Below are 57,671 nucleotides of genomic sequence, written 5' to 3' on the forward strand. Positions count from 1 at the left end.
CGGGTGAACAGCAACGGGCATTACAACTATTCGTTCCATTAATTAAAAGTGGAGGAAGTCCAATTATCCCGATATCAGCTGAACAAGTTGGGACATTTGTTTCACAAGCCATGCCAAAGCTAAAGGAAATTGGTAAGGTTCAAGTAGCTAAGACTGTTTCTGCGTTTATTATGAATCCTCCACTACGGGTGAAAATGTTTGTGGAAGGGACTAGTGACCGTATCGAGGTGAAGGTAGAGTATCATTACGATTCGATTGTCATTAACCCGATTGCCCAAAGTGAGACCGATGCTAATGAGGAACAAACGATATTAATCCGTGATGCAAAACAGGAACAATTATTTATGAATGCATTCGAGGATTCTTCATTGAAAGTGAGTGAGAATCAGTATTACACAGATGACGAGGAAGATATATTCGGATTTCTATACGACACATTGGCGCTACTTGAAGAGAAGGCAGACATATTTTTAGCGCCAGCCATTAAATCATTGATTCTACCTACAGAGAAAATGGCTAAAGTTGCTGTCGATATCCACTCAAGTGGGAACCTATTGGAAGTTGACTTTTCAATGGACGGAGTGGATTACGACAAGGTTCCACATATTTTCCAGTCTGTTATTGAAAAGAAACGCTATGTGCGTTTACCAACTGGAGCCTTTTTGTCACTTGATGATGAACAGTTGAAGGACGTAGCAGATCTTTATAAAGAGTTAAATGATAAATCGATTGAAATGGTAAATGGTAAAATGAACATGCCGTTATATAGAGGTCTGCAAATCGAAGAGCGCTTAACGCAGTTGGACAAACAGAACCGGAAATTCGGGAAAAGCTTCCGGCAGTTCATAAGCGCCATTAAATCCCCAGAGGAAGAAGAATATGTGATACCGGACACACTTCAAGAAAACTTGCGAGATTATCAGTTGACGGGTTTTCAGTGGTTGAAGTCATTGGCACAATACCAACTGGGTGGAATTTTAGCAGATGACATGGGCTTAGGAAAGACCTTGCAATGTATTGCTTATATCCAATCGGAGAAGCAGGCTCAGTCGGGGAAGCCCGTGCTCGTAGTCGCTCCAGCATCATTGGTTTATAATTGGAAGAATGAATTCAGTAAGTTTTCTCCTGTATTAAGGGTGGATATCGCTACTGGAACGGTTCAGGAAAGAAAGGCTATTTTGGACCAGGATAATATTCCGGATGTATACATTACCTCCTATCATACGTTGAGGCAGGATTTAGAGTGGTATAAGGAGCAAGAATTCCATACGCTTATTCTAGATGAAGCGCAGTCGATAAAAAACTATGCGTCTAAAATTGCGCAAGCAGTAAGGGCGTTAACGGCGCATAAGCGGTTTGCCTTGTCTGGAACGCCGATTGAAAATTCATTGGACGAGTTGTGGGCGATTTTTCAAGCAATCATGCCTGGGTTTTTACATGATCAGAAAACGTTTCGTAGTTTAAAACCTGAATACATTGCTAGGGTGGTTAAACCTTTTATTTTGAGAAGGTTGAAAATGGACGTTTTGAAGGAATTACCTGACAAAATTGAAACGGTTCATTACTCAGAACTGAAGAAAGAACAGAAGGAGCTTTACCTCGGCTACTTGGACAAAATCCGCGCTGAAACAAAAGAGTCACTTGACACAGAAGGTTTAGGTAAAGGGAGAATTAAAATTTTGGCGGGACTGACAAGACTTCGGCAGCTTTGTTGTCACCCCTCTTTATTCATCGAGAACTACGAAGGGCAATCTGGAAAGCTGGAAGAGCTTTTTGAGATTATTGAAAACGGACGAGAAAATGGCCGCAAAATCTTAATCTTTTCACAGTTTTCAAGTATGTTGAAAATTATTCGGGAAAAGCTTGTACAATCAGGACAAAGTTGCTTCTATTTAGATGGTCAAACGCCAGCCAAGGAGCGAGTCCAACTCGTCGATGATTTTAATGAAGGATCTGAAACGATTTTTCTTATTTCATTAAAAGCTGGCGGGACTGGCCTGAATTTAACTGGTGCGGATACGGTTGTTCTCTATGACTTATGGTGGAATCCAGCAATCGAGGAGCAAGCAATTGGTAGAGCCCATCGAATGGGGCAGAAGAACGTTGTTCAAGTTATAAAGCTTATTGCCCAAGGAACAATAGAAGAAAAGATAAACGAATTGCAGCAAAGTAAAAAGGAATTAATCGATCAAGTTATTCAAACGGGTGAAACGATGCTATCCTCGTTATCGGAAGATATTATCGATTTAAGGTTATTCAGCAGGGATTCAAACCCCTGCTGAATAAAGTTGAAAACTCCGGTGGATGTCACAGCTTTTGAATTGTGTGAGTGTACAGAATCTCGTGAATATTACATTTGAAAGTGGGGGACAAGCCTGAGGATATTTCCGATATTCAGAGGTTGCTTGGCATGGAAGTGGAAAAAAGTATAAAAAATGTTGTGGGGCATAAATTTCAGATAAGCCGTGCACAGCACTAGTCAGTATATGAACGACAATTGCATGCTATATATGTTGAATTAATGAATCCCACTAAATTTACTGTGGCGCTCAATAGGGAGCTAGTATTAATTCGGGGTGTGGATTGTAGAACGCTTAGCGCTATTGGGGATGCTCTACGCAGTAAGCCTGGATTAGCGCTTCGCATCCAGTATTACAGCATCGGCTACCCCTTTGCCGCGCCTGCGCTAGGATGTTCATTATCGAGAGAAATGTGATTTTGAGATGTATATGCCGATTGCAGATTTCATCGCAGATAATGAAAAGCTCTTTCTTACATAGTCCATCCAGCGTAGGCGCGTCTTCGTGGTAGCCGGAGCGATAAGACTGAAAGTGGTTTCCTTTCTGGCTTATCGCGGGAGGCATCCACAAAGCGCCGAAGCGGTATTAGGGGGAATCCTAATTCATTTCAAGTACAAGGGCTTTTTCAGTTGCCTCCCAAAAGCCTGTGTAAAGCGCATACGCCGCAATCATTATTCTATATAATTTCCAGCGAAGGCTACCCCTATGAGGAGCCGAGCGTTGTTGAGAGGATTCTTTATGTCAACATATATAGTAGAATCATGAGATGAATCATAAAGGGGTAAATACTGTGAAACGTATCGCGATAGATATGGATGAAGTCATATCGCATTTTAGCGCTAAATGTCTAGAATTATTTAATGATGAATTTAACGAAAGTTATACGGACCACCATTTGCATGGCAAGAAACTCATAGAATTAGATGCTAGATTTGAAAAGAAAGTGGACCACTATTTAGCAAACGAATTATTTTTCTTGGAGTTAGACGTGATAAAAGATAGTCAAGAAGTGATAAAAGAATTAAGTGCTTGCTATGAAATATATATTGTAACCGCAGCAATGGAGTTTCCAGCTTCGTTAGCACCAAAATATCGCTGGTTAAAGAAACACTTCAGTTTTTTGAATGAAAAGAATTTCGTCTTTTGCGGCGATAAAAGCATAATTCTTGCAGATTATTTGATAGACGATACGCCAAGTAATTTAGAAACATTTCAGGGGAAGGGCCTACTTTTCACAGCTCCACATAATGTCCATACAACCGGATATACGCGATTAAACAATTGGAAAGATACCGCGGATTATTTTCTTAAGTAAATTAGTGCGATAGAATCAAAAATAACCCCTCATCTTCATCAAAGGAAGAGAGGGGTATTATAAATTTAAGGTATCTGGTGCTGATACAACCCTGAATTGTATTAGTACCAGATACCTTTTATTTTTTATTATCCTTCATCATTTGTGAACCAATCGCGCCTACTATTAAAATGATCAATGAAATGATACTGTAGTCTTTAAAAAAGGTTGTAAACGGAATATCCAGAAGTCTAAACACAAGTGTAATAATTCGTCCTACTAATAATCCTAGTCCAATCATTACCATCCAATTAAATACTTTCTCTATAAAATTCATTGTAATCTCCTTTTTCTTGAGTAACTTCCTTCACACAATCGCTTTCTTAATTAACAACCTTGGTGCATCCTAAATTAACGACTATCCCAATCAGTAAATCAAGTACGATAAGACAGCTTTCGCAACAAGGTCTCCGCAGGACCTCTCACATTAGCGCGACGCATGAAATCGGCGATGACTACTGAGAGGAGCCAGGTGAATAACGCGATGACATCGCTGCCGGCTTGGCCCATATGTGCACCTAGACCGCCGGCATACGGAGCAAAAACAGCGATGAATACGACCGATTGAAAAATGTAAAAGGTCATCGAGCGCTGTCCTACTGCGGCGATAGCCATAGTGATGGGTCCTCGTTTTTCCCCAAGCTTGATGACTAACAATCCGATAAACGCTGCCCAGCCCAATCCACCTGCATAGCCAGTACCGGTGTGTAGAATAGTAGCGAACGTCTGCGCTCCAAACGATGGATTAGTCCAATACTGTGAGGACATCAGTGCCAACGGGATTGCTCCGACAGTAGCGAGACCAATACCAATCATTGAAGTGCGCACAAGCAAGAGCAGGTGTTGCTCCGGATTATCGAGGATTCGCCGCCGTGCCGCCAAAATTCCGATAAGCATGCCAGGGACGACCTGATAGACAAGCAAAGGTGTGTAGATAATCCACTCCGGAATACGGATAGCGCTAGCGAGAAATGGGTTCTCCAGCGCTATTGAGGAGAGTACAGCGTTATCTACTAAGGCGTCGTAACCACGAGGCATCAATGAACCAAAGATTGCTACTAGAACAAGAAATATTCCAGCAATCCATAACAGCTTCTTGTCTGATGCACGGAGGAATCCGACCAAGAGAAGGGTAGCCAGGCCATATAATGCTATGATATCTTCGAATAATAGTGCTACATGCAAGAAACCGATGAGAATCATCAACCAGCCTCGCCGGCGGAACAGCTTGCGAATTGAAATCCAATCGTTACCTTTTTCTTCCTGACGAAGCATGAGCTGGACCATACCGTAGCCAAAGAGGAGAAAGAACATAGGGAATGCACGGCCGTCAACTAAGACTTGCCGAAACAATACAACGATCTGGTCAACCTTTGTGATTTCTCGATCGGCGGCGTATAGAAATACGTGGGCGTGTGCCAATGCGATGAACAGTAGCATAAAGCCGCGGGCAAGATCCGGAGCAAGCTTCCGATCATAATTGGAGATAGGATTTGACTTTAGAGTAACGTTAGTCAAATTTGTTACCCTTTACTGCCTGATTAACAATTTTCACGAGCTCGCTGCTATACGTATCCAAGTCGACTTTTTTTGTTATAGCAGTGTGAGCCATATACTCTCCGATAGCTCCTTGAATCATACTGGCCATGACTACTACATTAAAAGATCCGAATTCCCCTTGTTTTTGACCATAATGTAGTATTTGTTGTAGTTCATACATGATTTGGTCCTCTTCATCATCGCCTAATTTATAGTAGGGAATGTTATCGGGCGTTCTGGCATTAAAGACAATTTCTATCAGAGCCGTATAACGTGTCGGATGCGTACCTTGATATGCTAAATTTGCCGCTATGAATGTATTCAGTTGCTCAAAAGCTGTATTTTCTCGACCAACTCTCTCTAAGATATAAGATGTTGACCCTTCTACAAGATTCATCAGAAGGTGGTTCATCAAATCGTTCTTATCCGAAAAATGGTAAGAAATTAATGCGGTACTGATGTCCGCTCTTTTAGCAATTTGAGAAAGGCTGGCTTTTAAGTATCCAATTTCATCAAGGGTTTTAATTGCTGCTTCCACAATTTGGTCACGTCTTGCTTCTGCGATAAACGATTTTTTTCCTTCAACTTTGTTATCTTCCTTCATTTATATGACCTCTATTATTTATATACATTATGATTCCTCCAAGTTAATTTGATTGTACAATCAAATTTTTAATTGATCACTCAATCAAATTTTAACACGGAGAAATTTCACGGTCAATTTATTAATGAAGTATAGCGATAGATATATGAGGGGGTTCACTGTATATTTATCGGTAGGATGTAATGTCGTAAGTAAATAACTTTTTATTGAGAGGGAGATGAATCAAGTGGACAGTGTAACCCGATCCTACTTTGAAAACCTAGAAGCAAAGGACAAAAATGTTCAATTTGAAGCGTTTAATGCTATTAATGCAGCTGTAAAAGAAGAAGTGGACTGGGCTTATGAAGTTTGGGACGAATTAAAGGAATGGCTAACAGATTCCGATAATCATCGAAGATCTAGGGGTGCTCAGTTCCTAGCTGGTCTTGCGAAAAGTGATCCAGAAAAACGTATATTAGGCGATTTTCCAGCGTTATGGGAAGTGACCAAAGATCCGAAATTTGTTACAGCCCGACATAGCTTACAGTCGATATGGAGAGTGGGCTTAGCTGGAAAGGAACAAAAACAACAAGTGATTCATCATATAGTGGAACGTTTTCAAAACGGTGTGCATGAAAAACATTACACCTTGATTCGATTTGATATGATTCAAGGCTTGAAAAATTTATATGATGCATTAAAAGAGGAAGAAATTAAACAGATAGCAATGGGTTTGATTGAGACAGAAGAAGATATCAAATACCGTAAGAAGTATATGACTGTATGGAAATGAAGAGTGGATAATATATTTATTTTAGGTGGGAGAAATGAAGAGTGAAATCGATAACTATTTACCATTATGACGCATTTAGTAAAGAGCCAAACAAAGGGAATCCTGCTGGAGTAGTGCTGAACGGGGATGATTTAACAGATTTTGAGATGCAAGAAATAGCTTACAGGGCAGGTTTCAACGAGACTGCATTTTTAGTCAATTCGAATGTGGCTGATCTTGGAATACGTTATTTTTCACCAGGACAAGAAATGGATTTATGTGGACATGGAACAATTGCTGCTGTATATGCTTTAAAGTCTAAGAATTTATTGAATGATAAGAGTAAACTAACAATTGAAACGAAAGTAGGGATTTTACCTATCAGAATAGATTCACAAGCGGATGGTGAGGAATACATAACTATGAAACAAGATTCCCCACAATTAAAAGACTTTAGCGGTTCGTACGAAGAATTGGCCCATTCAATCGGAATTAATAGAGATGATATAGAATCTGATTTACCCACTGTATATGGTAGTACAGGTTCATGGACATTGTTAGTTCCAATTAAGAAACTTAGCATTTTTAATAAAATGAAAGCTAACAATGAGCTATTTCCATCCGTATTAAAAGAAATACCTAAAGCATCTATTCATCCTTTTTGTTTGGAGACGTACGATCAAAATGCAGATATGCATGCTCGTCATTTCTCTTCACCATATTCCGGTACAATTGAAGATTCCGTTACAGGAACAGCCTCAGGAGTGATGGGTGCTTATTACGCCGAATACATAAATAGAAACTTCGAAAACCATCTACGTATTTTAGTAGAACAAGGACATGAAATGGGAAAGGATGGTCGTGTACTAGTTAAAGTCTCGAAAAATGAAAAAAGTTATGATATTGAAATTACAGGAACTGCAGTATATGTAAAAGAGCTTGAAATAGTTTTTGTTACGAACAAACACAACAAGGTTTAGATTTTTTGACAAAACAAAATCTCCTCATTTAGTAACCTGAGGAGATTGTTGAATAAGTATTTGGAAGTTGCAGGTCATGCTATTTCACATTAAATGTTAAAGTTTCGCGTATTCAGGATTAGCCACTTTTACGAGCTGTTTTCCCAGATTTGTTCCTTTAAATAAACCAAGGAATGCTTCTGGTGTATTTTCAAATCCATCAACAATTGTTTCTTCATATTTCAGTTTACCTTGCAGTAGCCATTTACCTAAGTCTGTAAAACCTCTTTCAAAATCAGTAGCAAAATCACCTAGTGTGAAGCCCTGCATCATAGCGCTGGTCTTGATCATGGCGGATTGGATACGTGGTCCTGTATCATTTCCTTCCGCGTTGTAGGAAGAAATTGATCCGCATAATGGAATACGAGCATTTCGATTTAGCATTGTAAAAACAGCGTCTGAAACGTCGCCGCCTACATTATCGAAATAGACATCTACTCCATCAGGTACGGAATTTTTCAAATCTGTCCAGAAACTATCCTTTTTATAATTTACAGCTGCATCAAAGCCGAGTACATTCAATAAGTAGTCAATCTTTTCATCTGAACCTGCAATACCTACTACTTTGGCACCTTTGATTTTCGCGATTTGTCCAACTACTGATCCAACTGCCCCGGCAGCCCCAGAAACGACGACCGTTTCGCCTTCTTGGGGTTTTCCGATATCAAGCAATCCAAAATAGGCAGTTAAACCTGTCATGCCGAGAATACCTAAATGTGTTGAAATAGGTGCCATTTTAGGGTCTATTTTGCGAATTTCATTTGGAGTAGCTACGGAATATTCAGCCCAGCCAAGATTACCAACAACGACATCACCTTGTTTAAAGGCGTCTGACTGGGATTCAACTACTTCAGCTACGACACCCCCTGAAATGACCTTATTCAATTCAAATGGAGCAATATATGACTTGGCATCTTGCATTCTTCCACGCATGTATGGGTCAACAGATAAATAAAGCGTCCGTACTAAAATTTCATTTACTTTTGGTGAGGGAACTGAATTCTTTACAAAGGTAAAGTCTTCTTTCGCAGGCATTCCTTTGGGACGATTTGCTAGGTGAATTTCCTGTTGCATCAATTGCTTCATTGCAATTCCTCCTTTGTAGTTTGCCGAATTAGTTGGCAAGTGAAAACCCTAACACTCAAGAGTTACTAAGGTCAATGATTATGGACTGGTGTTTCTTTTCCATTGAATTGCTATTGTTCAGCCTTGCTTTCTCCTGTGGATGAACTCCAAAATAGTATCCAAAAGTGTTATAATTATACTTAACTATAATTTGATGTTATTAATTTTAACTAAAGGAGGGCTTTAAACAAAAATGAAGAAAATAACTACACTGTTTCTCGCTTTAGCATTAACGGTAGCTTTACCGACGTCAGCTACTGTTGTATTAACAGCTAACGCGGCAGAAGCTCAAGTCGTTAAATCAGAAGACGTCACGACAGCTGCAAAATTTACGGATATTCCAAATAGCCACTGGGCGAAAAATGAAGTTATGCAACTTGTAGAAATGGGCATATTGACGGGTTACGGCGATATGCAATTTCGTCCGGATCTAGCAATGACAGTTGGAGAGGCTACTCAATCTTTTACAAAAGCGGGATATGAATTTTTAATCAAAGACGTGACAGGCAATTCTTTTGGTATGGAAGAACCTTTAACACGTAGGCAAATGGAGTTGGCATTAGTAGATGCATTTAATTTGCAAGATAGTGCATTAATCGAATGGCCAAGTCTTATTTCATTGGATAAAGGAAGTGTAGGCGCAGTTCCACAATACAGAATTATGCCAGGCATACAAAAAGGTCTATTCAATCACGGATCACAAGTAGACCGCGCTACTTTTGCGGTGATTCTGCATCAAGTACTTGTGGAGAAGGGGAACATTGCAACTACCAAAAAATATGAATTAACGAACTTAGAGCTGTCGCCTAATTTTACTCGGATTCCCTCTGCTGTGAATTTAATGAAGGTGTCATTTGATGAACATCCGATTTACCTAAGATCGACAGAGAATATACTTTTCACGAATCATACGAGAATCGATAACTCATTTTCACGAGATAATATTTACACTTATGACATCGGTATAGAAGGTGCGACCATTGAGTTAACGGTTCGTTCATTTGATAATGGCGATTACTTCTTATTTTCGAAAATCATTAACCCTACTGAATCTGCTGTAACAGTAGATGTCATTCAAAAAGAAAATGAAGTGGCTTCATTTGAGCTAAACCGTTATGATAAATACAAGATTAAACGTAATGATAAAGACGTTTTTGGCAGTGACACAACATCCTATCCGACAGGTTTACTCCAATTTGTGAAGCTAGATGGATCAGTGAAGGAGCGGATGGTTGGTCAGTCTTATTTGTCAAAGCAATTGTCATTAGAGTATGAGAATGATGGCTACAGTTACATGCGTCAATTGCTCGGTGAAAAAGAGGCACTGTCTTATGCTCAGGTTGGAACAACATTATTATCTGTGCATACGTTAAATTCAAAAGGCAATGACATTGTAGATCAGTGGTATATGAATGCGGATGACCAATTATTTGCGAATGAAGAGAATATGGAGAGCTGGATGCTTGAGTCAGCTAAGTATTATAAAAAACGTAATAATTGGTACACGGCGGGTGGCCCATACAATAAAATGGCGATAACCACAGAGCCAATGCCTGACACAGGGCAAGGATATGGGCGGAACTTACTTCTATTAAAAGAAGATCGTGCGCTGGTTTTATATAATGAGCAAGAGGATCGTTATTTTGAGAACTTAATTTACAACTCATTTGTTAACTTGAAGAATTTCAAAGGTGACAAAGATTATTGGGAAACAGAAGTTACAAGCACCTATTTGAAAGATTTATATGACATTACAGCTCCATTCATTGATACACGTTTTAATGAGCAAATCGCGCTTTTCTACTATAATAGTGGTGCTGATTTTGGAATTGAGAATGCGAAAGAGCCATTGCGTAATTATGCTGACTTACTAGTCTCACAAAAAAGTAAAGGAAACGTCATTCCTGTGAATGACGAGTCTTACTACATCGCGGATTACTTCCCGATTGCACAGCAAGTAACGACACATGCCTCTATGAATCATGTGTTGGGCGGTATGAACGTTTTACTCATGGCTTATAATGAGTTCGGTGATCAGAAGTATTTAGATACAGCGCAGGCTATACAAACAGCGATTGTAGCGGATAAAGATGATTGGATTCGTGATAATGGCGATATTTGGTATCGTATTTCCGCATTACGTGACTATAAAGGCGATGATTACAAGCATCTGACTTTAGAGGATTTAATAAATTCGTACAAACTTTGGAAAGATATTGATCCGACGTATTTGCCTTTATTAGAAGAAATGATTGCTTCAAAAGCTTCGTTTTTATCGAATGAAAATTTAGGTTACACAACTAAAATAAAGAACGGGTTACGTGATATCGACTTATCGAACTATCTTCCTAAAGGGGAAGAAAGAACAGATGCATTGTGAAGAAGAAAAAACTAAATAGATACTGCTAGGGGAGCCGTTTAGGCTGAGACACATCATAGATGTAAACCCTTCGAACCTGATCTAGTTCATACTAGCGTAGGGAAGCAGCTGAAACTCTACACTCAATGTCTTTATATACGTAGAAAACAGCCGCCTTCCGATTATGGAAAGCGGCTGTTTTCTGTTCCAGTGTATATATGTTGAACAAATGAAATAAAGATAGTGAACTGCGCGAAGGCGCATTACAAGGGCTAGCGCCGTAGTGAATTCAATGGAATTCTTTATTACAACGTATATAGATTCACCTACCAAAAATATAGATAAGGGATGGATGAGTAAAATGGAAAATAGAATTAGTAACCTAGTTGATGAACGTCTAGAGGAGTTAGTGCAATTGCTAGCGGACCTCGTTCGTTTCCCGACAGTTAGTCCACCGGCAAGAAATACAACAGGCGTACAGCGGTATATTCAAGATTTTTTAGCACAAGAAAAATTTGAAACGGTTAGTTGGGATGTATTTCCTGGCGACCCGAACGTTGTAGGCGTTAAAAAGGGAACGGATGGAAACCTGTATAACAGCCTAATCATTAATGGACATATAGACGTTGCGGAAGTGGGGGATGAAACAGAGTGGACTGTGCCTGTCTTTGAACTAACGACTAAAGATGGCAACGCATATGGGCGAGGAACATCCGATATGAAAGGTGCAGTAGCGGCGACTTTACTAGCCGTTAAATTATTAAACGAACTAGGTGTGGAACTGAAAGGTGATTTGCAAATTCAGACTGTCATTGGGGAGGAAGCGGGAGAGGCTGGAACACTTTCATGTATGGAAAAAGGCTATACAGCAGACTTTGCACTTGTAGTCGATGGCAGTGATCGTCAAATCCATGGTCAGGGTGGTGTGATTACCGGCTGGATAACGATTAAAAGTAAGGAAGTTTTCCATGATGCAATGAGGATGAGTATGCTTCATGCAGGCGGTTCGGTTAATGGGGCTAGTGCGATAGAAAAGATGATGAAGGTTATTGCTGGATTACAAGATTTAGAACGTCACTGGGCTGTGACAAAAAAATATCCGGGTTTTGCGCCTGGCACCACTACTATTAATCCAGCAGTTATAGAAGGAGGAAGGCATGCAGCTTTTGTGGCGGATGAATGTCGGCTCTGGATCACCGTTCATTTCTATCCGAATGAAACCTATCAATCTGTAACAAAAGAAATCGAAGAGCATTTGAACCATGTAGCAAAAGCAGACACGTGGTTAAGAGAAAATCCCATTCACTTTCGCTGGGGTGGAAAATCAATGATTGAAGAACGTGGAGAAATATTTCCGGCGCTTGAAATGAATGCGGACCATGCAGCTGTTCAACTTCTTGCGCATTGTCATGAACAAACCGAAAAAAGTCCTGCAATAATAGGTATGTCGAGATCAGTAACAGATGCGGGCTGGCTAGGAGCAGCAGGAATTCCAACTGTTATCTATGGTCCTGGAAAGTTGGAAGAGGCACATTCAGTCGATGAAAAGATAAACATTGAAGAATTAGTGGTATTTACCAAGACGCTTATGTTATTTATAAATGAGTGGTGTAATACGAAAAAATAGGAGTGCAAGTAATCTCCCCATTCATCTACTACTATTAAACTGTTACATGTTGAACAAATGGATGCCTATATAAACTAAGCGAAGGCGCCTTACAAGGGACAGCCTAAACCTTAAGAAAAGCTTAAAAGTCTACGTTTGACTTGTACATTTGCGGCTAGCTTTGGACGAAATGATTACAACACCTTTACCGCGGGTTAAATGTGGCTGGAAATGCCAGCTACACTCTTTTCGGTAATCCTGTTACAACTAACTGTCCACCACATACCTACAATGTTTAAGTGGAAAATGCAACTACTTTGGAAGATGGAAGAATAACTACCTTTCTATAAAAGTTGCAAGTGCCCGAAGATGAAATTTCGGGCACTCTGCTGCATTTAACAAGCTTTCCTTACTTACTTTGGCAAAAATCATACAAGTAACAATGTGATGCCATATAGAAAGTGACCCTTTCTAAAATACAAAAAGGAAATACTATAGAGTGGGATTAGGCAGCCAAAATTGCATCTTTGGCTGCCCCTTTATGGATAGGAATGTAGTTATTCACTCGTTCCCAAAAGCATCAGAACTTAGTGTAGCTGTACCTTTGAAGAGCGGCGGACGAAGGGCCCCCATACAATTAACGAAAAAGCAGCGTAGGATGCGACAAAGTCGCATCCTACGCTGCAAGAAATTCCGATAATGGTGCAGTAGTCGTTCAGTCCAAAGCGATTCAAAAGCACATGTACATAAGGCTTCTAGTGTTTTATCACAAAAGTAAGCAGTCATGTGTTTCAACATATAAATAAGTGAAGCTATTACTTATACGGTATCAATTGATTTCTATGTTTCCAGATAGATTATTATGAGATACCTTAACGAGCCGTTTCACGCCGAACGATCGGAGCTACTTGTGTTGCTAACATTTCAATACTCGCTGCGACTTTAGAAAACGGCAAGCCGCCGATATCCATTTGTGCAATGAATCGTTGATGTCCAAATAGTTCGTGTTGGTGGAGAATCTTCTCAATTATTTGCTGAGGGCTGCCGACAAATAATCCGGTTTCGGGACTGGCCATATAATTGAAATCAGAGCGGGATATTCTCGTAATCATTCCATGTTGTTTGTTCACATATCCCCAATAATTTGCATAGTAAGGATAAAATTCGTCTTTCGCTTGTTGGGATGTCTTTGTTATATACGTATGTCCTGTTACAGCCACTTTTAAATCCTCTAAACGATGTCCGGCACTTATGCCAGCTTGGCGATACAAATCAACAAGTGGTTTGAAACGAATTGGATCCCCACCAAGGATAGCTAATGCTAAACCAGTTCCAAGTTTTCCAGCTCGTATTGCACTATCAGGTGTTCCACCTACACCAACCCAAATCGGCAGTTTATTTTGAACAGGGCGCGGGGCAATCATAGAATTAGTTAAAGGCGAACGGAATGACCCATTCCAATTGACGATTTCATTGGTATTCAATTCTTGAAGCAGTCGTATGTTTTCATCGAACAGTTCGTCATAATTGTTTAAGTCATGACCGAATAACGGAAAAGATTCAACGAATGCACCACGACCTGTAATAATCTCAGCGCGACCATTCGAAATTAAATCGAGTGTAGCAAAATCCTCGAATAGGCGAACAGGGTCGACTGTGTTCAAAACAGTCGTTGCACTCGTCAATTTAATACGCTTCGTGTTTTGTGCCACTGCCGCCAGAACAACTGGCGGAGCTGATACGGCATAGTCTAAGCGGTGATGCTCACCGACACCAAAAATATCAAGTCCGGCTTCTTCAGTCAGCTTTCCAATAGCCAATACTTCATGAAGGCGCTGTTGAATACTTATTGTTTTTCCAGTTAGGGGATCTGGACCAAGATCCCCAAATGTATATATTCCAATTTCAATTCCGGGTTTCCTAGTTTCTGTTTGCATTGTTCTCATCTCCTAAAACTAAGTTATTCCGCTTCAGAAACAAGGGTGAAACGTTCATTTATATGTTGAGGATTTTCGATTTCATCAAGAACTGCAATTGCATAGTCAGCATAGCTTACATAGCTGTCACCTTTTGAGTTCACGATTAAATTGTCTTTTCCTTTTTGATACGAACCCGTTTTTTTTCCTTCAGGATTAAAGAATGCTGCTGGGCTAATGAATGTCCATTTAACTCCACTCGTCTTTTGCAGGTCTTCTAAGTTCTTTCCTTGATTGGAAGCAGTTGCAAAGTATTCTTCAGGGAATTCCGGTGTGTCAATTAGACGGATTGTTTTTGCTTCATCTACAAACAAGCTTCCCGCGCCACCTACAACAATTAATCTTGTTTCTGGAGCGCCTTCAAACGCCTCTATTAACTCTCTTCCGGCATCTAGATGAAGATGTTCCTGTCCTGCAGGAGCACCGAATGCATTTACAACAACATCAAATTGACGAAGGTCTTCAGCTTGTAGATCAAATATATCTATTTCGAGGGCGACAACATTTTCTTCAGTTAGTTTTGCTGCATTTCTAACGATAGCTGTTACTTCGTGTCCACGGTCATTCGCTTCTTTTACAATAAGGCTTCCTGCTTTTCCTGTAGCTCCGATAATTCCAATTTTCATGTTTAAATCCTCCAGTAAATTAGTTTTTTTATGCACATAAAATAATGCGCGCCTAGTGATTTGAAGCCATTGGCTATAATTAATCCAACTGTAACTGTAATGGTTACAGTTACAGCGGCGGCTAAAAAATCGAATGAACTATCCGATTTTTTGTGTTAATACCGATACTAATTCTTCCATCGTAATTTCATGTAACACAGATTCCATCGCTTCTTGAGCTCGAAGTAAAATCAGCTCAAGAACTGCCTCAATGTTGGCGCCAACCGGGCAATTTGGATTTGGTTTTTCATGAAATTGAAAAAGTTCGCCTTCTTCCACGACTTCGACTGCTCTGTACACATCGAGTAAAGTAATATCTTTTAAAGGTTTTTGAAGCGTAGCTCCCCCAAGACCTTGCCGAACTTGAATAAGTCCTGCATTTCTTAGTTTACCAATTATTCTTCGTATGACTACAGGATTTGTATTCACACTTTCCGCAATCCATTCCGAAGTACAAAGCTCGTTACTTTCAATCGCCACGAGGGATAGAATATGAACTGCAACTGTAAAGCGACTACTGATTTTCATTGCAAGTAACCTCCCGGTGTAATCATTATAGTTACAACGCGTATTGATTGTCAATTGTTATTATTCAAGTGATGGGGAGTGGGTGTTATAAAATTAAAGAACCCCGTTGAATCTCTGTGGAACTCAATAAGGAGAGAGTATTAATTCGGGGTGTGGATTGTAGAACGCTTGGCGCTTTGGGGATGCCTTTGCCGCACCTGCGCTAGGGTGTTCATGATCGAAAGAAATGTGATTTTGAGTTGTATATGGAGAGATTGTATTGTGATTACTAGTTGATACTATATAAATTGAAATAAAGAATTCCATAGAACCGCTACGGCGCTAGGGGATGCCTCACGCCATAAGCCAGATGAGGTATTCTTTAACCTATCTGGAATAACCTCTTGGCATTAACTGTATAATTTCTGCAAAGAACGCAGAAATTATACAAACCGAACTCTTCGTTGTTCGGTTGGCTACCCCTGTTAAGGCGCCTTCGCTCAGTATATATACCGGATTCAACATATATAATTATAGTCTAGAAAGACGCAATCTAGGTTGCAGATTTCATCACTAATAATGAAATGCGCTTTCTCACATAGAACATCCAGCGAAGGCGCGTCTTCGTGGTAGCCGAAGCGATAAGACTGAAAGGGGTCTTCTTTCTGGCTTATCGCGGGAGGCATCCACAAAGCGTCGAAGCGGTATTGGTAGGAGTTCTATTTTATACTAGGTATCAGACTTTTCAACAGCCTCCCAAAAGCCTTGTAAAGTGCATACGCCATATTTATTTGTTCAACATAAATAGGGTGTTTGATCTTGATACAGAGCTGGAAATTATGATTTTAGGGACTTATACTAAACAAGTTTTAGAGACCCGGTTCTTGTTAACTTCACGAAACCTCTTATTGAAAAATGTAGTTATCTAGACCAATAAAGTGTTAACGACTTTGAAAAATGACTTTAAAACCAATGCCGATATAAACTAATCCTAAAATTTTTCCGCCCCACCGGCCAATCCCTAATCTCGGCTTCATCAGTCGCCCAATCGTACCCGTACCAATTGCCAAAATTGTTGTATAGATCATACTCAATGCAACGAAAATAATGCCTAGAATTAGAAATTGGATAAAGGTTGACCCATTTTCCGGCTTTACGAATTGTGGGAAAAAAGCTAAAAAGAAAAGAGCAGTTTTCGGATTCAAAGCTTCCACCAAAATACCATGCCCGTAAGCGCGTGATGCTGACACCTGTGAAATATCAGGCATCTTGGTTGTCGAAGCTTTTGCCAAAATCGCCCGAATACCCATATATAATAAATAGGACGCTCCTGCGAATTTCACAGCATTGAAAGCAACCGCGGAAGTCATTAGGATTGCTGAAAATCCGACAGCAGAAAATAACGTATGAATGAAATCACCTGTTGCTATGCCAAGTCCAGTCATGATTCCGGTTTTACGACCTCCCTGTGCCGCCCGGGTAATCGTTAATAAGACAGCAGGTCCTGGTATCAAAAACAATCCGATGACGACGATAATAAATGCGCTCAAAGTAGAGATATCAAGCATTTCACCACCCCTTTCGACTATTTTAATAAACAAACTAAATTTAAGACCGCTGGTACAGACAAAATTCCGAATTGCATTAGTGCCAAATGCCTTTTTTTATTCTCCATACTTTCCCTGGTTTCTCGCTTCAATATAATAGCCATCTAACTCTACTGCTATTGCTTCGTTAACATTTATATCTTTTATCTTATATAACTTTGTACCTTTTGGAACGAAATTTGAAAAAACCCCTTTATAGTATCCTTCATTTTCTACATACTTTTTCACCGTGCCAATTTCTTTCTCTACATCAACAATAACCGCTTTATCAATTTCGTATATATCTTCGTTCCATACTACAAAATGGAATGCCCAATCTGTGCTACTCTGTTTACAACCTACAAGCAGTGTGAAAAAAATAGTGTAAAATATAAAGGTTGTAATTTTAGCTTTGTTCAATGTTTTTTTATTTTTAATTTCTAACATCATAGTTTTAATTCACCTCCTAAATCTAAGGTACCCACTGAATTATTAGTGGAAATATGTAAAACAATTGATTGCTATATCTAAATTACTTGCAGAAAAATAAAAAATACCAATTGTAGAGAGGGAAATGATGACTCAATCAGTGCCCTACACTATCAAAAGGAGCATAGATTATTACTAGTGTGAACGAAAATTTAGTCTTTTGTCAATTTCTAACCGAATGAATATATGTTACATCATTGTTCAGAAACTTAGTATTGATTCAATGTATAATAAAGGTTAAAAGGACGTGAGAAAGTGTGTCTGATTAATTTTCATTACGATGAACATCCGACGTACAAATTGATTGTAGCCGCGAATCGAGATGAGTTTTATGAACGTCCGACAGCTTCCGCAGAATTTTGGACGGATCAGCCTGATATATTGGCAGGACGTGATTTATTGCATATGGGGACTTGGCTCGGTATAACGAAGTCTGGTCGATTTGCAGCATTGACGAATTACCGTGATCCGGGAGAAGCTAATGCCGACAAAAAAACGCGGGGGGATATCGTCACAAATTTTTTGGCGGGGAACGTGTCGCCCGAAGTTTTCCTCGAAACGTTAAAAGAGAGAAAAGATGATTATGCAGGATTCAACATTCTCGTTGGTGATGCTGATTCCTTATTCTACTTTTCCAATAAGCAACCAGAAATTATGGAAGTATCCGCAGGGACACATGGTTTGAGCAATCAATTTCTAAACACTGCTTGGCCGAAAGTGGTGAAGGGGAGAACTACACTTCGGGATTATGTATTGGAACACGCTATTATTGATACTGATGCACTGTTCGAACTCATTTCTGATGCTGACGTCGCGCCAGATGCACTATTGCCGAATACGGGGGTAGGCTTGGACCTCGAACGGCAACTATCACCGCTCTTCATCAAAACTCCTAATTATGGAACCCGTTCGTCTACTGTTTTGTTAGTAGGGCATGATCAAAGCATTACTTTCGTTGAGCGTACTTTTGTAAACGGAGAATTGGCGAATGAAAGGAAGTATTTCATCTGATGTATTTACCACAAATACATATACAGAATTCCGAATATCTAGTGTGCAAGTTGCCAATCGATTCAGTTGATCGGAAACATTTTTCAGTCTTAATTGAAAAAGCTATAGAAAGCTCAAAATAGACCCTAACATTTTATAGAAGTACGACCATTTTAGGGACCAGGGTTTCCAAGCGAACGGTGCGGTTGTTACAGGTCCAGTCAAAGAATTAATGAAACTGCAAGAATTAAAAGGAATTCATTGCGTTTCATTAGGTGAAATTACGTATTGGAATTGGGATGCAGAATAAATCTGTTAGAATGAGATAAAGTGGTTGTTTGTGATTAGGTAGAAAGGATTGATTTTTAACTTCTGATTAATCATAAAAATACTTATGTTTCATGGGCCATGTCTAAGTGGTATAAAATGAGAAGGAAGGAGCTGCAGATAAATGGCTTTCATACATATTAGCGTGTTTATCGTAGCAATCGCGTTTGCGCTTGTTTCAGTATACTTTGCAAAATTGCTTTTCCGCGTGTCAGGTATCATTGGGACTGTTGGAAAGACTGTCAGTACGTTTGAAACTAAACTGGATAAGTCGGTTATTGAATTGGAACGAACGATTGCGGAGGCAAATACTACGGCAACAGATATTGAAGAAAAATCACTGGCATTAAATAGTGTTTTTTATACGGTCAAGCATGTTGGGGATTCGTCATCATTATTGAGTGAGGAATTGGAAGTGCGAACTGAGCGCTATGCACAAAACTCTTCATTGCCGGGGATAAAACCGTTCGTGCGCGTCATTCAGTTTTCTGAATTCGCTTCAAGCCTATTAACTTCTTGGCAACGTGGAAAACGTACTTAATTTAAAAAATTGAAATGAGGGATGGATATGGATTTAATGGGAATCGGCGTATTGCTGATTGGAATCGCGTTATTGGTACTTGCCATTTATCTCGCACGCGTATTGAATAATGTTGCTTCTATTTTAAATGGTGTTGATAAGACAATTGAACAACTACCAACTCAATTGGACGGCATCTTACAGGAGACAGGGAACTTAATCCAAAATAGTAATAACACTCTTGCTGATGTCAATGAAAAGCTTGGAACGCTGTCACCTTTGTTTCATATCGTCGGTGATGTTGGTGAGTCTACAAGGATATTGTCCTCTTCACTTGTCGATTTGACTGCTTCCGCTAAGAATAAAATGAGCGAAGCAGATAGAGACAAGCAGGATAAGAGATTGGGTGGTTTATATGGTACTGCCGCTCTCGGATTCTATACAATGAGAAAAACTAAAATGGCTAAAAAACGGTCTGGTGTAATTCTTGGGAAAAACTTGTATAGCGAAGGTGAGAAACATACAATTGCTATTAATAAGATGAAAGAAGAAGCAAAAGAGGCTGTTAGTAGGGGAGAATAAAAATCGTGTGGAGGGATTAAGATTCCCTTCACACGATTTTTATTTGCTTAATTTGATTTTGTTTTAGGCATTTTTTCTGAGATTTCGTGTCTCTTCTGTGAAAGGAAGAATAGGAATGACAGTAGGCCAAAGATACCTTCATACTTTTTGCTTGTCACAAATTCCTTTGCGCCAGTAGTTTGTTGTTTTAACGAAGTTGTTTTATCAAGAGCAGCGGATGTGAACTTTTCTGCCTCTTTACCTACCTCTCCGATAATGTGGAATACTGGACTAATATCAGTTACTTGTTGATTGACGTTAGCGAGTGTCGTATTGCTTGCTTGAAGTACGGTCGTGGCTTGGCTTGTTACATCGTCTAATACCTTTGGCAGACGATCTGTTGTCTGTTGGAGGCTTCCAAGTACAGACGCTAGTTTTTTAATCGGTTTCAATAAATAAATGACGAGTATAGCAAATGCGATTCCGATAATGAGTACACCAATACCTAACCAATCCATATTGAATCACCTCATTTAATTTTTATGCTTTTCCTTTTGAAAACGGTAATAAACCCGTGCCGCTGTCTCAGTTAGAACCGTTGCTTTCTCCATAAAATCACGATATTTTTCGGGAGGTGTAGCAACATCATCCGAAATCGCAAGAATCGATCTGTTCATATGATCCGTGGAGTTTCCAAGTTTTTTTGCAGAGTCGGATAAGCTATTCAATGTTTGTAGTTTGTTTTCCGCATCATCGGCAATTCGGTTCGTCTTTTCCATCAATTGCTCGGATTGTTCAGTGATGCCAGTGAGTTTCGTCTCAACCCGTTTCAGTGTTTCTGAAACCTCTCCCATGGTCTGTTTTGCACTTTTTAATGTGATGATAACAAAAATGACAATAAGCAATAAGGATAAGGATGCAATGAGGGCACTTACATATAAAAGAATTTCCATTAATACTTCATCTCCAATTCGGACTATATATGTTGATATAAAGAATTCCATTGAATCTGCTGCGGCGCCTTCGCTGAGTTTATATAGAGATTCATTTGTTCAATATATATAGTAAATTATCTTTATCTCTTTTCTACCACTATACAGCCCTCACTAAACACTTACAACAGTTTGGATGCAGTTGAACTCGGATTTTGGAGTTGTCATTTAGGGTAGGCGGAGGGGAGGTTCAAATAAGCTATAGAGCATAGTAAGATAAAAACTTACGTCTGTTGATTAACCATTTAGTTGCATAAAATACTGGTGAGTAGGGCTTAATGATCTTGATTTTCACTGGACTATTTTCGGCCCGCTTTCGGTTAACTATTCATGACAGATTTACTGAGGGGTCCTAGTGTGGCTAGAAGTGTCTCCGTCACTTCTAGCCACACATTTTTCAGTAATCCTGTTGTGAATTGTTGCCTGTCGCGTCCCTACAATGTTCAAGTGAAAAATGCAGTTATGTTTGAATGAAGTGAATAGATGACTTTCTATAGAGAGTGTAAGTGCCCGAAGATGCAATTTCGGCCACTCTTGCACGTTGTACAATGCGTACCTTGCTTACTTTTAGTAAAGATTATGCATCTAATTCATGTGATGTCTTATAGAAACTGACACATCTTTAATAAAAAAGTGAAAACCATATAGGAAGCATCAGCCGCCAAAATTGCATCTTTGGCGGCTTTTATCCAGGTAGATGCCCCTCTATTTTTTCGTCCAAAAAAGATTCAGCACTACGAGTACTTTGGATTTGGATCACGACGGATAAAGGACCAGCATACGATTACCGAAAAAATGTGTAGGGATTCGACAAAGTCGCACCCCTACACATCCAGGCATCTCGGTAATCGTATAGAAGTCATTCTATCCAAAGCAATCCAAAGTCAACTATTCACGTAGCGCCCAGTAGCTGATCATGATATTCACTGGTTACTATTGGTTAATTAATAGACGTGATAAAAGCTCAACTTTCTCTATTCATACAAGAGAAAGTTGAGCTTTTAATCATGAAGAAATCTAAGGTTTATTAATACTTAAACTTGGAAATCAATTCTTTTAATTCTTCTGCCATAAAGGATAGTGATTCAGCCGATGAAGAAATTTCCTCCATCGAAGCTAGCTGCTCCTCTGAAGATGCAGCTACTTCTTGGGAAGCAGCTGCATTGCCTTGCGCGCTGTTTGCAATTTCATTTGCCGTGATAGTGACTCCTTGAACAGCGCCGGCTACTCTTTGAGCAGTGGCCGAGACTTCTTCCATTTGAGGTGTGATCTCTTTCATACTGTGAATGATGTGATTGAATTTCTCAATGGCTTCATTTGATACATCTACACCTTCTTGTACATTTTCCGTAATACGTTCCATGATTTCAACGGAGTTCTCTGTATCTACTTGAATGCCTTCCACGATTTCACGGATTTCTTTTGCAGAGTTCTGAGATTGTTCCGCTAGTTTACGAACTTCATCAGCTACAACAGCAAATCCTTTACCATGTTCACCAGCTCTTGCAGCTTCAATAGCGGCATTCAAAGCAAGAAGGTTTGTTTGTCCCGCAATATCTGTAATTACATCCAAAATCGAACGCACTTCCTTAGATCGCTCATGCAATGATTTGGTGATTGTGTTCGATTCAATAACAGACTTATGAATTGATGTCATTTGATTAACAGTATCTGTGACCGCTTGACCACCTATTTCAGCTTCAGTCGTTGCACGATAAGATAATTCAGAAGCCATTGTAGAACTTTCTGCAATTTGCGTGACATCAATAGAAATCGCAGCTAATGCATGTGCAGCGGAGTCTACACCATCTGTTTGCATTTCTGCACTATGTGCTACTTCTTGAATGGAAGTTGCCACTTGTTCTGTAGCATCGCTTGTTTGTTCCGCACTTGCCGATAACTCTTCAGCAGAGGATGCTACTAATTCTGCACTCTTTTCAACGTTTTTAATTAACGTTCTGAGACTTTCCTGCATGTCGTTAAATGCTTGTCCTAAATGTCCGATTTCATCGTTAGTTTGCACATCGATATGCTGTGTTAAGTCTCCTTGGCTTATTGTAATCGCTTTTTCTTTTAGATCTTTGATTGGATTAATGATGGATTTAATAATAAAGTAAACAGTTATCGCTCCTATAATGATCGCAAGCAAGATGATCAAAGCGGTCCTTTGTAGAATAGGTAATGCTGCAGCATTAATCTCTGAGGTGGCTACAGATCCCGCGAGCTTCCAACCGGTTAACTCATTAGTTACGAAAGCCGTTAATCTTTCTTCACCATCGAACTTAGCGTCAAACTGTCCGATTTCCTGAGCATAAAGTTTATCGGATAAGCCAATATTTACTTCATTTCCGGCAGCTTCGGTAGGGTGCGTGATATATTTTTTACTTTTGTCTATTAGAACGGCATATCCTGATTTACCTATTTTTACTTGATTGGTTATATTTTGTAAATGATTCAAGTTGATATCTACTGCCGCAACCCCAGAACCATCTTTTATTACCTGTGAAAGGGTAACAACCATTTCATTTGTACTCGCCGAAATATAGGGATCGGAAATAATGACTTCACCTTTTTTGTTCATTGCCTCTATATACCAGGGTCTTTTTCTAGGGTCGTAATCCGCAGGAATCCCTACATCAGGTTCTTGTATAAATAAACCTTTGTCAGTACCTATATAGATGATTTCGGCTTCCGGATGTAGTTCTATGTACTGAGTGAAGATTTCGCGTAGTTCAGGACTACTATCTCCCTGGTATAGCCTTGAAGTTATATTTGTAGAAAAGGTATTTATATCATGTGTTTTTAGTTGCATCGTATTATCAATTGTTGAATTTAATAAGTTGATATTTTCAGTGAAACCAGCCAATATCTCAGATTTAACCGCGTCTTTGGCCGTCATATAAGCCAGTGCTCCAATAATAATTGCAGGGATAATTAATACGATTGCAAAAGATGTAATTAGTTTCGTTTTAATGTTTCGCAGGCCCATTAAGATTTTTTTCATCCAGCTAACCTCTTTCTCTAACTTTGTGTTTTAAGTCTTTGGAAATAGGGATAATAGTGCTTGATTGCTCAGGTGACTACGTGGAAATACGTAGAACTAAGGAATCATATTTATCCACTAACTTTAGCATACTACTAAACGAAAGAATTGAACATGTCATAATATTCTATATGGTTTGATTAATTATTTTAAAATAATAAATAGGAGAGAAGAAGAAAAAAATTATACTGAAACGAGGGGGATATTTTTTGTGATATTAGTTGAGAATGCAATATTACCAAAAGGGGATTCGGTTAAAATACATTTATATGGATGAAATTAATGCGATTCAAATGGAAAAATAAGGGCTTATTTATTTGACTAGAAAAGTAATGCAATTTTAATAGTGAACCAATTTACTAGAGTAATAGCGTCATTAGGGGGAAAACATAGAAGTTTGTCGTTTAATCAGTAGTTATTTTAAAGGTAGGTAACCTTCGGATTAAATACTATAAATTAGGCACTATTTATTTGGAGTTACTAGATGTTATACCTCACCCGTATAACGAACAAATCTAGCGAAGGAGCGCCACTAATGAAAGGCAGCACATCCGCATACTACAGGCGCCGGAGCAATAAGATCAAGGAGGGATGCAGTTCAATCCCTCCTATGTGATCTTCTGGCGAGCTTATTACGTGAGGCCATCACCATGCGACAAAGCGTTGTTGGAAGAACAGTCTATTTGTTAAGTACCGACTACGTAGCAAGAAGTATTGAAAATATGGATCCAAGGATAATGATTGAAATAACGACTATAAAACACATAAATAACATCATTGTGCCAAATCCGCGCCATGCAGAGAAGTTGTGAACAATTCCAATTGCTTTACTCTCGACAACAAGCCCGAAAATAGAAATAGCTAACATAATCCAGGTTTGAAAGAAGAAGAAGCCTACGGACATATTCGTACCTAACGGGCCTGTTGGAGTAGCGAAAAGCTGCTGTCCGTAGAGGGAAATTGCAATGACTCCTATAGGCGCTGTCCAAATCATAGGAATTGCACTGGCTCCGGTTGCAAGGCCCATTTTCCGCATTGTCCCTGTTCCACCTAATAATTTACCAATCCACGTATACGCAACTATAACAACTCCCCAGCCTGCCAGCCCTGAAAGCAAGCTAGAAAAAAGAACGACAACAAGTGTTGTAAATAATGAAAAACCGTTAAAAAAGCCTAAGTCTGCAAATGCCATAATGCTATTGATAAGCGCGGAAATGGAAATTAGGATAAATGGATACATCATTGATTTATGACCAATAATGTATCGAATTGTGGTGCTTGGCTGTGACCAAATCGAAAATAGCGGATTCATTCTTAAATTGCTCCTTTCCGTCAGTTTTCATGATCCACTTTTCTTTTTTATATATTTGAAAATTAGGATGTCTGTATATTAGTTGACTGAGAATGACGAATCGATAGTCATCTCTATTATTTATATTGTATGAGATGCAACCCAGTGCAGGTCACTATTTACCATTACTCTACTGGGGGAAATCGTGCTAAATATGTTGAACAAATGAATACCATATAAACCGAACGAAGGCGCCTAACAATGGGATTCTTTATTTCAACCTATATAACCAATAAAAGTGACCTTGACGAGTAGAAAATAGTTATATAAGATAAATCAGTATAATCAATCGGATTAAAATACAGATAATTGTTATGTGAACTGAGCTGAATTTATTCTGCATAGAGTCTACACATATTACTTTTTATCCCGTTGAAATAAAGGGGGAATTATAGTGAAAAGGAAAGCTTTTAGGTTGACTAGTATTCTAGTGGTACTATTACTAGTACTTACGGCTTGTTCAGAAGATAATAAGAAAGATTCAAAAGAAGAAAATAAGGATGGGGCAGTTAAAGCAGGCGGTTCGTTAGTTTATGCTCGAGGTGCGGATTCTGTAGGGCTAGATCCAATTAATGTAACGGACGGCGAATCGATACGGGTTACACATGCTATTTTTGAAACATTATTTGAATACGATGAGAAGTTGGAATTACAACCTAAATTGGCGGAATATTTCGAAACGGCTGATGATGGGTTAACGTGGACAATTCATCTTAAAAACGGTATTAAGTTTCACGATGGGACAGATTTCAATGCCGATGCAGTCGTTTTCAATTTCGACCGTTGGATGGATCCACAGAATCCTTATCATATTGGGGATTTTACATATTATCCGTTCCTCTATGGAGGATTTAAAGGGGAACCAAATCACAAAATTGAACATGTAAAGGCAATCGATAATTCAACTGTTGAAATTAAATTGATAGAAAAGACAGCTCCTTTTATTAGCTATTTGGCAATTCCGATGTTTGGTATGGCAAGTCCAGCGGCGATTGAAAAGTACAATGAGAAATTCATTGAACATCCCGTAGGTACGGGGCCATTTGAATTCGAAAGTTGGACACGTAATGACAAAATTGTATTAAAGGCGAACGAAAATTACTATATTGAAGGTCAACCACTTTTGGATAAAATAATTTTCACGGTACTTCCTGATAACTCTGCTCGCTTAAATGGCTTATTATCTGGAGAGGTAGATATCATTGATGGTATGAACCCTAGTGATGCTGATACAGTCGAAGCGAATGACAGTTTAAAACTGGTCAAACGACCAAGTTTTAATAATGGTTTCATGGTATTTAATACGGAAAAGGCACCGTTTGATAATGTAAAAGTGCGTCAAGCGATTAATATGGCTATTGATAAGAAAGGGTTAGTAGATGCATTCTATAATGGCTATGCCGAAGTGGCGAAGAATCCAATACCACCATCACTTTGGGGATACAATGATGATATTGTGGATTATCCATATAATCCTGAAGATGCGAAGAAATTATTGGTGGAAGCCGGGTATCCCGATGGGTTTAAAACAGAGATATGGGCAATGAGTAACCCAAGACCATATATGCCGCAGCCTTTAAAAACGGCTGAAGTGATTCAAGCAAATTTACAAGCGATTGGTATTGAAGCTGAAATCAAAACCTATGAGTGGGCTACGTATCTTGAGAAAACAGGAAACGGTGAGCATACGATGGCAATGTACGGTTGGACAGGTGTGATGGCCGATCCAGACAATTTCTTATCTCCGAATTTAAGTAGCACTAACACTGAGAAACCCGCTAGTAATCGTGCTTTTTATAAAAATGAAGAATTTACATCTTTATTGCAACAAGCTCGTGAAACTTTCGATCAAGAAGAACGAATTAAATTGTATAAAAAGGCGCAGGAAATATTCCATGAAGATGCTCCATGGGTAACAATAGCTCATACAACACCGCCTATTGGCCTTGCCGATTATGTAGAAGGCTTCGAGGCTCATCCAATGGAAAATGATAATTTCGCTAAAATCTATTTAAATAAATAATGGTAAAAGGTCTCAAGTGTTGATTAACCAAAGTTAACCAGGAGATACCGCTTACGATTGAGATAAGACACAAGGCGACCAATATACAGGTGTATTCGTATTGCTTTGTGCTGAACGACTACTATACAATTATCGGGATTTCTTGCTGTGTAGGGTTGCCGTTCGTCCTTCGTTCCCCAAAGATATAGGTACACTTAGTACTGAAGCTTTTGGGAACGAGTGAATAGCTACTTTCCTATCCAGAAAGGAGCAGTCAAAGATGCAATTTTGGCTACTTACCCCATCTTTTTAATATTTCCTTTTCGAGTTTAAGGCAGTGTCACACTGTTACTTGTATAATCTTTGCTAAATTAAGCAAAGAGGCTTTATTAAAATCGATGGAGTGCCCGAATTTTCATCTTCTAAAGTAGTTGCATTAACACTTGAACATTGTAGGTTCGCGACGGACAGATAATCGCAACAGAATGGCCGAGGAGGAATGAATTACAATTCCTCCCCAAGGGATGTGGTTGGAAGTGACTTCAACACTTCCAGCCACATTTAACCCGAGGTAAAGGTATTGTGATTATTTAGTCCAAAGCGAGTCAGAAATGTATAGTTGCAAATGCAGACTTATTTGCTTTTCTAACAGGTGCATAATGTAAGAAAGTGGTTAATCAACAGACTTGTTATCTGTTAAACATAAAGAATAGTTGTGTTGGTTAAAACTTGAACAACAATAAGGGCAGCGTCTGCCACGATTTAGAATCGTGTTAGACGCTGCCTCTTTTATTTTGATGTAATCTTCAGCGGTTCGATTATGCTGTTGTTCGCGGTTTTGTAGGATTGCTTGATGGGGATGGGGTACCGGCTGTTTCTGCCAATTTCATTAAATAATAACTTTCCTCTCGAGCCATATGATCAGCCATAAGTGCAGTGAAAGTTCCTAGTGCTTCTTTATTCAGTTCCATTTCTTCTAATTCGTGCAAAAATACTTGGAAAATTGTCATTTCCAAATGAACATCATTATGGAACTTTTCTAAAGCAGGGAATTTCATGATGTTTGTTCGTAAGAAACCAGCAAGTTCTATCGCTTTCAAATAGAAGTCTTCCCATTCCTTTGTAAATTTACGGCTTTTCTCATGCAGTGGTTTTTCAACCCGGTCCAGGTTTGCGTCAATGGCACCTGCATGACCGGCGGCGTCAAGTAACCAAAGCAAATCATGATGGAGTGGATGGACGGCTGGTGCTATCTGTCCTTTTTCCAAATAGGAAAAGAGACGGATCGCTTCTTCTACTTCATTGACCATGTGGTTGATGAAGGATGGAGGTAAAGAGATTTTTATATTTCCGATTAACTGTTCCTGAATTAATTGCAATTTAAATGTTCGAATTTCCTCACTTGCGATTTTTGCATTCTGGAGCAGGGTGAGAAGCTGTTGCTCTTCTAATTGCTGTTCAGAAGCTGTAAGCAGTTGATCGAATTTCTCTATGAACGTATTAGAAATCTTGATATTTTCAATTTCACTGGGCGCTAATGAGTCATGGATGAAACGGCTATGGTCTCCCAAAATTTGTAGCCAAAAATGAAGTTCAAATAGTGCATCCTCTTGAAACGATTTAACCAAAAAACAACCTCCTCTTTCTATTGTTATTCCTATGAGTCACACATAGTATTTATGAGATAAAGCATTCGGATTATGAAAAATATGTCAGTGTATCAAGTAGGCGGTTCTATCATATGATGGTTCGAGGAGTGATTAAATTTGGAACGTCCAATGTTCCGGGGGAGTTATAGGCCTTACGTTTCGCCGCTTGACCCGTGTCCGCCTATACGGGTGAAGACCTTTGTTTTGCCGCCACAAATTTTTATGAATTACCAGCAACCGGGACTCCCTCAAAACTCACCTGAAGAAGCGTTACGAACAGGGACACTTTGGCCGTCACTTGCAGATGGATTTTCTCGGGAAGAGGGGATTTCATGAGTGCGTTTGAAGAAGAACGCCAAATGATGTTACGCGTGCAGCAAGCAGATTTCGTCGTTGTTGAACTAACATTGTACACGGATACGCATCCCGATGAAGCGGAAGCCCTAGATCAATGGCGGGAAGCAATAAAAGCAGCAGCCCATGTACGACACCAATACGAAAATAGATATGGACCTTTATCCCTCGCATCAGTTCCTTCTGAACAGGCAATTGAAATTGGATGGCGCTGGAATTCAACACCGTGGCCATGGCAACGATAAGGAGGGGATAGGTAATGTGGGTTTATGAAAAAAAACTCTTGTATCCAGTTGAGGTAGGTACATGTAATCCGATGCTCGCGAAATACCTTATGGAACAATATGGTGGAGCAGATGGGGAACTTGCTGCGGCGCTCAGATATATGAATCAGCGTTATACGGTTCCAAGTAAGGTCATCGGGGTATTGACTGATATTGCAACGGAAGAATTCTCTCATCTCGAAATGCTAGCGACGATGATTTATAAATTGACGAAAGACGCAACACCCGAACAGCTAGTAGAGGCTGGCCTTGGTGCACATTTCGTCAATCATGGTCACGATCTCTTCTATGAAAATGCAGGCGGTGTTCCGTTTACTGCAACGTATATTCAAGCGAAAGGTGATCCGATTGCCGATTTGTATGAAGACATCGCAGCTGAAGAAAAAGCGAGAGCGACATACCAATGGCTTATCGACGTTTCAGACGACCCGTTAATCAATGATTCCTTGAGGTTTTTGAGGGAGAGGGAAAATATTCATTCTTTGCGCTTTAGGGAATCAGTTGAACTACTAAAAGATGAGCGTGATCGTAAAAAGGTATTTTAAAAGATTATTCCGTTCCCCTGGTAATTGGGTGACGGAATTTTTAATTTACTAGAATCAGTATCCTTAAATTTACTAAACTAATTGATTATAGAACTACCACCTCCTTCACGTTGTTTAAGAAGTGATGGATTTCTGCGAACATCAGCATAACCGCCTATTCCAATTCAAATAGGACTTTTCACTAGAAGCTGAAGGATAGAAGATGGGCTTCAAGACTCAATTTCGACTAGATTCATATCCTGGTATTTTTATTTTAGACCGTATAATATCTGTCGCAAGATTCATACTAAGATTAAATTGTTTGAAAGGAGCTAAGAAGTGTGGAGTCTGCACAATCACAACAACAGCTTCAACAACTAAAAAAACTGCAAATTCAACTTCAACAACTCGAACTGCAGATACAGATTCAACAGCAGGAGCAAGAAGAACAACAACAACAGCAACAACAACAGCAACAACAACAGCAACAACAACAACAGCAACAACAACAGCAACAACAACAACAACAACAACAACAACAACAACAACAACAGCAACAGCAGCAGCAGCAACCGCCACAACAACAACAACAACAAGAACCGCTGCAACAACAACAAGAACAACAAGGACAACAACCAGAACCACAGCAACCGCAGCAACAACAACAACAACAACAACAACCAGAACCACAGCAAACACCGCAATCACAAGAACCAAAGCAACCTGAACCACTGGAACAACCACAACAATCAGAAGGGCAATCGCAACAACAACAGAAGATACTTTACTTTGAGCCCCCAAGAATGGTGTCAACTTCAGATATTGGCTATTTGCAAAATATGCTAAATTCGAATTTGCTAGCGGTGAAACAGTATAGACAGGCCGCTCAAAGTTGCCAACTGCCTGATTTAAAACGACAATTCGAAGAAGCAGGGAAAATGCACTTGACGCACTATGATAATTTGCTAACTGTCCTGAATGAAAACGGGGGTAATATGCAATGACTTCTACTAAAAAGATTCAAAATCCTAAAACACAGCTTTCTAAAAAGTCCGCGGTCAATGATTCTGATATGTTAAGCTCAGCATTAGCGACGGAAAAAAATATGTGCAACTCCTACGCAATTGCTATGCCTGAAGCGAGCAATTCAAAGTTCTACTCATCACTATTTGATATGATGAAAGAAACATCGCAGCAACATCGAAAATTATATGATTTGCAATTCCAACATGGTTGGTGCTCGCTTACACCTGCTCAGTCTAGTGAGGTTACAGCCCTTTATCAGGAGTACACCGAGTACAAGCAACAACTAAAATAACAAAAGTAACACGAATAAACACCACTAAGTTGATTGAGTGGTGTTTATTTTGGATTCATTGTCCTAAAGCACTAATGAAATCCAATAGATATGCTGGAATAGAACGACACTGTAAAGCAGAATTGCAGATCCAACTAATAGTTTTAAATACCTTTTTTGTTCAATCTCTGTCAGTAAATAGAGTAAAACACAGGGCAAACTAATTTTAAGGGCGTAAAATCCCCAAATGCTTGTGTCGTAGATAAGTGCCATTAATGGATTCGCTTCAGTGATATACTGTTTTTGAATGCCAAAATCGGTGAAAAATGAATCAACAACGGCTAATAGTAAAAGAAGAATTCCGGCGGTAAGCAGTTTTTTACGGGTGGAAAATATATTCCTGTCATCCTGAATAGTAATGCCTCCTATGCTGACGATAGTTAAAGTTCTACATAGAGTTTGGGATAACTTGCGGCTATTCATACTAGACAGTAAGACTGATGAAAGAGTGTGAACAATGCGGTGAATGATTTTCTTTTGTATACTATATATGTTGAACAAATGAATACGTCGTATGCGCTTACAAGGGCTTTTGGGAGGCCACTGAAACAGCCCTTGTACTTGGAATGAATTAGGATTCCTACTAATACCGCTTCGGCGCTTTGTGGATGCCTCCCGCGATAAGCCAGAAAGGAGACCGCTTTCAGTCTTATCGCTTCGGCTACCACGAAGTCGCGCCTGCGCTGGATGGTCTATATGAGAAAGCGCATTTTAGTAGCTGGGATGAAATCTACAACCTAGATTGCCGATTTCTTTACTATAATTATATATGTTGAATCCGGTATATATACTGAGTGCCGTAGCGGTTCAATGGAATTCTTTATTTCAAATTTATATAGTATCAACTAGTAATCACCTTACAATCTCGTCATATACATCCAAAATCACATTTCTCTCGATAATGAACAACCTAGCGCAGGCATCCCCAAAGCGCCAAGTGTTCTACAATCCACACCCCGAATTACAACTCACTCATTATCGAGAACCACAGCAGATTCAATGGGATTCTTTAATTCTACATATATATATCGAGCGAAGGCTACTCATGAACAGGATTTGTGGAGTTAGAAAGAAGGTGTTCGTTTGATCCGGACGATGGGACTCACAGTAGAGAATAAATTATTGTTTGATTTTCCGCTAGAAGACATACATACTCGTCAATTCAAGTGGTACTGGGTGGATTTGGAACAGCCAAATGAAGAAGAAGCTTCTTTGTTGCATTCATTTTTTCAGTTTCATCCGCTGACTATCGAAGATTGTTTGAACCGTCTTCAACGACCGAAATTGGATTTTTATGATGACTATGCTTTTTTTGTATTGCATACCATAAATCCTGAAACGATAAAAGCAGAAGAAATAAATTTGTATCTCGGAAAAAACTATGTCATCACTTTTCATTATACGGCGGTTCAGGGGCTGGAAAATGCGAGGGAAAGGATTATTCAAAATCCAGGGAAATGGAAAAAAGGACATGTTTTTGTTGCGCATCAGATTATCGATAAAATCGTCGATGATTACTTCCCGGTACTTCATAAAATTGAAGATCATCTGGATGATATTGAAGACACGCTTGCACCATCAACTGTTCATTTATCCATGGATTCTGTATTCGAAGTCCGCAGCAATTTATTGCGATTAAGGCGAACAATTTTGCCGATGCATGAACTTTTACATCGGGTAATTAATTCAGAACGGATAAAGCTATCTGCGAATGAACAAGCCTATTTTAGTGATATCTATGATAATTTACTACGACTCGGAGATATTCTTGAATCTAACCGGGAACTAACAACTGATATTAGAGACAGCCAATTATCGATAAATTCGAATCAAATGAACCGTATTATGATGATACTGACGATTGTATCATCCGTTTTCATACCTCTAACGTTTATAGCGGGTGTATACGGGATGAATTTTGAGTTCATGCCGGAACTTACTTGGCGATACGGATACATCATCGTATTAATTGTTATGCTTGTAATAGGAACGTCTATGTTGGCATTGTTCAAATATAAAGGCTGGTTAGGTATGTTTAAATCTTAAATGGTAGCCATTTGTATGGATAGATTTATCGAAAGGCGTCAGCATCTACATAGCTGGCGCCTTTTTAAACGTTGTTCTTCCTTACTCTATAAAACTATATATGTTGAACAAATAAATACTATACAGACTAAGCGAAGGCGTCCCCTAGCGCCGTAGCGAATTCAATGGCATCCTATAATTCCATATATCTACTTGATTAATCGATTAGTAAGCGTTAACATGTTGAATAGTCGTTATATTCAGAACATACTAACCGGTTAGTACACATATTATTTATAGAATGAAAGGATGGAGAGAGATTATGAATTTTTCATACTCGGAAAAGACGATTGAATTGCAACAGAAGTTGACGGCATTTATGGAAGAACTTGTTTATCCAAATGAAAAGACTTTTGACGAACAGCTAAATGCACAAGAAAATCGCTGGGCGCAAAATCCGCCAATTATAGAAGAGTTGAAAATGAAAGCACGCGAAAAAGGTCTATGGAACTTGTTTCTTCCTGAAAGTGAAATGGGTGCAGGCCTTACCAATGTAGAATATGCACCGCTGTGTGAAATTATGGGCCGATCATTAATAGGGCCAGAAGTATTTAACTGCAACGCGCCTGACACAGGAAACATGGAAGTGCTTGTGCGATATGGAACGGAAGCGCAGAAAAAACAATGGCTCGAACCGCTGTTAGATGGGGAAATCCGGTCTTGCTTTGCTATGACAGAACCGGATGTCGCTTCTAGCGACGCAACAAACATCCAATCAAGCATTATCAGGGATGGGGACGAGTATATATTAAATGGGCGTAAATGGTGGACTTCCGGCGCGGGCGATCCGCGTTGTAAAGTTGCAATTTTCATGGGCAAGAACGATCCTAATGCTGCGTTGCATGAGCAGCAGTCGATGATTTTAGTGCCACTTGATACACCCGGGGTGAAGGTTGAGAGAATGCTTTCCGTATTTGGCTATGATCATGCGCCGCACGGACATGCGGAAATCACATTTGACAATGTTCGTGTACCGGCGGAAAACATGTTGTGGGGTGAAGGGAAAGGATTCGCGATAGCGCAAGGTCGTCTAGGACCTGGTCGAATTCATCACTGCATGCGGTTAATTGGCGCTGCAGAACGTGCGCTTGAAGAAATGTGTATTCGTGTTCAACAACGTTCTGCATTTGGGAAATCTATTGCTGAACAAGGCGTCGTTCGAGAATGGATTGCAGAATCACGCATTGATATCGAGCAGGCACGCCTTTTGACGTTAAAAGCAGCTTATATGATGGACACGGTTGGTAATAAAGAAGCGAGAGCAGAAATCGCGATGATTAAAGTGACGGCGCCAAATATGGCACTGCGTGTAATCGACCGCGCTATTCAAGCGTTTGGTGGAGCGGGTGTAAGTGGAGATTATACATTGGCGGCGCAGTGGGCAAATTCAAGAACGCTGCGTCTCGCAGATGGACCTGATGAAGTTCATCGCAATCAAATCGCACGTCTGGAACTTAAAAAATATGCAGCTCACGGAAAGGGGAACTAATTATGACTGTACTTGACCTTTTTAGATTAACGGGGAAAACAGCAATCGTAACAGGTGGTGGCAGAGGACTTGGGGCACAGATTGCAAAAGGGTTTGCGGAAGCAGGTGCAAACGTTGTGCTGTGTTCACGCAATATTGAAGCTTGTATTGAAATGAGTAAAGAACTGGAAGCGCTTGGTGTTCGGTCGATTGGACTTGCATGTGACGTGACGAATCAGCATGACGTAAAAAAGGTAGTTGAAGAGACGATGAAAATTTTTGGCACGATAGACATCCTTGTCAACAATAGCGGGGCAACATGGGGTGCGCCTGTTGTTGACATGCCCTATGAAGCGTGGAAAAAAGTGATGGATGTAAACGTCAATGGCACATTTTTGATGAGTCAAGAAGTCGGTAAAGTCATGATTGAGCAAGAAAACGGAAAAATCATTAACATCGCATCCGTTGCTGGACTTGGCGGGACGCATCCGAGCTTTATGGATACTATCGGCTACAACACCAGTAAAGGAGCAGTTATCACATTTACGAAAGATCTCGCAGCTAAATGGGGGCAGCACAATATTAACGTTAATGCGATTGCACCTGGATTTTTCCCAACCAAAATGTCAAAAGTCACAATTGAACAAGGGCATGAATATATTTTAAATTCCACACCGTTAAGCCGCTTAGGGTCAGAAGAAGATTTAAAAGGTGTCGCTCTTTTCCTTGCATCGAAAGCTTCTGACTATGTGACGGGAGATATTCTGCTAGTCGACGGTGGAATGAGTACATTATGAAAGAAGAGCTTACTAGACAAAGCATTCAACTTTTTGAACGGAAAGGGTTTAGTTCAACCTCTGTCCAGGACATTGTTGATTCACTAGGCGTGACGAAAGGGACTTTTTACTATTACTTCACGAGTAAAGAAACGCTTCTTATGGACATCCATCTCCGCTATATCGATGATTTAGTAGCCAGACAAAAGAAGGTTTTAGACAGTAATGAAAGTTGCCGAAATCAGCTTACGAAAATTGTTGAGATACTCATTAAGGATATTCAAACACAAGGTTCAAATGTACGTGTTTACTTTAGGGAGATGCGTCATTTATCAGAGGAAAACAGTAGTGTCATAAAAAATAAACGAAGAATGTTCCATCTCACTATTGAGAAAATCATTAAAGAGGGAATTGAAAAGAAGGAGTTTCGGGATAATCTAGATCCCAAAATGACTACTTTTGCGATTTTAGGGGTTACAAACTGGAGTTATGAATGGTTTGACCCGTCTGGCAATATATCGTCGAAAGAGCTTGCGAGTATGTATATGGATTTCATCTTACACGGAATTGATTTGAAGGGGGAATGAATGATGAGTGCGAATGAAATTAAGCATATTCTTGTTGTTGGAGCGGGACAAATGGGGCATCAAATTGCTATGCTGTGCGCGCTTGGAGGATACAGGACTTCATTGCAGGATGTAAATAGTGAAGCACTGAAGGATGCAGAAGCGAGCTTGGAAAAGCGAATGGATAAATGGGTTGCAAGTGGGAAGTTAACTGCGAGTAGCAAGGAAACTGCTTTTCAAAATCTCACATTCACGGATAATCTCAACGAAGCCGCGAGAGATGCAGATTTTGTAATTGAAGCGATTGTGGAAAAACTAACTAGTAAACAGCAATTGTTTAGGGAACTGGACCGTCTTACACCGAAACATGCCATTTTAGCCTCTAATAGTTCAACCATCGTCAACTCGTTGCTTGCAGAAGTGACGGAGCGTCCAGACAAAGTTTGTAACGCGCATTTCTTTTTCCCACCTCTGGTTATGGAGTGTGTGGAAATCGTCATGAGTGAAGAAACGTCTGAAGAAACAGCGCAGACTGCATTAGCTGTTTGTGAACAAATCGGCAAGGAGGGAATTATCCTTCGAAAGGAAATATCTGGCTTTGTCGCTAACCGTATATTAGGCGCAATTCATAAAGAAGCCATTGCACTTTATGAAAATGGAATCGCGGATTTTAAAGATATAGATTTAATCGTGAAAAAATCACTTGGGCATCCATTGGGACCATTTGAACTTATTGATTTATCCGGAGCAGACGTTGTCAATTTTGTCATGCAGCAGCAATTCGCGGAAACGGGAAATCAGGCAGACAAACCAGCTGCATGTATTGTGCAAAAAGTAGAAGCAGGTCATTTAGGACGGAAAACGGGACAAGGATTCTATTCCTACAATCGCGGCTGATGAGGGTGAATTAATTCCAAAAGAATAGGGAGTGAGTAGGGTGATATCAACAACTAACGATACGATACCTGTCCGAAAAGGAGAAGGATTGGACGAAGAAGTCCTCTTGCGATTTCTTCGGGAGAATTGTGCCGATTTACCAGAAGGTGAACTTGAAGTTCGGCAGTTTGGAACGGGCCATTCTAATTTAACCTATGAAATCGAAATAGGGACTTGGCAAGCGGTACTTCGACGTCCGCCACTCGGTCCAGTTGCTGCGAAAGCGCATGATATGGAACGAGAATTCAATGTATTAGCTGCACTTCATCCTGTTTATCCAACTGCACCGAAACCGCTCGTCTTTTGTAATGATTCAACTATCATAGGTAGCCCATTTTTTGTTATGGAAAGACGGAACGGAATTGTTCTCGATACAGAGTTTCCAAGTGGTACGAATTCTCCTGATGAATTAGGAAGAAAAGTATCTGAAATTATGGTCGATAAACTTGTGGAGTTACATGCGATTGACTACAAAAAAACAGCACTTGTTGAGATGGTCAAGCCGGACGGGTTCTTGGAAAGGCAAGTCCATGGCTGGATTGGACGCTATGAAAAAGCGAAGACATCTGCTATTGAGGAAGTTGCAGCGCTTACTACTTGGCTGCAAAACAATATTCCTGAATCAGCTGAACCAACGATTATTCACTATGATTATAAATTAAATAATGCGATGTTTTCACGTGATTATTCTGTGATGACAGGATTGTTTGACTGGGAAATGACGACTGTTGGAGACCCACTTGCAGATGTCGGGGCGGCACTAAGTTATTGGATGCAGGCAGATGATCCGGATCAGTTACTGCATGGACTTGGCAAACCACCGATTACGATTCAGAAAGGATTTTTTACACGCGAAGATTTTATTGCGCGTTATGCAGAGAAAAGTGGGCGGGATATGACGAATATTAATTATTATAGTACCTTTGCGTACTTTAAACTCGCTGTCATTTGTCAGCAAATTTATTACCGCTATAAAAATGGACAAACGACAGATGCTCGCTTCTCTCATATGGATAAATTTGTAGAGATACTTGTCAAGCAAGCGATGGTCGGAACGACAAAATGATGACAGTAACTCGACCAAAGCTTCATGTCATTCTTCAAAAAGAAGCGATCATGCCAGAGTTGATCAATAAAGATAAAGTGGCAGTCGTGTTTGATATTTTACTTGCGACAACGACCATTGCCACACTTCTTCATCATGGAGCAAAGGAAGTTATCCCTGTAATGGACGGGGAGGAAGCCTTGAAAGTAGCGGGAAGTTTTGAGAAATCAGCGACAATTATAGCTGGAGAATCTGAAGGACTAACAATTGAAGGTTTTGTGGATCCGCTTCCCACGATACTTAAATATGTTGCAAAGGGAAAAACTATCATCCTTTCAACAACGAATGGCACCGTCGCTATTCGTCATGTCGAGAACGCAAAAAAGGTATTCGCCGCCTCATTGATAAATGGGCACGCTGTTGCACGAAAAATAGCACTAGAGCACGTGGACGATTCAATCATTTTAATTTGCGCTGGAACCATGAAGCAGTTTTCCCTAGAGGACTTTTACGGGGCAGGCTATTTCATAGATGAATTACTTCGACAAAATGAGTCGTGGGAACTGACGGATTCTGCGAAAGCAGCTCTGTATTTATATAGAGGGAATAAAGAGAACGCCGCTTCGATACTCAAAACATCTTTAACAGGCCAGATGCTTATGCAAGTGGATTTGGAGGAAGATATTCTCTATTCCGCTACTAGAGGAATAGTTGAGGTTGTACCCGAATTTGAGGACGGGAAAATGAGTGTGAAAGGGGATAAAACGATTGACTACTGATCAACTAATATATCGTGGTACGTCATTTTTATACAGCGCGTCGCAGCCAGAAGCTATTTTCACCCCGGAAGATTTTACGGCTGAACACCATATGATTGCCGATACGGCGAAGAAATTCATTGAAAAAGAAGTGCGGCCTCACAATGAACAAATTGAGGGCGGGGACTTTACGCTTGTCAGGTCACTTCTTAGAAAAGCAGGAGAATTGGGTTTGCTTGCCCATAGTATTCCCGAGAAATACGGTGGACTTGGCCTCGATAAAATCACGAAAGGGCTTGTAGGGGAAATTATCGGAGCTGCAGGTGGTTATAGCGTTGCACATTCTAATCACACATGTATTGCAACGTTACCGATTACGTATTTCGGATCGCAGTGGCAAAAAGAAAGGTATTTGCCGAAGCTTGCATCTGGTGAATTTATCGGCGCCTATTGCCTTACAGAGCCTTCTGCCGGGTCGGATGCCTTAGCTGCATCTACTACAGCGCTATTAAATGAAGAGGGAACGCATTATTTGTTGAACGGAACGAAGATGTTCATTACAAATGCTTCGTTTTCCGATACCTTCATTGTCTATGCAAAAGTCGATGGTACCAAGTTTACGGCGTTCATCGTTGAAAAAGATTTTCCAGGCTTATCACTTGGGCCAGAAGAACAGAAGATGGGCATCAAGGGTTCGTCCACGACAGCCGTATTTTTCGACAACTGTGAAGTGCCTGTCCAGAACTTATTGGGTGAAATCGGCAAAGGACATCATATTGCATTGAATGTGCTAAATCTGGGCCGCTTCAATCTTGGTTCTGCCTGCACAGGAGCAGCGAAATACACCTTCAAGTTAGCGATTGATTATACAAATGAACGTCAACAATTTGGCAAGAGGATTGCATCCTTTACTGCCACCGAAGAAAAAGTGGCAGATATGGCAATACGCATTTACGCAGCAGAGTCTCTTCAATACCGAACTGCTTCCTATCTTGAAGATGCACTTGGTGAAGTGGACGGGTCAAGTAACATGAAGCTTATTGCAGACAGAATGAGGGAGTATGCGGTTGAAGCCGCTATCTGCAAAGTATACGGTTCTGAAACGTTGGATTATGTTGCGGATGAATCACTTCAACTTCATGGCGGTTATGGATTTATAAAAGAGTATAAGGTTGAACAAGTGTATCGTGATTCGCGTATTAACCGAATTTTCGAAGGTACAAATGAAATTAACCGATTGCTCATTCCGATGGCTCTGTTGCAACAGGTGGGGAAAGGATTAGTCCCGTTACCAGGGCTTGTCGGGCAGGCCGTTGCGCAACTAAAGCAATCAATTGAGTTAGAGGATGAAATTCTAGCCCATGAAAAAGAAGCAATCCGTTCAATCCGCAATGTATTTTTACTGTCCATAGGTCTTGCTTATGAAGCTTTTGCAGCTCGTATTGCGGATGAGCAAGAAACGATACTAAAATTGGCTGACATCGCAATTGCACTATACGCAGCTGAATCTGCTGTACTGCGAACTGAGAAATCAATTGCAAAAAAAGGTGAAGAAAAATCTACTCTTAAAGTGCAACTGACAGAAGCTTTGATTGACGATACGCTTTTCGAAGTTGAGATGATTGCTCGCAAATTGATTGCAGGTGTTACAACTGGAGAGAAGCGCAAGACAGCACTTGCTGATGTGACAAATCGATTTAGTAATCTAGCGAGTAAAGGCACAATCCAAACGAAAAGAGCCATTGCTAAAGCATTTAATGAATCACGGCAGTATATATCTTAAAGGGGGATTTTGAAGATGAAAGCAATTCGATTTGAACAGTATGGAGGTCCGAACGTGTTGGAACTAGTCGATATCGATAAACCAACAATTGGCGATCAAGAAGTGCTGGTTGAAGTGAAGGCGATTGGTGTGAATTATGCGGATATCGCGCGTCGTGAAGGGAAATACGTTGTGCCGACTCCGCTGCCGTTTATGCCTGGTGCTGAAGTTGCAGGCGTTATTACTGAAGTAGGGAAAGACGTTAAACGTTATAAATCTGGTATGCGCGTCGTGTCTTTAATTGAATCGGCGGGTTATGCGGAGTATGTGAATCTTCATGAGATGGCACTTGCCCCTATTCCTGACGGCGTTGATTTTGTTGAGGCAGTCGCGCTACCCCTGCAAGGGCAAACGGCATACCATATTTTAAAGACAATGGGACGGCTTGAAAAAGGAGAAACCGTTCTCGTTCATGCAGCAGCAGGTGGGGTCGGTGCAATTGCAGTTCAACTTGCGAAAATATTTGGAGCAGGCAAGATTATTGCTACTGCAAGCAGTGATGAAAAATTGGTGCATGCAAAAGAAATGGGTGCCGATCATGTTGTTAACTATACAGAAGAAGGTTGGGAATTAAAGGTCCGTGAACTAACCAATGGTAAAGGCGTGGATCTAGCACTTGAAATGGTCGGTGGCGATATTTTCCGCAAGACGTTGAAATGCCTTGCACCATTCGGACGTGTGGTTGTATTTGGTGCGGCAAGCGGTGAATCCTCACCACTGCTGGCTGGAGAATTGATGCGCCGCAATCAATCTGTCATTGGATTTTTCCTGCCACAAATTATGAATAATTATGATATGTATCAAGCTAGTTTCAAGGAATTGCTTGGGTTTATTGAGAGCGGCGATTTAGCATTGACGATTGGCGGCACGTACAGACTGGAAGAAGCGGCGGATGTACATCGATTGATGCAGGGGAGAAAAACGATGGGGAAACTTGTTTTGATTCCTTAATAATAGTGGTAATTAGAGAGTTGAGAAAAAATACCCCTCAACTCCGCTGCGGCGCTCGGGGATGCCTTCCGCCATAAGCCTGACGCTGCGCGGCTATCAGTCTTATGGCGTCGGCTACCCCTTTTAAGACGCCTTCGCTAAGTTTTTACATGTAGTCATATGTTCAATAAATAGGTAGTTGAGAGATTGATAAAGATTTCCTACTCGTGGTGTTTCTATATGTAAAGAAAATGTATTAAAACTTATTTGCATGAGTGACGTAAGGCGGTCATAATACGCTTCGTGCCGGTCATAAACAGCCCAATGGCGGTCATAAGTACATTCATGGTGAGCATAACAGGCACCTATTCAATTGAGATTAGTGCTAGAATAGAGTCAAGAAAAGATAATGGGGATAGATGGATGAAAACGTACCTGATCAAGAAAGCGTTGAATAATAATGTACTTATTGCTACTGATGTGAATGGAAATGAAGTCGTTTTAATTGGTCGGGGCATTGGCTTTGGTAAAAAGTCTGGAGAGTCGATTATTCGAGAGGAAGTTGAGAAATTATTTGTATTGAATGATCCTGAAGAGCAGGAGCAGTACAAACAGCTTATTTCCACTCTTGATGAAAAGACATTAAAAGTGCTTATTTCAGCAGTCGAAATTATTCGGGAACGGGCTGGCATGCCGCTAAATGAACATATCCACATAGCGCTGACAGACCATTTATTCTTTGCGGTTAATCGGATGAGACGGGGAATGGTAATTCGGAATCCTTTTTTACTGGAGACAAAGGCACTTTATCCTGATGAGTATAAAATTGCTGCTGAAGTGACAGCGATGGTCAATGAACAGCTATCTGTCGCGCTCCCAGAAGGTGAAATTGGTTTCATTGCCTTACATATTCACAGTGCCCTTGTAAATAAAAATGTGCGTGAATTAACGAGACATTCAGATTTAATTGTTCGACTTGTCACAATGATTGAAGAGCAATTGGACATAATTATTGATAAAACTAGCATTGACTATATTCGTTTAATCCGCCATCTTCGTTTTGCAATTGAGCGGGTGGTGCGTGGAGACAAGATTGCTGAGCCGGAAAAAATCACAGGGTTGTTAAAAAACGAGTATCCAATTTGTTACAATCTAGCTTGGAAGCTGATTAAAGTAATGCAACAGACCTTACAAAAAGAGATCTATGAAGCTGAAGCGGTTTACTTAACACTACATCTCCAACGGATTCAAGCAAAAATGGAATAAAGATCGTAATCTGTTGCAGGTCAAATAAATCTATTTGCAAGGTTCTAATAACTATGATAGGGTTAATATATAAAGTCATTGGGTAATACAATTGGCGTCAGACATAATTTATAAAAATATTATCTTCGTACGTGTTACTGATACGATCAGGCATGAGTGAAAAGATGATTGATGATAGTTTTGGGGGCAACTCTTAGGCTTATTTCAATTTCCTTTTTTCTCATGTCTTTTTTGTATGTATATATGTTGAACATATGAATAGCTATTAAACTAAGCGAAGGCATCCCCAAGCGCCGTAGCGAATTCAATGGATTTTTTTATGTCAACCTATATAGTTGAAAAACCCCGATGACTTATTAAAGATTTAGGAGGTTATACAGTGTTTAAAAAAACTTTTGGTGTTTTACAAAAAGTTGGACAAGCTTTAATGCTTCCAGTAGCCCTACTTCCAGCAGCAGGTTTATTGCTTGGTATAGGTAATGCTGCCCAGCAAGAAACAATGCTTAACTATCTGCCATTTTTATCAGCAGATTGGATCCAGTTGACAGCAACAGTAATGGAAGATGCGGGGGGAATTATTTTTGATAACTTACCGCTTATCTTTGCAATTGGTGTCGCGATTGGGTTAGCAAAAGACGGCGCTGCAGCACTTGCGGCACTTGTTGGTTACCTCGTATTGAATCAAGTAATGAGTTCATGGCTCGGGATTACACCAGACATGCTTGCTGATAATCCAGCCTATGCACTCGTTTTCGGAATTCCAACGTTACAAACCGGAGTTTTCGGCGGGATTATTGTAGGTTTGATAGCAGCGTTTTGTTACAACAAGTTTCATGATATTGAAATGCCTTCTTTCCTTGGGTTCTTTGCAGGGAAAAGGTTCGTTCCAATTGCTACAGCTGGTGCGGCTTTCGTAGCTGGATTACTATTGATTGTTATTTGGCCAACAGTTCAAGCCGGAATGAATAGTGCATCACTTTGGTTACTCGATGAAGGTACATATATCGCCGTATTCTTCTTTGGATTTATCAAACGTTTGCTAATACCGTTTGGATTGCACCATATTTTCCATGCACCATTCTGGTATGAATTTGGTACATATACGACGGCGGCTGGTTCAGTTGTTCGTGGTGATATGACAATCTTCTTTGCACAATTAAAAGATGGTGTACAACTTACAGCTGGTAACTTCATGGGTGGAGAATTTCCAATTATGATGTTTGGTTTGCCGGCAGCAGCGCTCGCGATGTATCATGCAGCGCGACCAGAAAAGAAAAAATTAGTTGCAGGACTATTAGCATCAGGTGCTTTAACATCATTCTTAACAGGGATAACCGAACCACTTGAATTTTCATTTTTATTCCTGTCGCCTATACTTTTCTTACTCCATGCTGTTTTAGATGGTTTATCATTTGTATTGATGACATTTTTGGAAGTTCATATCGGTTACACCTTCTCAGGTGGAGCCATTGACTTCTTCCTCTTCGGTATTTTACCGGGCAAAGAGTCATGGTGGATTGCCGTATTACTCGGCCTTGTTTTTGCAGTGATCTATTACTTCTTGTTCCGCTTTATGATTAGTAAGTTTAATCTAATGACACCGGGACGTGAAGCAGATGATGAAGATACAGAAGAAGCGAAAACTGGTCCAAAGGGCAACACTGATCTTGCTTACAATATTCTTGAAGCAATGGGTGGTCAAAAGAATATCAGCCAGTTAGATGCTTGTATTACAAGGCTTCGTGTATCTGTTATCGATGTTCAAGCCGTTAACAAAAAAGACTTGAAAAAGTTAGGTGCGGCGGGCGTACTTGAAGTTGGTAATAACATTCAAGCAATATTCGGCCCACGTTCTGAAATTATTAAAGGCCAAATTCAAGATGTAATCAGTGGAAAACGACCTCGTACTGAGGTGGTTGAACAACCTGTCCAAGCTGTAAGTAAAGTTACAACGAATCAAACGACAGATGTATTTATTTCACCGATACAAGGCGAGATTAAGCCACTTTCAGAAGTACCTGATGCTGTGTTTGCCGAAAAAATGATGGGCGACGGTTTTGCGATTGTGCCATCTGAAGGTATTGTTGTTTCACCAGTAGATGGGACAATCGTTACTTTCTTCCCGACAAAACATGCATTAGGAATTCAAGCTGATTCAGGAAGAGAAATTTTAATTCATGTTGGAATTGATACGGTCAAATTAGATGGTAAAGGTTTCGAAGCTTTAGTTGCACAAGGTGATCAAGTTAAAAAAGGACAACCTTTGTTGAGATTCGATGTTGATTATATTAAGGAGCATGCGACTTCAATCATTACTCCGATTATCTTCACTAATCTATTTGAGGGTGAATCAGTCGTTATTAATAAGTCAGGTACTGTTGAATTAGAAGAAGACAACATTGTGACGATTGAAAAGTAAGAAAAGCGGAAGGCGCCTTCTAGAACCGAGCGTCTGAAGCTAGACACTATTCTAAGTCGGAAAACTTATACTTTCTTACCTGTAAATACTAAGTGTCAGGCCCCTTTAGAGAGAAATCAGCCATGTATAAAATAGCTGATTTCTTTCTTTTTTGTATTTCACCCTTATAATTAGTGTCAGAAGACTTCCTTAACTGACGAATGGCCCCTGTTTGTGAGATAATACACTTAGAATGAGAGGCTGATTAACAATGACATTTCAAGATTACAACTTAAGCAAGGAGATTACACGGGCGCTAGACGGGCTTGGGTATTCTTCACCAACAGAAGTGCAGGAGAAAGTAATTCCTGCGGCACTTACTAAAAACGATTTAGTTGTCAAATCACAGACGGGTAGCGGGAAGACAGCGGCTTTTGGAATTCCCATCTGTGAAATGGTTGACTGGGACGAGAACAAACCACAGGCGCTAATTTTAACACCGACGCGTGAACTCGCAGATCAGGTCAAAGAAGACATTACAAACATTGGCCGTTTTAAGCGTATTAAAGCTGCCGCTGTTTACGGGAAATCACCATATGCCTATCAAAAAGAAGAACTGAAGCAAAAATGCCACGTAGTTGTCGGGACACCAGGGCGTGTATTCGATCATATTGAGCGAGGTTCACTTGTGCTTGATCGAATTGAATATCTGGTGCTAGATGAAGCTGATGAAATGCTAAATATGGGCTTTATTGACCAAGTCGAATCGATTATTAATAAATTACCGAAAAATAGAACGACTATGCTTTTCTCAGCAACACTTCCAGAAAAGATAGGCAAACTAAGCAGTAAATATATGAAGAACCCGAAAAATATTGAGATAGCTTCTACTGTTACATTGACGGATCAAATTGACCACTCACTTATTATCGTAAGGGATCCACAGAAATTTGACCTGCTGCGTGATGTGACCGTTGTTGAAAATCCAGATAGCTGCATCATTTTTTGCCGGACAAAAGATCAAGTGGATAGTGTTACTGAACAGCTTGAAAAACTCCACTATACTTGCGACAAACTCCATGGCGGCATGATGCAGGAAGACCGTTTCTCTGTCATGGATGAATTCAAGCGTGGCGAATTCCGTTACCTAGTTGCCACAGATGTTGCTGCACGTGGTATTGATATCGACAGCATTACGCATGTAATTAACTATGATCTCCCTGTGGAAACTGAAAGCTATGTACATAGAGTAGGGAGAACTGGACGGGCTGGTAAGAGAGGGAAAGCGATTTCTTTCGTTACGCCTAATGAAAATCACTTCCTTGATGAGATTGAAGCGTACATTGGATTTGAAATTCAACAACGCAGTGCTCCATCCAAACAGGCAGTTGTAGTAGCAATGGGCGCATTTACAGAGAAAATAGAAAGCCTTCCTGAATTGAAAAAGAACAAAAATGAACTAGTAAATAAAGATATTATGAAGCTCTATTTTAACGGTGGTAAAAAGAAAAAGCTTCGCGCGGTTGACTTTGTCGGTACAATTACAAATATTCCTGGCGTATCTGCAGAAGACATCGGAATCATTAAAATCCAGGACACTGTGACCTATATTGATATACTGAATGGCAAAGGTAAGCTGGTGTTGAATGAAATGAAAACGACAACAGTTAAAGGGAAGTTATTGAAAGTGCATAAAGCGAATAAATAAATCTCGATATAAAAAAGCAATCCTTGATCAGTATATTCACTGAACAAGGATTGCTTTTTATATACTACTAAGTCCATTTACCAACTGCTTGTCCCACTTGCACTTCACTGTTCAACTCAATAGTCGGAATGAAGTCCGGATTATTTTCTATAAACAGAATAACTGTAGATCCAAAACTGAAATAACCAAAATCATTTCCTTTAATGCATTCTTTTGATGAATTGTGAAGCTGTATGCTATTCACATTTAAAGCTCCAACTTTTATTATGGCCACTTTTCCGAAATCTGTCATTACTTCTGAAATGAGGCGATGATTCGTGGAGAAGGGGCTCTGTCCAAGACGTAATCCTAAACTATTCACTGGATAAGAAACGCCGCCAAGAGCGTAGCGTGAAACCAAACTTCCTGTAACAGGATAGTGGAAGTGATGATAATGGCTAGGTGACAGGTAAAAGATATAATACGTGCCATCTTTATAAGCAGCTGCTTTTTCAGAGGTACCCATAATTTCGTTTATCTTATACTGATGGCCTTTTATCAGAAAAGATTGGTCGGTAGCTATTTTCCCAACTCCACTTGCAACACCATCCACTGGTGAAGTGAGGGCATTGGGCGAAGGATCCACTTGACGAATACCTTCTTTTAGCTGGCGTGTGAAGAGGGCTTGTAGACTTTTATAGTGTGAGATTGGGTGTTCCATTTCGTCATTATTAATGCGATAAGCATTGCTGAATGGCTGAATGAACGGCCGGCTAAATCGTGAACTTGTAAATGATTTTAAGAGAGCAGAAGAAACTGGATTCCCCGTGAGCTCAACAAAAGATTTAAAAAGTGCTTTTTTCATTTAATTTATCCTCCGAACGATTCATTTACACTTTCGCAATACGAATGTTGCTAATCATCAATACTGACATAATCAACATCAATATAACGAAAAATAATGGACCCACATATGGAACAAGGAAAAAGCTTAGTGTCATGACAACCCCTGCTACCGTAATAGGAACACCATAAAATGCACCATCAAATTCAGATGCATTGTAACGAGCGAGACGAACTGCACCGGCTAAGACATAAAAAACGGTAGCAATGATTCCAAGCCAAGGCGTCGAATAAAGTGTTGTTTCGTAAATCAATAATGCGGGTGCTAATCCGAATGAAACTAAATCACATAATGAATCAAGCTCTTTACCAAAAAGCGATTCTGCATTATAATGTCTCGCGACCATTCCATCGAAACGATCAAATAATGCGGCAAGGAAGATGAAAAGTAAACTCATATGACCTAAGCCTTTTATAATAAGAATAATAGCAATAACGCCGAAACATAAGTTCATCAATGTAATTGCATTTGCTAACTGCGCTTTCACTTTGGATTGTTCAACATAATCAGGTGAAATCATAAAACACCTCCTAATAGTGTACATACGATTTTCGATTAATTAATAGCCATGATTTCAACTACCCGAAAATACAATGATACCATGATTTCTATGGTTAAAACTGTGAAATTAAAGACGAATTAAAATAAAGTATGTAACCGGTAATCTTATATTATACTTGAATAATGAATACTGTGCAATTTAAAGTGTGAATGTCAGCCGTTTTGCTCTCTTTCAATCTCTTGGATCTCGTGTTACTTATAATAAACCGTTATTGAAGTAGGGGTTTCTTGCTACATGAACAAAAGCTTTCAAACAAGCTAAGTGGTGGCGCTACTCCTATATGATTAGCCATAGGAATAACTTCAGTGGACAATAGCTTATTCAGAGATAAGCAGGGGGGGAACTGACCATCTACTATCCCCTACACTTTAAAAAATCATAGCTGCTTTGTCTAATGTAAGCTGAAATCAAGATCTTTGATTTTCCCAAAATGTTTTGGCAAAAAACTCGATGCATCATGAATGTCTTGAGGATTCTTTTTAAAAGAAGTGTAAACGCGCAAAAAGTAGAGCTAATGATTGCAACAAAAAAAGCCCCAATCAATTGCTGATAGGGGCGTTACTGTTATTCAGAGGGACTATTTCGACATCATTAATTTTTTTATATCGTGGCCTTTAAACTTCACTGTCAATTTTAACGTTGTATAATCAATCACTTCGAATGCTTCTGATGCTTGCTTGATGATATCTTCGTCATCCATGTCTGGTTCAAGCGAGAGTTCCTCGAAGATTGTATTAAGCTTTTCCATGGCTTTATTGCCATGCAAGTAGAGGTCCTCTAGTTGATTTTCGTATGTTGCCTCTGTTTTATCACGTTTTTCATCATAATTGGCGGTGACTGCTTGTTTGATTTCTTTTGTATCAATTGCTACATCAAAAGCCGTGAAGCCGTATGTCTCACCAAGCGGCTCTTTGGGTGAATCGGATTCTGTTACTAGGTTCTTATTGCTACAACCGACAATCAGTATTAGTGTAGAAAACATCGCGATTCGTAAAATTAAACGCATCATATTCAACTCGGTCATCCTTTCCGGCCTTATCTAAAGTAGACTACTGTCAATCTAACCGGAGTAGGGGGGAGTTATACGGATAGAGACGATAAATCTGTTTCCAATCACGTGTCAGTATTAAACACCTAAGAAGAACAGTATGACTGGAATAGTGATAATGCTGATTAGTGTTGTGAAAAATGTTGTAAACGATACAAGATCAGGTTCTGTCCCAAACTGTAATGCAAGCATCGTTGTATTTGCCGCTGCCGGCATGGATGCTTGTACAATAACGACCGCTTTTAGAAGGTCATTGACGGGCATGAAATGCAAAATTCCGACTGCGATCAACGGAGAGGCTACCATTCTGATAATACTGACGGCAGAAACATAGCGGTAAGCGACTCTTTTTCGCGAAATGGCCGCAAGCTGCATACCGAGTACGAGCATCACAGTCGGAATAGATGCATCAGCAATGAGGCTAACGGCATCCATGACTGCGTTTGGAATGGGCACTGAAACTAGCTGGAGTCCTATTCCTAAAAAGGCGGCATACATGAGTGGCATACGGATTACCCGCTGTGCGGACTGGCGTAATGTAGATTTTTCTTCTCCACCCATCGCTGCAAAGAAGATGCCGACGGTATTCATTAGTAACGATTGAAATACCATCATAATAACGGCATAGTCAAATCCGACTGCTCCGAATGCAAACAGTACTACCGGAGCTCCGTAGTTCCCGCTATTCATAAATACCCCGCCAAGAATCATTGCTGATAGTTCTGACCGTGTTGCCTTCATACTAATTGCCGTAATCCATACAACAATTAGCAGGATAGTTGTCAGGAGTAAACTAAATAACACAATATAGAAATAGTCCATCGTCAACTCATTTGTGTAAAACGTGCGGAATGCTAAAAAGGGAGACATTAAATAAAGGGCCGCTGTTGAAATTGATTTAATATCAAAGCCTATAAATTTTTGTCCTATGTAGCCAATTGAGAAGATGATAAATACTGGTAAAATAATTAATAGTAAATTCATTAGGGTTCAGCTCCAACGTTTTGACCTGCTACTAGCATAGCAGAATCTGGACTAGTCAACTATAATGATAGACAAACAAAGTAATGTAGCGAAGTCCAGTAGATTTACATTATCTGCACGGTGCATTTTGCTGTAAAAAAAGGAGGTTTTTAGTGTGAATGAAATTGTTTCATTCAAGGAAGTGTCATTCAGTAAGGGGGACAAGGTAATCTTGCAGGCCATTAATTGGTCCGTCCATCAAAATGAACATTGGGGAATACTTGGTTTGAATGGATCAGGGAAAACTTCCCTACTTAGTATCATGTCTGGATTCCATTTCCCTTCAACTGGCGAAGTTAGCGTACTGGGCAATCTGTTTGGGAAGACCAATTTGCCGGAACTCCGTAAAGAAATAGGTTTTGTCAGTAGTTCATTGGAGCGCTTTGCCGAATATTTCAATAATGAAAAGATTGAAAGAGTCGTAGTAAGTGGAAAGTTTGCTAGTTTCGGTATTTATGAGCAAGTGAAAAAAGAAGAATGGGAGAAAGCGGATTCTTTACTCGAGAGCCTGCAGTTGACGTATTTGAAGGGAAAGCCCTATCGGCTACTCTCAGAAGGGGAAAAGAGAAAAGTCATCATCGCCCGTGCGTTAATGAGTGAGCCTAAAATGCTTGTGTTGGACGAACCATGCTCTGGATTGGATATTCTTTCGCGTGAGCGGTTCCTCCAATCACTGGATGGAATTATGAAGGATGAATGTCATATCGTTTATGTAACCCACCATATCGAAGAGCTTGTCCAAGGGATATCACATGTTCTCCTTCTGAAGGATGGAAAAGTCATCGCCGCAGGACCCAAAGAACAAGTAGTTAGCGATGAGTTGCTAAGTGACACATTTGGAATTCCCGTCCATGTGCATTGGAGGGAAAGTAGGCCATGGTTGGAAATAAGGAGCTAGTATTCGTTCACAAAAAAGTACTCTTTGATAAGGCATTGATTTGCTTCTTGCTATACAATTATAGGATAGCGTTTCATCTAATTAGTAATGGAGTGAATGATTTTTATGATGAAGAATGAAAAATCTGCAAAAACGTTTAAAAAACGTAATTATAAACCATGGATTATTGCACTTTCTGTTATACTCATCGGTGCAATTGGCGTTTTGTCTGGAATGCGAGGAGTTAAAGATTTTGATGCATTCGATCTAACAATCCTTCCTTTGATGAATGCAATTTTCAACAGTTTTACATTTGTATTCCTGGTGTGTGCTCTTATCGCTATTCTTAAAAGGAATATCACTGTTCATCGCCGTTTTATCTACGCGGCGTTTGTTACTACATTTCTCTTCCTAATTACGTATGTCTCTTACCATTATCTAGCACCATCCACGCCCTACGGTGGAGAAGGCTTTATGGCTGGATTCTATTACTTCATTCTAATTACACATATTATTCTTGCAGCAGCTATCGTCCCGCTTGCACTGACGAGTGTAGCTCGCGCATGGAATATGGAGAATGAGCGTCATAAGAAAATTGCGCGATGGACAATGCCGATTTGGTTATACGTCAGCTTTACAGGTGTTTTGGTGTATATACTGATTTCACCTTATTATTGAGTGAGTTGCTGGAGTTAGTATAAATGTATGGACAAACACACTTAAATTAACATCATAGTAGCACATGAATTAGCACTGCCTTTTGGTGGTGTTTTTTTTATGTGGAAATTTAGTCAGTGGAATTGAAATACAGGGGAGTGAATTTTGAAAGTGTAATTTAAAGGTCTTTTATTTTGAATTAATGGAACCTTCTGTATAATTAAACGTACTGATAGTAGAGCGTTCTTTTTATGATGAAGGATGCCTTTGATAAAAAGGAGGGTTTTGAGTAATGCCTTAAGAAATGCCTTGAAACTAAGGGAAGTAATTAAATCCAATTATTCACAAATGGTTTTTCAGTGTAAATACAAATGAAAGAGGTCATACATATGAAAAAATGGAGATACATCGGTATTTTTCTTATCGTTATTGCTATTCTCGCAGCATGTTCAAAAAAGGAAACGCCCGAAGATAGGCTTTCGGCTTATATCAAATTATGGAACGATGCTGAGTTTACAAAAATGTATGATGAATATGTAAGTGAAGCTTCAAAAGATGCTTTTGGTTCAAGTGAATATATTGACCGAACGACGAAGCTTTATAAAGATTTAACTATCACTGATGTAAAAGTTGTTTTTACTAAGTCGGATGAAGATAAGAACTATAAACCTGAGGATCAACCGGAGTTTCCTGTACATATAACAATGGAAACCGTTGCAGGACCAGTGGAGTTCGAGAAAAAAGTAATTATGACATATAGTAAATCAAGTGAAGATGAAAATTGGTTTGTCGAATGGGATCCATCTTTCATTCTCCCAGATTTAACGAAGGCAGATAAAGTAGGCATTTCTACTATTTCTTCAAAGCGCGGTGAAATCTTTGATCGTAATGCACTGCCTTTGGCTATAAACGGAAAAGGCTACGAAGCAGGAATCGTACCAGAAAAGTTCAATGAAGAAAGAGATGCAGAAAAACTCGCAACAATACTTAGCGTAACGCCGGAATTTATTAACAAACAACTCACTCAAAGTTGGGTCAAGCCAGATCAATTTGTTCCTATTAAAAAAGTGGCATCAACCCAAGATATGATTATAGAAAAAATGATTGAAGTGCCAGGGGTTACCTATACACAAGTAGAAATGCGAGAATATCCATATGGCGAGTCACTCTCACATCTTACGGGCTATATCAGTCGTATTAATGCTGACGAGTTAGAGAAAGTCAAAGCTCAGGGGTATGGAGAAAACGATTCTATCGGTAAACGTGGACTGGAACAGCTACTTGAAGAACAGCTCCGTGGTCAGGACGGGATTCGAATATATATTGAGAAAACGAAACAAGAAGCAGAGAGAATTACGATAGCTGAGAAAACTGCGGCAGATGGTAATTCAGTCACATTAACAATCGATGCGGAACTTCAGCAGAGGACATTTAATGCGATGAATGGTGAGGTAGGAACAGCGGCAGCAGTGGATCCCAAAACGGGAGAAATGCTTGTGTTGACAAGTTCACCAGCTTTCGATCCAAATGAATTTATGATTGGCGTGGGTTCATCACGCTACCAAGAATTGACTGATGATCCTTTACAACCACTATTAAATCGATTCGCAGCGACATATGCTCCTGGGTCGGCAATAAAACCGATTACAGCGGCAATTGGATTAGAGGCAGGAACGATTGATCCTAGTAAAGGGTATACAATTGAAGGGAAGAGGTGGAAAAAAGATGAATCATGGGGCAATTTTGGTGTCACAAGAGTTTATACTCCACCGAATCCAATCGACTTAAAAAAAGCACTTGCTTACTCGGATAATATCTATTTTGCAAAGGAAGCACTCGAAATGGGGAAAGATACCCTAACTGAAGGTCTAAAAAGATTCGGTTTTGGAGCAGATATTCCCTTTAGTTATCCACTCCGAACTTCTCAAATATCGAATGACGGAACAATCGGGACAGAAGCACAACTTGTGGATACCTCTTATGGACAAGGTCAAATGTTAATGAACATCGCTCACTTAGCTTCGAGTTATGCTCCAATCCTAAATGACGGAAAGATGTTCAAGATGGTTTTATTCGAAGATGAACCAAAAGGTGAAGTATGGGTAGAGGGGCTAATTTCAGCTGACAACGCTGCAATCCTTCGGGCAGACTTACGTGAAGTAGTGGTAAATGGTTCTGCTAAAGATGCAAATATCCCTTCTGTTAAACTTTCTGGGAAGACAGGCACTACAGAATTAAAGTCATCACAGGAAAAGGGCGGCAAGGAAAATGGATTCTTCGTCGGGTATCAAACAGATGAAACGTCTTATATTTTGGCGATGATGATTGAAAGTATAGAGGATAAAGGTGGAAGCAGCTATGTAGTAAAAAAGGTTGCACAAGTCATGGGGAACTAATAGCTTGTGCAAGCATGGTTTGGGTGTCTAGTTCACTGAAAAAACGCAAGTACAGCGAACGATGCTTTTCATAGTATATATGTTGAACGAATGATTCTATATAATCTCCAGCGAAGGCATCTACTGGGGTAGACGAAGCAATAAGACTGAAAGTGATTTTCTGTCCGGCTTATTGTGGGAGGCATCCCATAGCGCCAAGTGTTGTTGGTAGGATTCTTTATTTCAACCTATATAGTTACAAAAATCCTTATTTTATCGATTAAAGTGATGGCTTGCTCGATTTCTAGATTGTCAGGTGATATAGCTTGATTTTAGCCAATCATGTTTTAACTATTATATTAGGAGCGCGATTTAGTACAATTCTATGAACAAATTTTTGAAAGTGTAGAAAATAGTTAGTTCAATATTTGTTTGTTGTTTCATAAAAATGGTAAAATAAAAGTATCACGTGATAGTTTGGAGGCGAGCCTATTGGGAAGGATAAACTAAGAATTGGGGAATTGGCCGACATTGCAGGAGTATCTAAACGGACAATCGATTATTATACAAACTTGAATCTTTTAAAACCATCACGTTCCGATACTGGCTATCGGCTTTTTGAACTTTCTGATGTTGAGCAGTTAGATAAGATTTCACATTTAAAGGGAAAAGGTTTCTCACTTGAAGAAATTAATGAGAAGCTGGCGTTTCCTGATACTAGTGAGCAGGTGCTGGAGAAAGCACTCTTAGTAAAAAGTAATCTTCAGGAACTTTTGGTTTTATTAAAAAGAGCTGAACGGGAAAACTCTTCAATTAAGGAGAGCATCACCCATGACACTCTGCCAGCAATACAAGCTTTATTACAATTACTTGTCTAATTTTACACGCGAAAGTAGCAGACAATCATTTCAGGAGGTGGAGGCCTTGCTTGATGTAAGGTTGACATAGTGGAAATATTAAATTTAGTATTAGTCGCAGTACTAATTGCTTTAACAGCTTTCTTTGTAGCAACAGAATTTGCATTAGTGAAAGTTAGAAGTACAAAAATTGATCAGCTAGTTGCGGAAGGAAGAAAAGGTGCGATATCTGCAAAGCACGTCACCACTCATTTGGACGAGTACCTCTCTGCCTGCCAATTAGGAATTACAATTACTGCTTTAGGGCTTGGTTGGCTTGGGGAACCAACAGTCGAGACAATGCTACATCCACTATTCGAAAAATTCGATGTAGATCCATCTGTTTCCCAGATACTTTCCTTTGTAATCGCCTTTGTCTTCATCACTTTCCTACACGTTGTAGTGGGGGAACTTGCTCCGAAGACAATAGCAATCCAAAAAGCAGAAGCATTGACATTGCTTTTTTCTAAACCAATAATGTGGTTCTATAAATTAATGTTTCCCTTTATCTTTGTGTTGAATGGATCAGCTCGTTTGCTTATAGGTCTATTCGGCTTTAAATCAGCATCGGAACACGAAGTTGCTCATACTGAAGAAGAGTTACGGCTCATTTTGTCAGACAGTTTTAAAAGCGGAGAAATTAACCAGTCCGAACTGAACTATGTTAACAAAATGTTCGAATTTGACAACCGAATTGCAAAAGAGATTATGGTGCCACGGACTGAAATGGTAACGTTCTCCTCGGATGTTTCTTTCGATGAAGTAGCATATACAATCCAAGAGGAAAGATATACTCGTTATCCCATTTACGAGGGGGATATAGATAATATCATAGGTTTTATCAACAGTAAGGATTTGCTATACTTTACACTCGGAGATCGCTCGGCCTTAGAGTCATTCTCTATTAAAGACTTGTTGCATCCGATACCAGTGGTAATCGAAACATTGCCCATTGATGAAGTTCTAAAAAGAATGCAAAACGAACGGTCCCAATTATCGCTTGTAATCGATGAATATGGCGGTACGGCTGGAATGGTAACAATCGAAGACATCCTTGAAGAAATTGTCGGGGATATACACGATGAATTTGATGCAGATGAGATCGCGGAAATCACAAGAATTGCAGAAGACCATTATATCGTCAGCGGTAAAGTATTGATAGAAGAAATTAATGATTTACTTGGAACATCATTGGAAAATGAAACTGTGGATATGATTGGCGGATGGTGCTTGTCGCAGAATTACGAACTTGAAGAAGACGAAGTGATTGAGAAAGACGGCTTTCTTTTTATAATCAAAGAACTAGACGGGCATCAAATACGCTATATAGAAATCCGGAAAAACGAATAGACTATTCATTCAAAACAAAAGGACCTAAAAAGGTCCTTTTGTTTTGAAAAAATTTAGTTGAAGTTCTCTTAAGGGTTAGTTGACCATAAACCAGCAGATTTAACTAGGATCCGCGGGTGCAGTTTCAATTGTGCAACCATTACTTCAGCAAGATCTTCAGGCTGCATCACTTTATCCGGGTTGCCGTCTGTCAAGTTTTCACTGAAAGCCAAATCTGTAGCGACTGTGCTCGGTGTCAATGCGCTGACACGGATATTATGTTTTCTCACTTCAAGCATAAGCGATTCCGTAAGTCCGAGAACACCGAATTTTGATGCACTGTATGCGCTTGTAACTGGTGCTCCTTTTTGACCGGCAGTTGAGGAAATATTAATGATGTCGCCTGATTCTCTTTCAATCATTTCTGGT

At 39.8% G+C, this 57,671-nt stretch carries 53 protein-coding genes, 1 pseudogene and 1 riboswitch (2 of these 55 cut by a window edge); of the genes and pseudogenes, 33 read left to right on the forward strand and 21 right to left on the reverse strand.

Annotation, left to right across the window (positions count from 1 at the left end; translation table 11 throughout):
- Nucleotides 1-2,282, forward strand: the 3' portion of a protein-coding gene (locus tag ACP8HG_RS00665) for a DEAD/DEAH box helicase (protein ID WP_338653218.1). 415 nt of this gene lie to the left of the window's left edge; only the last 2,282 of its 2,697 coding nucleotides appear in the window; the start codon falls outside the window, past its left edge; the stop codon is at nucleotides 2,280-2,282.
- Nucleotides 2,283-3,090: 808 nt separating this feature from the next.
- The gene (locus ACP8HG_RS00670) at nucleotides 3,091-3,615 is read left to right on the forward strand and encodes a 5' nucleotidase, NT5C type (RefSeq protein ID WP_067206758.1); all 525 of its coding nucleotides are present in this window, start codon (nucleotides 3,091-3,093) and stop codon (nucleotides 3,613-3,615) included.
- 118 nt (nucleotides 3,616-3,733) lie between these two features.
- On the opposite strand, the gene ACP8HG_RS00675 is transcribed toward ACP8HG_RS00670, so the two are convergent.
- The 3 genes from ACP8HG_RS00675 to ACP8HG_RS00685 all read right to left on the reverse strand — a co-directional run bounded on the left by ACP8HG_RS00675 (nucleotide 3,734) and on the right by ACP8HG_RS00685 (nucleotide 5,797).
- Nucleotides 3,734-3,931, reverse strand: coding sequence for a hypothetical protein (locus ACP8HG_RS00675; protein WP_067206759.1), 198 nt, complete (start codon nucleotides 3,929-3,931; stop codon nucleotides 3,734-3,736).
- Between the two features lie 98 nt (nucleotides 3,932-4,029).
- Nucleotides 4,030-5,007: a DUF418 domain-containing protein gene (locus tag ACP8HG_RS00680; protein ID WP_338653216.1), complete on the reverse strand. Its 978-nt coding sequence runs from the start codon at nucleotides 5,005-5,007 to the stop codon at nucleotides 4,030-4,032.
- A gap of 157 nt (nucleotides 5,008-5,164) precedes the next feature.
- Entirely contained in the window at nucleotides 5,165-5,797 is a 633-nt protein-coding gene (locus ACP8HG_RS00685; RefSeq protein ID WP_067206763.1) for a TetR/AcrR family transcriptional regulator, read from the reverse strand.
- Between the two features lie 226 nt (nucleotides 5,798-6,023).
- On the opposite strand from ACP8HG_RS00685, the gene ACP8HG_RS00690 reads away from it, so the two are divergent.
- Both ACP8HG_RS00690 and ACP8HG_RS00695 read left to right on the forward strand, forming a co-directional pair.
- Nucleotides 6,024-6,569, forward strand: coding sequence for a hypothetical protein (locus tag ACP8HG_RS00690; protein WP_067206766.1), 546 nt, complete (start codon nucleotides 6,024-6,026; stop codon nucleotides 6,567-6,569).
- Between the two features lie 41 nt (nucleotides 6,570-6,610).
- On the forward strand, nucleotides 6,611-7,528 hold the full coding sequence (locus ACP8HG_RS00695) for a PhzF family phenazine biosynthesis protein (RefSeq protein ID WP_067206769.1): 918 nt from the start codon (nucleotides 6,611-6,613) through the stop codon (nucleotides 7,526-7,528).
- A 96-nt stretch (nucleotides 7,529-7,624) separates the two neighbouring features.
- On the opposite strand, the gene ACP8HG_RS00700 is transcribed toward ACP8HG_RS00695, so the two are convergent.
- Nucleotides 7,625-8,653, reverse strand: coding sequence for an NADP-dependent oxidoreductase (locus tag ACP8HG_RS00700; RefSeq protein WP_342537745.1), 1,029 nt, complete (start codon nucleotides 8,651-8,653; stop codon nucleotides 7,625-7,627).
- A gap of 232 nt (nucleotides 8,654-8,885) precedes the next feature.
- Between ACP8HG_RS00700 and ACP8HG_RS00705 the strand changes: the two genes are divergently transcribed.
- Complete coding sequence (locus ACP8HG_RS00705; RefSeq protein ID WP_342537746.1) at nucleotides 8,886-11,072, forward strand: S-layer homology domain-containing protein; 2,187 nt, start codon at nucleotides 8,886-8,888, stop codon at nucleotides 11,070-11,072.
- 17 nt (nucleotides 11,073-11,089) lie between these two features.
- Nucleotides 11,090-11,192: riboswitch (TPP riboswitch) on the forward strand.
- Nucleotides 11,193-11,403: 211 nt separating this feature from the next.
- Nucleotides 11,404-12,678 carry an acetylornithine deacetylase gene (locus tag ACP8HG_RS00710; protein ID WP_421103066.1) on the forward strand — a complete coding sequence of 425 codons (1,275 nt, stop codon included), beginning with the start codon at nucleotides 11,404-11,406 and terminating at the stop codon, nucleotides 12,676-12,678.
- Between the two features lie 851 nt (nucleotides 12,679-13,529).
- On the opposite strand, the gene ACP8HG_RS00715 is transcribed toward ACP8HG_RS00710, so the two are convergent.
- The 5 genes from ACP8HG_RS00715 to ACP8HG_RS00735 form a co-directional block, all read right to left on the reverse strand.
- On the reverse strand, nucleotides 13,530-14,594 hold the full coding sequence (locus ACP8HG_RS00715) for an LLM class flavin-dependent oxidoreductase (protein WP_342537748.1): 1,065 nt from the start codon (nucleotides 14,592-14,594) through the stop codon (nucleotides 13,530-13,532).
- A gap of 23 nt (nucleotides 14,595-14,617) precedes the next feature.
- A complete protein-coding gene (locus ACP8HG_RS00720; protein WP_342537750.1) occupies nucleotides 14,618-15,259 on the reverse strand; it encodes an NAD(P)-dependent oxidoreductase in 642 nt (213 codons plus the stop codon).
- Nucleotides 15,260-15,397: 138 nt separating this feature from the next.
- Entirely contained in the window at nucleotides 15,398-15,826 is a 429-nt protein-coding gene (locus tag ACP8HG_RS00725; RefSeq protein ID WP_067206781.1) for an Rrf2 family transcriptional regulator, read from the reverse strand.
- 920 nt (nucleotides 15,827-16,746) lie between these two features.
- On the reverse strand, nucleotides 16,747-17,373 hold the full coding sequence (locus tag ACP8HG_RS00730; protein WP_342537751.1) for a LysE family translocator: 627 nt from the start codon (nucleotides 17,371-17,373) through the stop codon (nucleotides 16,747-16,749).
- A gap of 96 nt (nucleotides 17,374-17,469) precedes the next feature.
- Nucleotides 17,470-17,841: a hypothetical protein gene (locus ACP8HG_RS00735; RefSeq protein WP_438298042.1), complete on the reverse strand. Its 372-nt coding sequence runs from the start codon at nucleotides 17,839-17,841 to the stop codon at nucleotides 17,470-17,472.
- Nucleotides 17,842-18,135: 294 nt separating this feature from the next.
- Between ACP8HG_RS00735 and ACP8HG_RS00740 the strand changes: the two genes are divergently transcribed.
- The 4 genes and pseudogenes from ACP8HG_RS00740 (at nucleotide 18,136) to ACP8HG_RS00755 (ending at nucleotide 20,299) form a co-directional block, all read left to right on the forward strand.
- On the forward strand, nucleotides 18,136-18,891 hold the full coding sequence (locus ACP8HG_RS00740; protein ID WP_342537752.1) for an NRDE family protein: 756 nt from the start codon (nucleotides 18,136-18,138) through the stop codon (nucleotides 18,889-18,891).
- A 154-nt stretch (nucleotides 18,892-19,045) separates the two neighbouring features.
- A pseudogene (locus ACP8HG_RS00745) lies at nucleotides 19,046-19,180 on the forward strand (anti sigma factor C-terminal domain-containing protein); the annotation flags it as partial.
- A gap of 141 nt (nucleotides 19,181-19,321) precedes the next feature.
- On the forward strand, nucleotides 19,322-19,738 hold the full coding sequence (locus tag ACP8HG_RS00750) for a DUF948 domain-containing protein (protein ID WP_067206796.1): 417 nt from the start codon (nucleotides 19,322-19,324) through the stop codon (nucleotides 19,736-19,738).
- 27 nt (nucleotides 19,739-19,765) lie between these two features.
- Nucleotides 19,766-20,299, forward strand: a complete 534-nt coding sequence (locus ACP8HG_RS00755; protein ID WP_082786505.1) for a DUF948 domain-containing protein — start codon at nucleotides 19,766-19,768, stop codon at nucleotides 20,297-20,299.
- Nucleotides 20,300-20,346: 47 nt separating this feature from the next.
- Here the strand turns inward: ACP8HG_RS00755 and ACP8HG_RS00760 are convergent, their stop codons facing one another.
- The 4 genes from ACP8HG_RS00760 to ACP8HG_RS00775 all read right to left on the reverse strand — a co-directional run bounded on the left by ACP8HG_RS00760 (nucleotide 20,347) and on the right by ACP8HG_RS00775 (nucleotide 25,625).
- On the reverse strand, nucleotides 20,347-20,796 hold the full coding sequence (locus tag ACP8HG_RS00760; RefSeq protein ID WP_067206799.1) for a DUF948 domain-containing protein: 450 nt from the start codon (nucleotides 20,794-20,796) through the stop codon (nucleotides 20,347-20,349).
- Between the two features lie 15 nt (nucleotides 20,797-20,811).
- Nucleotides 20,812-21,282, reverse strand: coding sequence for a DUF948 domain-containing protein (locus ACP8HG_RS00765; RefSeq protein ID WP_082786506.1), 471 nt, complete (start codon nucleotides 21,280-21,282; stop codon nucleotides 20,812-20,814).
- A 1,015-nt stretch (nucleotides 21,283-22,297) separates the two neighbouring features.
- The gene (locus ACP8HG_RS00770) at nucleotides 22,298-24,274 is read right to left on the reverse strand and encodes a methyl-accepting chemotaxis protein (protein ID WP_067206804.1); all 1,977 of its coding nucleotides are present in this window, start codon (nucleotides 24,272-24,274) and stop codon (nucleotides 22,298-22,300) included.
- 736 nt (nucleotides 24,275-25,010) lie between these two features.
- A complete protein-coding gene (locus ACP8HG_RS00775) occupies nucleotides 25,011-25,625 on the reverse strand; it encodes a YIP1 family protein (RefSeq protein ID WP_338653197.1) in 615 nt (204 codons plus the stop codon).
- Nucleotides 25,626-26,058: 433 nt separating this feature from the next.
- Here ACP8HG_RS00775 and ACP8HG_RS00780 point away from each other — a divergent pair, with 433 nt between their 5' ends.
- Nucleotides 26,059-27,687: an ABC transporter substrate-binding protein gene (locus ACP8HG_RS00780; RefSeq protein ID WP_187047008.1), complete on the forward strand. Its 1,629-nt coding sequence runs from the start codon at nucleotides 26,059-26,061 to the stop codon at nucleotides 27,685-27,687.
- 797 nt (nucleotides 27,688-28,484) lie between these two features.
- On the opposite strand, the gene ACP8HG_RS00785 is transcribed toward ACP8HG_RS00780, so the two are convergent.
- Entirely contained in the window at nucleotides 28,485-29,294 is an 810-nt protein-coding gene (locus ACP8HG_RS00785; protein WP_067206812.1) for a DUF2935 domain-containing protein, read from the reverse strand.
- Between the two features lie 150 nt (nucleotides 29,295-29,444).
- Between ACP8HG_RS00785 and ACP8HG_RS00790 the strand changes: the two genes are divergently transcribed.
- From ACP8HG_RS00790 to ACP8HG_RS00800, 3 genes are read left to right on the forward strand one after another with little or no spacing between them, the layout of a single operon-like run.
- Nucleotides 29,445-29,651 (forward strand): spore coat associated protein CotJA, encoded by a 207-nt coding sequence (locus ACP8HG_RS00790; RefSeq protein WP_082786798.1) that lies wholly within the window; start codon nucleotides 29,445-29,447, stop codon nucleotides 29,649-29,651.
- Nucleotides 29,648-29,914, forward strand: a complete 267-nt coding sequence (locus ACP8HG_RS00795; protein WP_067206816.1) for a spore coat protein CotJB — start codon at nucleotides 29,648-29,650, stop codon at nucleotides 29,912-29,914. Before ACP8HG_RS00790 ends, ACP8HG_RS00795 begins: the two co-directional genes overlap by 4 nt.
- Nucleotides 29,915-29,928: 14 nt before the next feature.
- Nucleotides 29,929-30,498, forward strand: coding sequence for a manganese catalase family protein (locus tag ACP8HG_RS00800; RefSeq protein ID WP_438298043.1), 570 nt, complete (start codon nucleotides 29,929-29,931; stop codon nucleotides 30,496-30,498).
- A gap of 216 nt (nucleotides 30,499-30,714) precedes the next feature.
- Here ACP8HG_RS00800 and ACP8HG_RS00805 read toward each other — a convergent pair whose 3' ends face one another.
- The gene (locus tag ACP8HG_RS00805; protein ID WP_438298044.1) at nucleotides 30,715-31,278 is read right to left on the reverse strand and encodes a hypothetical protein; all 564 of its coding nucleotides are present in this window, start codon (nucleotides 31,276-31,278) and stop codon (nucleotides 30,715-30,717) included.
- A 2-nt stretch (nucleotides 31,279-31,280) separates the two neighbouring features.
- Here ACP8HG_RS00805 and ACP8HG_RS00810 point away from each other — a divergent pair, with 2 nt between their 5' ends.
- Nucleotides 31,281-31,481, forward strand: coding sequence for a hypothetical protein (locus ACP8HG_RS00810; RefSeq protein ID WP_067206822.1), 201 nt, complete (start codon nucleotides 31,281-31,283; stop codon nucleotides 31,479-31,481).
- Entirely contained in the window at nucleotides 31,478-31,795 is a 318-nt protein-coding gene (locus ACP8HG_RS00815; protein WP_354313680.1) for a spore coat protein, read from the forward strand. Before ACP8HG_RS00810 ends, ACP8HG_RS00815 begins: the two co-directional genes overlap by 4 nt.
- A 63-nt stretch (nucleotides 31,796-31,858) precedes the next feature.
- On the opposite strand, the gene ACP8HG_RS00820 is transcribed toward ACP8HG_RS00815, so the two are convergent.
- Complete coding sequence (locus ACP8HG_RS00820) at nucleotides 31,859-32,257, reverse strand: DUF5658 family protein (protein ID WP_354313794.1); 399 nt, start codon at nucleotides 32,255-32,257, stop codon at nucleotides 31,859-31,861.
- Nucleotides 32,258-32,917: 660 nt separating this feature from the next.
- Here ACP8HG_RS00820 and corA point away from each other — a divergent pair.
- The 12 genes from corA to ACP8HG_RS00880 all read left to right on the forward strand — a co-directional run bounded on the left by corA (nucleotide 32,918) and on the right by ACP8HG_RS00880 (nucleotide 47,592).
- The gene (corA, locus tag ACP8HG_RS00825) at nucleotides 32,918-33,880 is read left to right on the forward strand and encodes a magnesium/cobalt transporter CorA (protein ID WP_067206826.1); all 963 of its coding nucleotides are present in this window, start codon (nucleotides 32,918-32,920) and stop codon (nucleotides 33,878-33,880) included.
- A gap of 301 nt (nucleotides 33,881-34,181) precedes the next feature.
- The gene (locus ACP8HG_RS00830) at nucleotides 34,182-35,408 is read left to right on the forward strand and encodes an acyl-CoA dehydrogenase (protein ID WP_187047011.1); all 1,227 of its coding nucleotides are present in this window, start codon (nucleotides 34,182-34,184) and stop codon (nucleotides 35,406-35,408) included.
- 2 nt (nucleotides 35,409-35,410) lie between these two features.
- Nucleotides 35,411-36,184, forward strand: coding sequence for an SDR family oxidoreductase (locus tag ACP8HG_RS00835; protein WP_354313679.1), 774 nt, complete (start codon nucleotides 35,411-35,413; stop codon nucleotides 36,182-36,184).
- Nucleotides 36,181-36,750: a TetR/AcrR family transcriptional regulator gene (locus ACP8HG_RS00840; RefSeq protein WP_354313678.1), complete on the forward strand. Its 570-nt coding sequence runs from the start codon at nucleotides 36,181-36,183 to the stop codon at nucleotides 36,748-36,750. Before ACP8HG_RS00835 ends, ACP8HG_RS00840 begins: the two co-directional genes overlap by 4 nt.
- Nucleotides 36,751-36,753: 3 nt before the next feature.
- The gene (locus ACP8HG_RS00845) at nucleotides 36,754-37,626 is read left to right on the forward strand and encodes a 3-hydroxyacyl-CoA dehydrogenase family protein (RefSeq protein ID WP_067206835.1); all 873 of its coding nucleotides are present in this window, start codon (nucleotides 36,754-36,756) and stop codon (nucleotides 37,624-37,626) included.
- Nucleotides 37,627-37,666: 40 nt separating this feature from the next.
- A complete protein-coding gene (locus tag ACP8HG_RS00850; RefSeq protein ID WP_399631272.1) occupies nucleotides 37,667-38,731 on the forward strand; it encodes a phosphotransferase family protein in 1,065 nt (354 codons plus the stop codon).
- Nucleotides 38,728-39,489, forward strand: a complete 762-nt coding sequence (locus tag ACP8HG_RS00855) for a 2-phosphosulfolactate phosphatase (protein WP_340741669.1) — start codon at nucleotides 38,728-38,730, stop codon at nucleotides 39,487-39,489. The genes ACP8HG_RS00850 and ACP8HG_RS00855 overlap by 4 nt, the downstream gene beginning before the upstream one ends.
- A complete protein-coding gene (locus ACP8HG_RS00860) occupies nucleotides 39,479-41,251 on the forward strand; it encodes an acyl-CoA dehydrogenase family protein (protein WP_399631274.1) in 1,773 nt (590 codons plus the stop codon). Before ACP8HG_RS00855 ends, ACP8HG_RS00860 begins: the two co-directional genes overlap by 11 nt.
- Before the next feature lie 15 nt (nucleotides 41,252-41,266).
- Nucleotides 41,267-42,241: a quinone oxidoreductase family protein gene (locus ACP8HG_RS00865; protein ID WP_067206840.1), complete on the forward strand. Its 975-nt coding sequence runs from the start codon at nucleotides 41,267-41,269 to the stop codon at nucleotides 42,239-42,241.
- A gap of 402 nt (nucleotides 42,242-42,643) precedes the next feature.
- Nucleotides 42,644-43,486, forward strand: a complete 843-nt coding sequence (glcT, locus tag ACP8HG_RS00870; protein ID WP_067206843.1) for a glucose PTS transporter transcription antiterminator GlcT — start codon at nucleotides 42,644-42,646, stop codon at nucleotides 43,484-43,486.
- Between the two features lie 379 nt (nucleotides 43,487-43,865).
- Nucleotides 43,866-45,905 (forward strand): glucose-specific PTS transporter subunit IIBC, encoded by a 2,040-nt coding sequence (ptsG, locus tag ACP8HG_RS00875; RefSeq protein ID WP_354313674.1) that lies wholly within the window; start codon nucleotides 43,866-43,868, stop codon nucleotides 45,903-45,905.
- Between the two features lie 250 nt (nucleotides 45,906-46,155).
- On the forward strand, nucleotides 46,156-47,592 hold the full coding sequence (locus ACP8HG_RS00880) for a DEAD/DEAH box helicase (RefSeq protein ID WP_438298045.1): 1,437 nt from the start codon (nucleotides 46,156-46,158) through the stop codon (nucleotides 47,590-47,592).
- A 67-nt stretch (nucleotides 47,593-47,659) separates the two neighbouring features.
- On the opposite strand, the gene ACP8HG_RS00885 is transcribed toward ACP8HG_RS00880, so the two are convergent.
- The 4 genes from ACP8HG_RS00885 to ACP8HG_RS00900 form a co-directional block, all read right to left on the reverse strand.
- A complete protein-coding gene (locus ACP8HG_RS00885; protein WP_067206852.1) occupies nucleotides 47,660-48,436 on the reverse strand; it encodes a phosphatidylserine decarboxylase in 777 nt (258 codons plus the stop codon).
- Nucleotides 48,437-48,461: 25 nt separating this feature from the next.
- Nucleotides 48,462-48,995, reverse strand: coding sequence for a CDP-diacylglycerol--serine O-phosphatidyltransferase (pssA, locus tag ACP8HG_RS00890; RefSeq protein WP_067206854.1), 534 nt, complete (start codon nucleotides 48,993-48,995; stop codon nucleotides 48,462-48,464).
- A gap of 619 nt (nucleotides 48,996-49,614) precedes the next feature.
- Nucleotides 49,615-50,061, reverse strand: coding sequence for a YusW family protein (locus tag ACP8HG_RS00895; RefSeq protein WP_082786508.1), 447 nt, complete (start codon nucleotides 50,059-50,061; stop codon nucleotides 49,615-49,617).
- Between the two features lie 102 nt (nucleotides 50,062-50,163).
- Nucleotides 50,164-51,069 carry an AEC family transporter gene (locus ACP8HG_RS00900; protein ID WP_067206859.1) on the reverse strand — a complete coding sequence of 302 codons (906 nt, stop codon included), beginning with the start codon at nucleotides 51,067-51,069 and terminating at the stop codon, nucleotides 50,164-50,166.
- A gap of 154 nt (nucleotides 51,070-51,223) precedes the next feature.
- On the opposite strand from ACP8HG_RS00900, the gene ACP8HG_RS00905 reads away from it, so the two are divergent.
- The 5 genes from ACP8HG_RS00905 (at nucleotide 51,224) to ACP8HG_RS00925 (ending at nucleotide 57,263) form a co-directional block, all read left to right on the forward strand.
- Nucleotides 51,224-52,006 carry an ABC transporter ATP-binding protein gene (locus ACP8HG_RS00905; RefSeq protein ID WP_438298046.1) on the forward strand — a complete coding sequence of 261 codons (783 nt, stop codon included), beginning with the start codon at nucleotides 51,224-51,226 and terminating at the stop codon, nucleotides 52,004-52,006.
- A 105-nt stretch (nucleotides 52,007-52,111) separates the two neighbouring features.
- Nucleotides 52,112-52,663, forward strand: coding sequence for a DUF420 domain-containing protein (locus ACP8HG_RS00910; protein ID WP_370569972.1), 552 nt, complete (start codon nucleotides 52,112-52,114; stop codon nucleotides 52,661-52,663).
- A 368-nt stretch (nucleotides 52,664-53,031) separates the two neighbouring features.
- Nucleotides 53,032-55,038, forward strand: coding sequence for a penicillin-binding transpeptidase domain-containing protein (locus ACP8HG_RS00915; RefSeq protein ID WP_338653175.1), 2,007 nt, complete (start codon nucleotides 53,032-53,034; stop codon nucleotides 55,036-55,038).
- A gap of 500 nt (nucleotides 55,039-55,538) precedes the next feature.
- Entirely contained in the window at nucleotides 55,539-55,895 is a 357-nt protein-coding gene (locus tag ACP8HG_RS00920) for a MerR family transcriptional regulator (protein ID WP_438298047.1), read from the forward strand.
- A 69-nt stretch (nucleotides 55,896-55,964) separates the two neighbouring features.
- On the forward strand, nucleotides 55,965-57,263 hold the full coding sequence (locus ACP8HG_RS00925) for a hemolysin family protein (protein ID WP_340765671.1): 1,299 nt from the start codon (nucleotides 55,965-55,967) through the stop codon (nucleotides 57,261-57,263).
- 68 nt (nucleotides 57,264-57,331) lie between these two features.
- On the opposite strand, the gene ACP8HG_RS00930 is transcribed toward ACP8HG_RS00925, so the two are convergent.
- Nucleotides 57,332-57,671, reverse strand: partial view of a 3-ketoacyl-ACP reductase gene (locus ACP8HG_RS00930; protein WP_340765670.1) — the final stretch only. It continues 377 nt past the right edge of the window; 340 of the gene's 717 nt are visible here — the last part of the coding sequence; the start codon falls outside the window, past its right edge; it ends in the stop codon at nucleotides 57,332-57,334.

Source organism: Sporosarcina sp. FA15 (assembly GCF_051550195.1).
Classification (GTDB): Bacteria; Bacillota; Bacilli; order Bacillales_A; family Planococcaceae; genus Sporosarcina; species Sporosarcina psychrophila.

What these genes read in the sequence shown, in the direction of transcription:
- ACP8HG_RS00675 (WP_067206759.1), bottom strand. Translation starts at nt 3,931, where the DNA reads ATGAATTTTATAGAGAAAGTATTTAATTGGATGGTAATGATTGGACTA.
- ACP8HG_RS00685 (WP_067206763.1), bottom strand. Translation starts at nt 5,797, where the DNA reads ATGAAGGAAGATAACAAAGTTGAAGGAAAAAAATCGTTTATCGCAGAA.
- ACP8HG_RS00700 (WP_342537745.1), bottom strand. Translation starts at nt 8,653, where the DNA reads ATGAAGCAATTGATGCAACAGGAAATTCACCTAGCAAATCGTCCCAAA.
- ACP8HG_RS00705 (WP_342537746.1), top strand. Translation starts at nt 8,886, where the DNA reads ATGAAGAAAATAACTACACTGTTTCTCGCTTTAGCATTAACGGTAGCT.
- ACP8HG_RS00710 (WP_421103066.1), top strand. Translation starts at nt 11,404, where the DNA reads ATGAGTAAAATGGAAAATAGAATTAGTAACCTAGTTGATGAACGTCTA.
- ACP8HG_RS00715 (WP_342537748.1), bottom strand. Translation starts at nt 14,594, where the DNA reads ATGCAAACAGAAACTAGGAAACCCGGAATTGAAATTGGAATATATACA.
- ACP8HG_RS00720 (WP_342537750.1), bottom strand. Translation starts at nt 15,259, where the DNA reads ATGAAAATTGGAATTATCGGAGCTACAGGAAAAGCAGGAAGCCTTATT.
- ACP8HG_RS00725 (WP_067206781.1), bottom strand. Translation starts at nt 15,826, where the DNA reads ATGAAAATCAGTAGTCGCTTTACAGTTGCAGTTCATATTCTATCCCTC.
- ACP8HG_RS00730 (WP_342537751.1), bottom strand. Translation starts at nt 17,373, where the DNA reads ATGCTTGATATCTCTACTTTGAGCGCATTTATTATCGTCGTCATCGGA.
- ACP8HG_RS00735 (WP_438298042.1), bottom strand. Translation starts at nt 17,841, where the DNA reads ATGATGTTAGAAATTAAAAATAAAAAAACATTGAACAAAGCTAAAATT.
- ACP8HG_RS00750 (WP_067206796.1), top strand. Translation starts at nt 19,322, where the DNA reads ATGGCTTTCATACATATTAGCGTGTTTATCGTAGCAATCGCGTTTGCG.
- ACP8HG_RS00755 (WP_082786505.1), top strand. Translation starts at nt 19,766, where the DNA reads ATGGATTTAATGGGAATCGGCGTATTGCTGATTGGAATCGCGTTATTG.
- ACP8HG_RS00760 (WP_067206799.1), bottom strand. Translation starts at nt 20,796, where the DNA reads ATGGATTGGTTAGGTATTGGTGTACTCATTATCGGAATCGCATTTGCT.
- ACP8HG_RS00765 (WP_082786506.1), bottom strand. Translation starts at nt 21,282, where the DNA reads ATGGAATTCTTTATATCAACATATATAGTCCGAATTGGAGATGAAGTA.
- ACP8HG_RS00770 (WP_067206804.1), bottom strand. Translation starts at nt 24,274, where the DNA reads ATGAAAAAAATCTTAATGGGCCTGCGAAACATTAAAACGAAACTAATT.
- ACP8HG_RS00775 (WP_338653197.1), bottom strand. Translation starts at nt 25,625, where the DNA reads ATGAATCCGCTATTTTCGATTTGGTCACAGCCAAGCACCACAATTCGA.
- ACP8HG_RS00790 (WP_082786798.1), top strand. Translation starts at nt 29,445, where the DNA reads ATGTTCCGGGGGAGTTATAGGCCTTACGTTTCGCCGCTTGACCCGTGT.
- ACP8HG_RS00795 (WP_067206816.1), top strand. Translation starts at nt 29,648, where the DNA reads ATGAGTGCGTTTGAAGAAGAACGCCAAATGATGTTACGCGTGCAGCAA.
- ACP8HG_RS00800 (WP_438298043.1), top strand. Translation starts at nt 29,929, where the DNA reads ATGTGGGTTTATGAAAAAAAACTCTTGTATCCAGTTGAGGTAGGTACA.
- ACP8HG_RS00810 (WP_067206822.1), top strand. Translation starts at nt 31,281, where the DNA reads ATGGTGTCAACTTCAGATATTGGCTATTTGCAAAATATGCTAAATTCG.
- ACP8HG_RS00815 (WP_354313680.1), top strand. Translation starts at nt 31,478, where the DNA reads ATGACTTCTACTAAAAAGATTCAAAATCCTAAAACACAGCTTTCTAAA.
- ACP8HG_RS00820 (WP_354313794.1), bottom strand. Translation starts at nt 32,257, where the DNA reads ATGAATAGCCGCAAGTTATCCCAAACTCTATGTAGAACTTTAACTATC.
- ACP8HG_RS00830 (WP_187047011.1), top strand. Translation starts at nt 34,182, where the DNA reads ATGAATTTTTCATACTCGGAAAAGACGATTGAATTGCAACAGAAGTTG.
- ACP8HG_RS00835 (WP_354313679.1), top strand. Translation starts at nt 35,411, where the DNA reads ATGACTGTACTTGACCTTTTTAGATTAACGGGGAAAACAGCAATCGTA.
- ACP8HG_RS00840 (WP_354313678.1), top strand. Translation starts at nt 36,181, where the DNA reads ATGAAAGAAGAGCTTACTAGACAAAGCATTCAACTTTTTGAACGGAAA.
- ACP8HG_RS00845 (WP_067206835.1), top strand. Translation starts at nt 36,754, where the DNA reads ATGAGTGCGAATGAAATTAAGCATATTCTTGTTGTTGGAGCGGGACAA.
- ACP8HG_RS00855 (WP_340741669.1), top strand. Translation starts at nt 38,728, where the DNA reads ATGATGACAGTAACTCGACCAAAGCTTCATGTCATTCTTCAAAAAGAA.
- ACP8HG_RS00865 (WP_067206840.1), top strand. Translation starts at nt 41,267, where the DNA reads ATGAAAGCAATTCGATTTGAACAGTATGGAGGTCCGAACGTGTTGGAA.
- glcT (WP_067206843.1), top strand. Translation starts at nt 42,644, where the DNA reads ATGAAAACGTACCTGATCAAGAAAGCGTTGAATAATAATGTACTTATT.
- ACP8HG_RS00880 (WP_438298045.1), top strand. Translation starts at nt 46,156, where the DNA reads ATGACATTTCAAGATTACAACTTAAGCAAGGAGATTACACGGGCGCTA.
- ACP8HG_RS00885 (WP_067206852.1), bottom strand. Translation starts at nt 48,436, where the DNA reads ATGAAAAAAGCACTTTTTAAATCTTTTGTTGAGCTCACGGGGAATCCA.
- pssA (WP_067206854.1), bottom strand. Translation starts at nt 48,995, where the DNA reads ATGATTTCACCTGATTATGTTGAACAATCCAAAGTGAAAGCGCAGTTA.
- ACP8HG_RS00895 (WP_082786508.1), bottom strand. Translation starts at nt 50,061, where the DNA reads ATGACCGAGTTGAATATGATGCGTTTAATTTTACGAATCGCGATGTTT.
- ACP8HG_RS00900 (WP_067206859.1), bottom strand. Translation starts at nt 51,069, where the DNA reads ATGAATTTACTATTAATTATTTTACCAGTATTTATCATCTTCTCAATT.
- ACP8HG_RS00910 (WP_370569972.1), top strand. Translation starts at nt 52,112, where the DNA reads ATGATGAAGAATGAAAAATCTGCAAAAACGTTTAAAAAACGTAATTAT.
- ACP8HG_RS00915 (WP_338653175.1), top strand. Translation starts at nt 53,032, where the DNA reads ATGAAAAAATGGAGATACATCGGTATTTTTCTTATCGTTATTGCTATT.